Raw genomic sequence first — 52,547 nt, forward strand, 5'->3', positions numbered from 1 at the left:
AGAATGATTTGTCTAAATTGTTTTATAGCTATCAGCTAAGCAAGAAATTAAATAAAATCATTATTCAAAATGTCATTTTCTCCATCGCTGTTATTGTCAGCTTGATTACTTTAAATATGTTCGGCGTTCTGGGACTTCCTTTAGCAGTACTATTCCATGAGGGCTCCACAATCCTCGTCATCTTAAACGGCTTGCGGTTGTTAGGGTCCGAAAAAACAAAAGCGGAATTAAGTGGTGCTTATTAGACTGCATCATGATATTAGCTCCATATCGACTAACCAATCGGCTCGTGAAATTAATTTCAGATTATGTTCAATCAGAATTAATGTATTGCCCTTATCAACCAATCCTTCAAATAAATCGATCAATTGTTGAGTATCCTGTAAGTGCAATCCGGTTGTTGGTTCATCTAAGAAATAGATTCGGCCGGTATGATTCAATTCCATTGCTAACTTAACACGTTGCACTTCACCACCAGATAAAGTGGTCATCGACTGGCTAAGATTCAAATAACCAAGTCCAACTTGGTGGAGTAGACTAACCTTTTTGTAGATATCTGGCACATCTTTGAAAAACTCTAAAGTGTCGTTGATAGAAAGATTTAGAACCTCAGAAATATCTTTGCCATGATAAGTGTATTGTAGTGCTTCTTGGCTATAACGTTTCCCATGACACAACTCACATTCTTGAACGATTGGATCCATGAATGCCATCTCGGTGATCATCACACCTTTACCTTTGCAACGGGGACAAGCACCTTTACCGTTATAACTAAATAGTTGTGTTGAAACGCCATTGTTGGCTTTACTGAAAAGCTTTCGTAGAGGATTTAAAATGTTCAAGTAAGTTGCAGGTGTAGAACGAATATTCAAACCTACAGAATCCTGACTCAAATCAATATAGTCTTGATCAGAAACTTGTTGTTTGAAAGCTTGGACTAAAGTACTTTTTCCAGAACCTGCTGGTCCAGATATCACGGTCATTACACCTTGAGGGATTCTGGTAGATACGTCTTTTAAATTATGAGAAGTTACATGATTAACATTTAGCCAAGATTGAGGTTCACTAGGCTTTGGGAAAGTGATTTTTTCTCGTAACATTTTACCCGTAATCGTATCTGACCGTAATAGTTCGTCGTAGGTACCAGTGAAAGTTACTTGACCACCATTTTTGCCGGCTTGTGGTCCCATTTCCACGACATAATCTGCTGTCGAAATAATGGCAGGGTTGTGATCAACTAGGATAATGGTATTGCCATGTTCCTTGAGCTTTTTTAAGGATTGGGTAATTAATTTAATATCGTGAGGATGGAGTCCTACACTTGGTTCATCGAGTACGTAAACTAAATCGGATAGGGAACTCGTCAAATATTTGGCAATTTTAATTCGTTGAGCTTCTCCACCAGATAGAGTATCAGTTCCACGGCCAAGGGAAAGATAACCTAAACCGATGTCGACCAAAGCTTGAACTTTACTATGTAGTTCACGCACCATTGTTTTAGCCTTGGGGTCCGAGATATTATCCAAAAATTTTAGGACACTTACTAAATCCATATCGCTGACTTCTGCAATATTTTTGCCAGCAATTTTACCAGTTAGAGCCTTTTTGTTCAGACGTGTTCCATGACATACTGGGCAAGGTTTTCGAGTGACAATCTTTGATAAGGCAGCTTCATGATGACGACCTGAGGCACTATGAATAACAGAGCGAAGCATACGTGGAACTAGTCCTTCATATAATGCCGTACGGCCCCAATTTGCCGGTGGATTTTTTAATTTTTGTTGCGGAGCGTGCATGAATAAATCATATTCTTCATCGGTGTAGTCTTTAATTTTTTTGTCTAAATCAAATAATCCACTGTTGCCATATTCCTTCCAACGCCAAGTTCCCGGTTGAAAACCGGCAAAAGTCATTGCACCTTCATTGAGTGATTTATTAGGATCAATTAATTGACGTTCATCTATGTCGTCAACAAAGCCTAATCCCTGACATTTTGGACACATTCCCTGAGGTAGGTTAAAGGAAAACCATTCAGAATACCCAACCCAAGGCTGTCCAATTCGAGAAAACATCAAACGTAAGACGGAATAGATGCCGGTGTAGGTTGCCAGAGTAGATCGAGAATTACGACCAATAGGCTTCTGTTCAACCACAATTGCCACTGGTAAGTTGTCGATTCGGTTCACTTCAGGTTGACCGTATTTAGGCAAATATTGTTGGGTGAAACTAGGAAAAGTTTCATTCAATTCACGTCGGGAAACAGCGGCTAATGTATCAAAAACTAAAGAGGATTTACCAGACCCAGAAAGACCAGCAAATACAGTCGTTTTATGCTTAGGAATATCTAAACTGACATCCTTTAAGTTATTTTCTTGAGCTCCATGGATAGAGATAGTCCCATCTGCAAATAAATCAGTCATAAAAACCTCCAACAGTAAATTTATAATTCCATTATATATAGAAATCTCGTTTAACAAAAATAATCGGGTCTAGAATTTTTGGTGTTGGAAAGTATTTCCATTCCAAAAGTACTAGGCCCTAATTTAAAAAGCCATTGATAATGGATCAAAAATGGCCACTAGGGTTATACTTATTTGTCCTAATATGGTTTTAGCAGTATAATTGACTTGGTGAATAGGTCATTTAAGTTGAGCATAATAGGAGGAGTAAAATGAAAAAATTTATTTATCGAGTTTTAGAAAATGACGAAGTGGTGGCTATTTTTAATGAGCAACAATATGCCCAAGATTTTATCGCTTACGAAAAGACAATTTCTGATAAGCAATTTGAAATTGAAAAAGTAGATATAGCTGATTGGTTATTGCAACCGAGAGAATTTTAGAGGTTGGTTGAAAATGGCTAAAATTGGTTATGCACGTGTCAGTAGCAAAGAACAGAAGTTAGATAGACAACTGAAAGCGTTAGAGGGCGTTTCTAAGGTCTTTTCAGACAAATTAAGCGGTCAATCGGTCGAACGCCCACAATTACAAGCTATGCTTAACTATATTCGTGAAGGGGATATAGTTGTTGTTACTGAATTAGATCGATTAGGACGAAATAATAAAGAATTAACAGAATTGATGAATCAAATTCAAATTAAGGGGGCAACCCTGGAAGTCTTAAATTTGCCCTCAATGAATGGTATTGAAGATGAAAATTTAAGACGGCTGATTAATAATTTAGTGATTGAATTGTATAAGTACCAAGCGGAATCTGAACGCAAACGAATTAAAGAACGCCAAGCCCAAGGAATTGAAATTGCTAAGAAAAAAGGAAAATTCAAAGGGCGACAACCTAAATTCAAAGAAAATGATCCACGTTTACAACACGCTTTCGATTTGTTTTTGAACGGTTTATCCGATAAAGAAGTTGAAGAACAAACTGGAATTAATCGCCGAACGTTTAGAAGGTATCGATCAAGATACAACGTGACAGTAGATCAAAGAAAAAACAATGAAAAGAGGGATAGTTAATGAGTACGGTTATTTTAGCTGAAAAACCAAGCCAGGCATTAGCCTACGCAAGTGCTTTAAAACAAAGCACCAAAAAAGACGGTTATTTTGAGATCAAAGACCCACTATTTACAGATGAAACGTTTATCACCTTTGGTTTTGGGCATTTAGTCGAATTAGCAGAACCAGGTCATTATAACGAAAAGTGGCAGAACTGGAAACTTGAATCTTTGCCGATTTTTCCTGATCGATACGATTTTGAAGTTGCAAAAGATAAGGGAAAGCAGTTTAAAATTGTTGCAGAACTTCTCAAAAAGGCAAATACAATTATTGTTGCAACAGATAGCGACAGAGAAGGTGAAAATATCGCCTGGTCGATTATCCATAAAGCAAATGCCTTTTCAAAAGATAAAACATTTAAAAGACTATGGATCAATAGCTTAGAAAAAGATGTGATCCGAAGCGGTTTTCAAAATTTGCAACCAGGAATGAATTACTATCCCTTTTATCAAGAAGCGCAAACACGCCAAATTGCTGATTGGTTGATTGGAATGAACGCAAGCCCTTTATATACCTTGAATTTACAACAAAAAGGCGTACAAGGTACATTTTCACTAGGACGTGTACAAACACCGACTTTATATCTCATTTATCAACGCCAGGAAGCAATAGAAAACTTTAAGAAAGAACCTTTTTTTGAGATAGAAGCAGATATAACCGTAAAACAAGGCTCTTTTAAAGGAAATCTCAGCCCTTCACAGCGATTTAAGACCCAAGAGGAACTTTTATCCTTTGTTTCTTCAAATCACGCTAAAATAGGCAATCAAGAGGGCAGAATCGCTGACGTGCAAACCAAAGAGAAAAAAACGAATAGTCCTAGTCTGTTTTCTTTAAGTAGTTTGCAATCAAAAGTCAATCAGCTTTATAAAGCGACAGCGAGCCAAACTTTAAAAGCTATGCAAGGACTGTATGAAGCAAAATTATTGAGTTATCCAAGAACAGATACACCATTTATTACAGAGAACGAATTTGCTTATTTAAAAGCGAATTTTGGCAAATATAGCGGTTTTTTAGGACTTGATCTTGAAATGGTTCAAACAGAGCCTAGAAAGCGTTATGTGGACGGTAGTAAGGTACAGGAACACCACGCCATTATCCCAACAAAACAAGTACCTACCGAATCTGCATTAGCGAAAATGGACGATTTACAACGAAAAATTTATGCTTTAGTCGTTAAAACGACCGTTGCCATGTTTTTACCTGATTACTTGTATGAAGAAACCAAGATACAAACGAAAGTAGCTGATTTGCTGTTTCAATCGATCGGAAAGACACCAAAACAAGAAGGTTGGAAAATTCTTTTCAAACAACAAACCAAAGAAGAAAAAGAGGACGTTCAAACGTTACCCTTGGTTATCATTGGAGAACATGCCGAGGTTGACGTTAAGAGTGCCGAAAAAGAAACACAACCACCGAAAGCTTTTACAGAGGGTACATTATTAACTGCTATGAAAACCGCTAATAAAACGGTTGATGATGAAGAAGCAATCAAGATTTTACAAGAAGTCGAGGGGATCGGAACAGAAGCGACAAGAGCAAGTATTATTGAAGCGTTAAAACAAAAAGAATATATCCAAGTGATTAAGAATAAGCTTGTTGTAACTGAAAAAGGAAAATTATTGTGCCAGGCAGTTGAAAGTCAGCACCTTTTAACGAGTGCTGAAATGACGGCTAAATGGGAAACGTATTTAAAAAAAATCGGTAAAAGAGAAGGCAATCAAGAGAACTTTATTACGAATATCAAAAAATTCATTGTTCATTTACTGGAAGCTGTACCTAACGATATAGAAAAACTAAATTTTTCTGATTACCAGGAACAGAAAGAAAAAGAAGCAGAAAAAAGTATTGTAGGAAAATGTCCTAAGTGTGGCAACAATATTGTATTAAAAAAATCGTTTTATGGTTGTTCAAATTATCCTGAATGTAAGTTTACTTTAGCTGAACATTTTAGAAAGAAAAAACTCACCAAAACAAATGTAAAAGAATTACTAGAGGGAAAAGAAACCCTGGTAAAAGGAATCAAAACGAAAGATAAAAAGTCCTACAATGCCGTTGTAAAAATCGGAGAAAAGGGATATATTGATTTTATCTCTTTTTCAAAATAAGCATAAAAGCCCTTTAAACAGGGCTTTTATATATTAATCACAAATCACCTATCACAAATCACAAGTGATTTGTGATTGTTGATGATAAAATAAGAGTAAGAATAAATAGAAAGAAGTGAGTGATTGTGGGAAATTTAGGCGCGCAAAAAGCAAAACGAAATGATACACCAATCAGTGCAAAAAAAGATATAATGGGAGATAAGACGGTTCGTGTTCGTGCTGACTTACACCATATTATAAAAATTGAAACAGCAAAAAATGGCGGAAACGTAAAAGAAGTTATGGATCAAGCCTTAGAAGAATATATACGGAAATATTTACCTGATAAACTTTAATAAGGAGTGGAAATGAAATGGCAGTTACGTATGAAAAAACTTTTGAAATAGAGATCATTAACGAATTATCGGCAAGCGTTTATAATCGAGTATTAAACTATGTTTTGAATCATGAATTAAATAAAAATGACTCTCAATTATTGGAAGTCAATTTATTAAACCAATTAAAGCTTGCAAAACGTGTAAATCTTTTTGATTATTCTTTAGAAGAATTACAAGCCGTTCATGAGTATTGGCGGTCAATGAACCGCTATTCAAAACAAGTTTTGAATAAAGAGAAAGTGGCTTAATATGGTAAATATAGTCAATTTTACTGACAAACAATTTGAAAATCGCTTAAATGATAATTTAGAAGAATTGGTTCAAGGAAAAAAAGCGGTTGAATCGCCAACCGCTTTTTTACTTGGTGGGCAACCAGGATCAGGAAAAACCAGTTTGCGATCAGCAATTCTTGAAGAAACACAAGGGAATGTTATTGTCATTGATAATGATACCTTTAAACAACAGCACCCTAATTTTGATGAACTAGTGAAGCTTTATGAAAAAGACGTAGTAAAACACGTGACGCCTTATTCTAATCGCATGACAGAAGCAATCATAAGCCGTTTGAGCGATCAAGGGTATAACTTGGTGATTGAAGGTACAGGACGAACAACAGACGTTCCCATTCAAACTGCAACAATGCTTCAAGCCAAAGGTTATGAAACAAAAATGTATGTCATGGCAGTACCTAAAATCAACTTCTAAAGAGAATGTTTGAGGGGGTGACCGAAAACCAAGAATCGCAAACCGAAAACCTAGAACAAAAACCAAATTCGCAAACCGAAAACTTCCGGAATAATAACGAAATTAATGCAGATATTAAATATATACTAGATATAATTGAGTATCAAAAAGAGCAGATAAAAGATTTACAAAACACTAAGGATGAACAATTCAAACAATTAAGTAATATGCAAAATCTTTTAGACCAACAACAACGTCTAGCCTTACAGGATAAAAAATTACTAGAAGAGTATAAATCAGAAATCAATGAATTGAAAGCTCTTAAAATGCCTCGGGAGGATATGAAAGATGGCTCGTCGATAAGGGGTGAGGCGCAGGAAGAAATTGAACGACTGAAAGCTCAATTGAAGTTATCAGAAGAAGAACGAAACAAGGCAAAAGAAAAAGAGCCTGTAAAAACAGAATCTAAAAAATGGTGGCAACTATGGAAATGAGAGGGATCAAATGAGTCATTTGGAACAAATGATTGAAAACCAGTTCATACAAATCTTAAGTGAGAAAGAAAATCAGTGGACTTATCGTCCGGACTTGAAGTCGGAAGAAGCACTTTGGCAAAACTTTAGAGGCCATTTGAACCGAATAAATTTAGCAGTATTGGAAGAGCAACTATTAACGGACAAAGAATTTAAGCAAGTCAAAGTCGAGTTTTCACGTTTGACCGGAACGCCTTTTTTAGCTTCTCAATGGCTTAGAGGAGAAAACGGGGTGGCTCAAGTTTTATTAGAGCGAGAAGATGGGAAAAAAGTGACTTTAGAAGCCTTTAGAAATAAGGATATCTCAGGAGGAACTTCTTCTTATGAGGTGGTTCACCAAGTGGTCCCAGATTCCTCTAGAGTAGATCGTGGAGATGTGAGTTTGCTGATTAATGGGCTCCCAATCATTCATATTGAGCTCAAAAAAGAGTCCGCTAAAGACGGTTTTATGCAAGCTTATTATCAAATTCAGCGTTATGCAGAAGATGGATTTTTTAAAGGGATTTACGCAACTACTCAAATCATGGTAATCTCCAATAAAGTCGATACCCGATACTTTGCAAGACCTAGTGAAGATACCGCTGAAGCCTATGCTCGGATGAAGAAGTTTTTATTTAATTGGCGGACTGAAGACAATCAAACGGTTCCCGATTTGTTTGATTTTACTCGTACAGTTTTGCGGATACCCGATGCCCATGAATTGATTAGCCAATATACCATTCTCGTCGATGATCAAAAAAATCAAAAATTCCTCATGGTTTTAAGGCCTTACCAAATTCATGCTATTCGTAAGATTCGTCAAAAAGCGGCACAGCATGAAGGAGGATTTATTTGGCATGCGACAGGTTCAGGAAAGACCATTACCAGTTTTGTCGCAACGAAATTATTAGCACAAAATGCGATCGGTGTCGATCGTACGGTCATGGTTGTTGATAGAACAGACTTAGATGCTCAAACGCAGGATGAGTTTACGAAGTTTGCCTCGGAATACCATACCGGACAAACGACCGGAAATTCGGTAGCCAATACTTTGATTGTTGGGATCAAAAATCAAAAACAGTTGGCTCGAAACCTCCTATCATCAAAAAATAATAATACGATTTTAGTGACCACGATTCAAAAACTCTCTGCGGCTATGCGAAGCGCCCAACAAGAGAGTGAAGAAAAAGGCTCGAATCAATTTGAGAAGCTACGGCAAGAACATATTGTTTTTATTGTTGATGAGGCTCATCGTGCGGTTAGTGATGAGGAAATGAAGCGAATTAAGAAAATATTACCCAATTCAACCTGGTTTGGATTAACGGGGACGCCTATTTTTGAAGAAAATAAAAAGCAAGAAAATGGAACTTTTGCTAGAACAACGAGCCAGCAGTACGGGCCACTCCTTCACTCCTATACAACCAAAAACGCTATGGATGATGGCGCTGTTTTAGGCTTTCAAGTCGAGTATCATTCACTGGTTTCAGAAGAGGATCAAGAGGTGATTGTCACCCAACTCAATAAAGGAAAGTTGCCAGATGAAGCCCTCCAACAAGAAAAACTATTGCCTACGGAACTGTATGAAACAGATGAGCATATCTCGGCCATGTTACAAAAAATCTTTAATCGGAGAAGTGTGGTCAAAAAGTTCAAGGTACAGAATGGTTTTCCTACGATGTCAGCCATTCTTACCACTCACTCGATTGCTCAAGCCAAACATATTTACCGCATTTTAAAGGAAATGAAAGATAATGGGACACTCTTGAATGGGCGACAATTTGATGAACGTCATCAACTGATTGATAAAGATTTCCCAAGAGTAGCTATTACCTTCTCAACCAATCCGGATCAATTAGAAAAAAATGAACAAGACGATGAATTAGCAGAGATCATGAAAGAGTATGCGAAACAGTTTGATGCCTCTCCTTATCAAGATGAGAAACTCTACAATCAAAATATTAATAAACGGTTGGCCCGTAAGGAAAAGCAATATCAATCGGATGGTCAGTGGCTAGATTTTGTCATTGTTGTCGATCGTTTATTGACAGGCTTTGATTCTCCAACGATTCAAACCTTATATATTGATCGAGAAATGAACTATCAAAAGCTCCTTCAAGCGTTCTCAAGAACCAACCGTATTTATACAGGAAAAGATTCTGGGTTGATTGTCTCTTTTAGAAAACCCTTCACCATGGAAGAAAATGTGCAAAACACGTTTCGTCTATTCTCAAATGAAAATCAAAACTTTGATCAACTGATTCCAAGAGAATATGAAGAAGTCAAAAAAGAATTTATCGAATGTTCAACACTTTATAAACAAAGCGAAGCCGACCTATGGGATAATCCCAATGATCTTAAAACGATGATTGCGCAAGTAAGTGCTTATCAAAAGCTAGAAAAGAGTTATAAAGCGCTCCGAAGCTATGATCAATACGAAGAGGACTTTGAAGCATTTTCAGAAGTAGTGGATCAGTTGCCACAATATCAAGGTAAAACGGAAAATGTGGTTCTGTTGCAAAGTTTTAAATAAAGAATAAAATCCCTTACGGTATCTATGATTTAAGCTGGGATTCCCAATAATACCTTGATTTCAGTACAGACCGAAAACCCGAAGAGAGTGCCTTCTTTTCGGGTTTTCTTATATAATCCTCGAATGGCTTCCATGCCTTTAATCGTGGGTGAGGCAGTGCGTAAACTTCGATAGAATTTATTGCGTCTCTTTACTGGACGATGGTCTTGTTCAATCAAATTATTCAGGTATTTAATGGTACGATGTTCTGTCCCTTGATAAAAGCCGTATTCTTTTAGTTTCTTAAAGGCACTTGTAATAGAGGGGGCTTTATCTGTGACTACAACCTTCGGTTCATCAAACTGCTTCACTAACCGCTTAAGAAAAGCATAGGCTGCTTGTGTGTCCCGTTTTTTACGTAACCAAATATCCAAGGTTAAACCATCTGCATCGATGGCTCGATACAAATAATGCCATTTTCCTTTAATTTTGATGTACGTTTCATCCATTTTCCATGAATAAAAGGATTTTTTATTTTTCTTTTTCCAAATTTGATAGAGTAGTTTGCCATATTCTTGCACCCAACGATAAATCGTCGTATGAGAAACGTTAATGCCACGATCATATAAGATTTCTTGAACTTCACGATAGCTAAGGTTATAACGAAGATAGTAGCCCACGGCTACAATAATCACATCCTGCTGAAATTGCTTTCCTTTAAAATGATTCATCGTCATTCCTCCTGCTATCTTTTTCTATTATTCTACCTTATTTGATAGTAGATTTAAAACTTTGCAACAGAACCGAGCTATCCAAGAACGGATACACCATTTATTACAAACAGTGAATTTCAATACTTAAAAGCGAATTACGACAATTATGCTCGTTTTCTATCGATAGATGAACCTATGACACAAGACCAGCCAAGAAAGCGATATGTCGATGGAAGTAAGGTGCAAGAGCATTACGCCATTATTCCAACGAAGCAAGTCGCAAGTGAGTCGGTATTCAACAAATTAGATGATCTACAAAAGAAAATCTATCTGCTCGTCATGAAAACAACGATCGCCATGTTTTTACCAGATTACACTTATGAAGAAACCGTCATAGAAACCAACGTATCAGCTCTCTGTTTTAAAGCGACGGGAAAAGTGCCAAAAGTCGAGGGGTGGAAGATCTTATTTAAATCCGATGCCAACAAGGAGAACGAAGAGAGCCAAACGTTACCAGCTGTGATGATCGGTGAAGCGATTCAAGCGGAGGTAAAAAGCATACAGAAAGAGACGCAGCCACCGAAACCATTTACTGAAGGCACGTTGCTCACAGCTATGAAAACGGCGAATAAGACCGTAGATGATGAACAAGCGATCAAGATCCTTCAGGAAGTCGAAGGAATCGGTACAGAAGCGACACGTGCGAGCATTATTGAAACACTGAAGCAAAAAGAATATATCAAAGTAGAAAAAAATAAATTGATCGTTACCGAAAAAGGAAAATTATTGTGCCAGGCAGTTGAAAGCCAGCATTTATTGACGAGTGCTGAAATGACGGCAAAATGGGAAACGTACTTAAAGAAAATCGGGAAAAAAGAAGGGAATCAAGAGACCTTTATTACTAATATCAAGAAGTTTATCGTTCATTTAATCGAACACGTGCCAGATGATATACAGAAGTTGAATTTCCACACCTACCAAGCGGAAGTCAAAAAAGAAGCTGATAAGCAGACGATCGGGAAATGTCCGAAATGTGGCGGAAATGTGGTGTTGAAAAAGTCTTTCTACGGTTGTTCGAATTATCCCAACTGTACGTTTACGTTATCTGATCAGTTCCGGAAGAAAAAATTGACGAAAACCAATCTGAAGGATTTGTTAGTCGGGAAAGAAACCGTAGTTTCAGGAATCAAAAAGGTAGACAAGACGACCTATCATGCAAAAATCAAGTTGAGCGATACGGGACAGATCACTTTTGTATCATTTGTCAATGCGCCAAAAAAAGCCAAGAAAGCAGGGAATAAAGCATGATCAATAACGTCGTATTAGTAGGAAGATTAACGAGAGATCCAGAATTAAAATTTACACCGAACGGTTCTGCAGTGGCCACGTTCACTTTGGCCGTGAATCGAAATTTTACCAATCAAAGCGGGCAAAGAGAAGCTGACTTCATAAATTGTGTCATTTGGCGCAAACCAGCCGAAACCCTTGCCAATTATGCAAAGAAAGGGACGCTTCTCGGCGTGACTGGACGTATTCAGACAAGATCTTACGATAACCCACAAGGACAGCGAGTGTACGTCACGGAAGTCGTGGCAGAGACGTTTCAATTAATGGAATCAAAAGATGTGTTTGAGCAGCGTGCGAATGAATCCAACGAAACCGCTGAAAAAAGCAAACCGACACCGCCGCCGCTGCCAAAACAAGAAACGAATCCCTTTGCACAAAGCAGCACGGCCATCGATTTACCAGATGATGATTTGCCATTTTGAGAAACAAAGACGAAAAAAGACCTGGAAACCCAGGTCTTTTTTGATCTTAAATTGTCAAATTAAGTGCAACACAGTTTTATAAAAGATTTCATAAGGTGTTTTCCAATTCAAACATTTTTTGGGACGTGTAAAAATGTTTAAGAAAATGAGTTTATTAGTAGCAACAGTTATAGGGCTATTATTTACCTTTGGCAGTGAAGATTCGTATAAAACGACTGTAGGTGCTGATTCTGGTGGCCAAACAGTGACTCTAGCAACTGTGAATTGGGAGTCTGAAATAGCTTCAACAAATGTCCTGGCACAGGTGCTAAAAGAAGCAGGGTTCAACGTACAAATTACAACAGTAGACCCGGCCATCATGTTTAGTTCGGTTGCAGAAGGGCAGTTGGATGCTATGGTCGGCGGTTGGGTGCCTACAACGCACCAGGCCTATGCAGAGAAATATGGTGACTCGATGGTTGATTTAGGGGCTAACCTAGAAGGTGCTATTTCAGCATTAACTGTTCCAACATATATGGAAGATATCAATTCGATTACCGACCTCACGGATGAAAATGATTCAACTATTACAGCAATTGAACCAGGGGCAGGTGTTACCAACAGTGCCCAAAATGCTGTTAAGGAGTATGACAATCTATCCGATTGGGAGGTTTCTGTGAGTTCAACAGGTGCTATGATTGCTGAATTAGATCAGGCTATCAATAATGAAGAGGATATAGTTGTGGTTGGTTGGAAGCCGCATTGGATGTTCATGGATTATGATCTTAAGATGCTTGACGATCCAGAAAATGTCTTTGGTGGCTACGAGGAAATTCATTCATACGCAAGAGAAGGGCTAAAGGAAGATAATCCAGAAGCCTATAAGATTATTGATAACTTCTACTGGGAAGTTGAAGATATGTCTTCTGTTATGGAAGAATTAGCGACAGATGTAGAACCAGAAGAAGCAGCAGATAATTGGATTGAAGCCAATCGTGAAACAGTTGATGGTTGGTTAGAGTAAAAATTAGAGGTGTGACAAAAGTCGCTAAGACTCGGCGCGCTGGAGCAAAAGCCGAACAAGTACTGCTAAGTAATTGGCGTATTTTGGGAAGTGTTGGAAGAGTTTGACCTTTGGAACCGGATATCGTGAGCTACATAATAGAAGAAAAAGACAGGCGAGTAGATTAAATGAGAGTCTACCGCCTGTCTTTTATTTGTTATAAAGAATGTTATATATCTGTAGTGAAAAAGTGGCTTTCGTTTGGATTAGAAAAGCATTGTGTCTGCGCCGTATGGTTGACCTTGAGCTTCTTGCGCTAAGACATTTAAGAAGTTCCAAGGACGGCTGAATTCTGGTTGGAAGAAGAAATCAGCTTGCGCTAATTGGTCTACAGTCCATTCAGCTTCAATCGCAACAGATACAGCATTAATAGCTTGAAGAATGTCATAAGTTGACATTAATTGAGCACCTAATATACGACCGTTATCTGCATCGTAATGAAGCTTCATTAAAACTTTTTCTTCGTCATGCATAAATGAAGGACGGATTAAGTCTTCTTTGTAAACAGATTTCACATTTCCTTGGTAAGAGTTTGCGTTAGCATCCTTGATACCAGTAGTAGCGAATTTGTAGTCAAATACAGCAAGACCTGATGTACCGTTTACGCGACCAATTTTAGCGTCTGCATCACCACTTGCGTGACGAGCCATGATGACACCTTGGCGACGAGCGTTAGTTGCTAAAGCAATGTAAGCTTTGTCGTTTGTAGGTGCAAAAGGAATAGCAGTTGCATCACCTGCAGCGTAAACATCTTTAACTGAAGTTTCCATGTGTTCGTTGACTTCAACAAAGCCGCGACCATCAAGGGTTAAAGTGTCTTTCAACCATTGTGTGTTTGGACGAACCCCAACACTGATAATAACTGTATCTGCTTCGTAAGTGCCTTTGTCAGTGACAACAGCAGTTACTTCGTTGTTTTCGTTGACTTTAAATTCTTTCACACCTTCGCCAGTTTTAATCTTCATACCTTTTTCTTCCATATGTTTTGTTAGAAGACTAGTGAATTCACTGTCAAGGTAAGTTGGTAAGATTGAATCAACAAAGTCGACAACTGTTACGTCGATGCCAGCTTGTGCGTAAGCAATTGCTGCTTCGATACCGATGTAACCAGCACCAACAACTACAGCTTTTTTAGCTGAAGACATACGATTTTTCACTTTATCTGCCCAGTTTCTACCACGTAAGTAGAAGATGTTTTCGTGTTGGTCATCTACATTCGGGATTGTACCTGGTACACCACCTGGAGAAAGCAATAGTTTGTCGTAACTTTCTGTAGCTTCCACACCGTCAGTAGTGCGTGTTGTAATTTCTTTTGTGTCTGGGTTGATGGCAATCACACTTGTGTTCATGCGGATATCAACGCCTTGTTCTTTATATGATGCTTCATTTGCGTAGTGTAATTCATCCAAAGATTTTGAAATGTCTTCTAGATAGGACTGAATACCACATGATAAGAAAGAAGCGGTTGATCCAGCTTCAAATACAACGATTTCTGCATCTGAGTCTTTTTTCAATAGAGTTTGCACAGCTTCAAAACCAGCATGCGAAGTTCCTACTATAACGTATTTCATTCGTATTACCTCCAAAGGTCAATGTTTATCGTAAATAGAATTTATTTACCCAACTAAGTATACACTTCTTTGTCTTAAATTATCAAATTAAGTGCAACACAGTTTTATAAAAGATTTCATAAGGTATTTTCCAATTCAAACATTTTTTGGGACGTGTATTTAATTTCGTTGCCCAACCTTGTATCTCTTCATCAGTTGCATCTGTCAAATCAACACCTTTCGGTGAGTACTCTCTAAGGAGTCCATTTGTATTCTCATTAGATCCTCTTTGCCAAGGGGCATGAGGATCTGGAAAATAAATTTGCGTATTATTTAATTCCTTAGTCAATCGGGCGTGTTGACTGAATTCTTTACCACGGTCAGGTGTAATGGTTTTACAAAAATTAGAATCAATACCTTGTAGTAATTTAATCATTTGGTCAACTACCGGCTTAGAAGCTTTCTTCTCAGATTTACCGATTAGTAATAACCTAGATTTTCTATCAACTAGCGTTACTAAGCACGCTTTACCAGTTTGACCTGCAACTGTATCTGCTTCCCAATGACCAATCTCAGTTCGTTCATTAGCGCTATCTGGTCGTTCATGAATCGTATTGGAGATAGGGATCTTTCCTCTTCTCTCTACGCGATTTTTAGAATGGCGTGTTTTACCTCTGTGTCTTAATTTACGGATAGCGCCTCGATTACCGGTTGATAAACCAGGCTCATCGAAGTCGCCACGATAAATTGCACGATAGATAGTATTATAACTGATTTTATTTTTGGCATTTTCAAGGTTCAAACGACCAGAAATTTGTTCTGGAGACCATTGTTCGTTGAGAAATAGTCGTTTGACCAACTGGAAAATAGAGTCTTTATCTAGCGTGCGATGTCTGCCACATAGTTGTTTTCTACGTTTATACTCTCCATGAGCAGTTGACGGTGAATAACTGCCATCCTTGTTTGAATTACGATGTAATTCTCTTGAGATAGTCGATTTAGAACGGTCCAGGGTCTCGGATATATGCCCGATAGTTTCGCCTTGTTCATACATTAGGAATATTGTTTCTCGCTCATTCATGGTAAGATGTGTGTATGGATTCATAGCTTTCTCCTTCTAATAGTTGGTTGGTACATCTATTTTATAGGAAAACTATGGATCTTTTTTTATTTTATTATTGTTGTTGCACTTAAATTGTAAATTCGTCAGAGAAAGGATGGGATTGACGAGGATGCCGCCGATCCATTCAACGTATTCACTCTTAGACCAGGATATACCAGAAATCAAACACTCCAGCTTTGTTCAAGAAAACCAGCAGTTCAAACAAGAGTTTCTTTATTTTCACAACTTGTTTTCTTTGGGTCTGACGGCCATTAGCCATCCATATAAACCAGAAATCACCGATCGGAGACGGAAGATTTTTTTGATGCGTTTTGTCTACGGATTATCAATCAATCACGTGAGTGATCGGATCCATTATCAGAAAAATGTGATCGTCGATGATTCTCAATCCGGCTTACTGCAGTTTGCGAAGGCTTTGTCTATCCTGGTATTAAAAGAACAAGAGATCTCTGCCTGATCCTGGTATTTTTTTCTATCGATCACTTCGGGTTGTGTCAGCAACACGGTTTCTGAAGGAGCGGTGGTGGTGGCTGGAGCGACTGAAGGAACAAGCATTTCACTCGGATTTAGACATAAAAAAACGCTAAAAGCCTTGATAAATATAGGTTTTTAGCGTGAGTTATGGTATAATATGAGTACAGTAAAGTTTGTGACGGTGGCGCTTTTTTTGAAAGTGAGGTGGTGCATTATGAATGTACTATCGAAATCTGAAGAAAGGAGTAGCCTTTTGCAAGATGTGGATATAATCGGCATTTTGTTAGCAATAGCGCCTGTTTTGTTAGCCTTCATTGGTTTAATAGAAGCATGTGTGAAACTAGCAGATACGATTATAAACACGCGTTCTTCTAAGCGTAAAAGCAAGAAGAAACGAAAAAAGAGTGCAAAAAAATAACCGTCAACTTTAGCAGGATGCGGTTATTTCTTAACTAATAAAACTGCCACCGTCTTAAACGGTGCTGTGGGGAGTTGTTAGCGCAACTCCTCTTTACATAGTAATTATAGCAAGATTTCAGTGAAATATCAACCTTTTGCTCTACAGAGGTATCTGGTGCATTTTTTCTTCACTTTACATACATTCGTTAAGCATAAGACAAAATTTTAAAATATTATACTTCATTGTTCATTTTCTTCAGCATAAACAAACTGGTAACATTCCTCTAACGTTAAATTATCGATAGAGAATCTTTTATTATTTTTGACAAGATAACTAACTGTACTAGTATTCATGGTATATATATATCGACTAGCACATTTCGAATAGAATTCTACATCATAAATTGGCTCATCTACTTTAATATATAAGTTATTAGTATCAAAATCATCAGGAAAAGTACGATAAACATTTCTTTTTTTTAAAAATAGTACCGTATCACACAAATATTGTAGATCCTCTAAAGAATGTGAGACAGTTATTATAGTTTTTTTTGTTAATTCTTGTAATAATTTTGAAATATTTCTTCTGTAATCAGTATCGAGCCCATTAGTATATTCATCTAATATGAAAATAGAAGCATCAGATATATATACAAGAGCTAAGCACAATTTTTGCCGCATTCCGTAAGAGTATGAATTAATTTTTTTACTGTAAAAATTTTCTAAAGAAAAAATTTTCACTGTATCTTCAATTGAAATTTTTGATTTCCAAGATTTTTTGTATAATTTTAAATAGTCAATACCAGTAAAATTTGCATCAAGATGGTCTATAAGAGGTAGACAACACATTGATTTCCTTATAATTTGAGTATCTTTGTAGCTTTTGTAAGTTTTATTATCAAAAAGAATTAATGATCCAGCTGTTGGCTTGGAAATTCCCGAAATTATATGGAGCAAAGAAGATTTTCCAGTTCCGTTAGGAGCGACTATACCAATTTTTTGATTTTCTTGAATAGATAAAGAGAGATTATCAAATATAGTTTTGTTTTTAAATTTTTTACTTATATTAGAAAGAGAGATAATGTTTTTCACTATGTTTATACCTCCATAAAACTAAAATAAAAGTGGACAGAATTAGTATTAAAAGGGAGTAGAGAAAGATAAAGTTTCCTAAGTTGAGATTGCGGTTTCCTGACCAGTAATTAAGTTCTCCAGAAATTAACTGTCCTACATTCAAATAATTCCAAGGAACAAACTTGTTGTATTCAGATACTAAAGAATATCTTCCGGTAGGGATAAGACTGAAAATAACTAATAATAACGAAGGAAAAAAAACTATTCTTTTTGCTGGAAATAGTTGGTTTAAAAAAATTGAAAGTAATGCTATGACATTTAATATAAGAATAATGCAAAATAATGAGATTAATATAGTATTCACTAAAGACCTATTAATAAACCAATTACCATTTTCAATAATTTGAAACCCGTTCTTTTGGATATAAGTTTGAAAAATTGGTACGTCTAAAGATAAAGTACCAAATCCATATCTAAGTGAATTTGATAAAAATACAGCTGTTAAAAAACTAATAAACATTGAAACACCTGTTAAGATGATGCAAATATATTTTGCAAACAAGATTTTTGCGTCGCTACCTGGAATTAATAAATTAACACTATAATTTTTTTTATCATTAATAAATATGTTAAATATGGATAGGATGAACAAAATATATATAATCTGAAAAGATTTTGATTTTGTAGATGAGAAAATAGATTGGAAACCACTTTTCTCGTCTAATATATTAGCACTTAATTTATTATCAGGAACTTTAGATGCCCCACTATACAAGGATGCAGTGTAGAAATAGCTGTACATTCCATCAAGTAACCCAAAGTAGTTTCTGAAAGCAAAATATTTTGGAGGGACATCTTGTTGCTGTCCTTTTTCTAGGTACCATATAGATGATATTTTTGAAAAATCTGACCATTGAGATTTATTTGATAATTTTTCCCTTAAAATATTAATATCTCCAGAATCCAAAGTTTTTGATATTAGCAATGATGAGGTACTTTCCTTAGTGCCCATATTTGAACTATCCATATCTAAAAAAGAGTATCCAATCCCTAGACAAACTGATATAAGGAAAAATATTCGTACAGTTCTTGATGAAAAAAATTTTTTAATCTCATAAATAAGTATATTAAGCAAGCCAAAACCTCCTAAAATTTATTTGGCTAATTGTTAATAGAATAGATACTATTAGTATTATAAGTAATATAGAAATATACGGATTAATATAACTCAAACCAAAAATAAAATAACTTTTTTCTTGAGGAGTTATTAGAGGGAATAAGATAGAGACGTAAGAACCTACTAATGTTCTTTGAAGTGATAAAATATATAGAAAATATCCTATCAAAATAACTATGACAGTAGTGATAGTTTGAGAAGAAGAACTGATGTTAATAAAAGCACAAAGAGAAAATATGAGTAATGTTAATAGAGATAGGCAAAATAATCCGTAATATATATACTCATATATATTTAAGTTCACAAATTGGTTACCAAACCAGGTAGTGAAAGGAATAGTTGTTAGTTGTCCTTTAAAAATAAAAATACTAGATCCTACGAAAGAAAGTATTGATAATAAGTATAAAAATAGCACATTCAACAGCGATTTGGCTATTTTTCTTCCGAAATATAGTATGTAATTTTTAGGGAAAACCATAAAAATACTGTAATTTTTCTTTTCGTATAAATAAATAGATGAATTAGTTATTATAGAAACAACTGAAATGATAATTATTGAAATGGGTACAAAAGAATAAAGTTGTTCTTGTACGTAATTGATATTAGGGTTTATAATTATATTATTGTCCGCTAGATATGATGTTATTATTTTGTTTTTATTTAAATCCTCTATGTTTTGAAGAAAGGGCAATGGAAAATCTATATTCGTATTCATTATTATCTTTTTTTCTGTATCTAACAGTTTATCATACGTTAAATTATAGCTTTTAAAGTTGTCCATAAAAAAATAAGAGTAAAGACGATTTGAGAGTGTTTCATAATCAATCAAACTAGTAATCAGATCTTCATTTTCAGAATTTTGAATCAAATAATCAAGCGTCATATCAACATTTGAAATTCTATTAGCTAATTCTTTTTCAACTGGTTTCGTATGGTAATTACTATAGAAAGAAAATCCAATTGATGTAGCAACAACTATGAAGGCTATTAAAAAATTAGTTTTAGAAAATAAATTTTTATACATAAAAAATCCCTTTCCAAATTGAAATGAGGTACTATTTTGAATATACAGTCTGAAAAAAAATATATTATCGATTTAGTGGAAAAAGATATCATAAGATATTGTAATAGTTATCTGCTTAAAAAGCAAATAACTGGGAGTGAATATTTAACTACATCATTATTACTAATTAATAATGATACAAGAAACATTTTGAAAAAAATTAATATGTTTGAAGAAATTTTGGTTAAAATAATACAAAAGGATACGCCAAAAAAAATTATGATAGATGAAAGTCATATATCTATAATTGAAGGTCAAATGTCTTATATAGTAGGTTTTTTATTACTTGCAACAGAATTTGAAGCAAACATTTCAATAAAGCAAAAATTTGAGAATATTTTTTTTGAAATGTGTAAAATAAAAATTAAAGATTGTTATCAGAATTTGTATAGTAAATCGGTCAGGAAATCAGATTATGATTTGATGTATGGATTATCAGGAATATTGAACTTTTTAAATATATTTGAATTTATAGATAATTCTAAAAAAATGGCTCATTGTAAAATGAACTTAGCCACTCTCAAGCAATAAAAAAACGCCATAGCGAAAAATCGTGTATTATTGAAGTTCCTACACAATCAATAAGGAGATTTCACTATGACGCATACTGAACATACCACAAAATCACGTAAAGGAAAACACCTATCATTTGATGAACGGCAACTGATCGCTTATTTGAAGAACAAATTGGGATTGTCTAATCGAGCAATCGCTAAAGAATTGGGACGCGCTCCTCAAACGATCCATAATGAAATCAAAGACGGGACTGTTGAAGTCATCAAACAACGTCAAATACACAGGACGAAACAATATGATTATCGCAAGACTGAATATTCTCCTGAAGCTGGGCAAGCAGCTTATGATACTGCGCGATTGAACTCTGGCAGAACTTACCTTTGGGTCGAATCAACTGATTTCATTGACTATGCGGATGATCAAATTTTAAGATTGTATCAATCGCCAGATAGTGTTGTTGGTGCTGCGAAAGTATCGCGCCTGTTTCCAGAAAAAATGATTCCCTGCACAAAGACCTTATACAACTGGATCGACAAAGGGTTTATGGAAACCCAAAACATTGATCTTATCTTGAAAGTGCGAAGAGAAACTAAATCAATAAAGAATAGGAAGAACAAGACGTTTCTAGGTAAGTCAATTGATCTACGCCCAGAACATGTAACTTCCAGAGAAGAGTTTGGTCACTGGGAAATCGACACTGTTGTTGGGTTGAAATCATTCAAAAAATCGAAGGTAAAAATGCCTTGGCGGTTCAATCTGCCATCGAGAATCTTCAAGAGCAGTCTGGACATTTCTTTAAGGATATATTTAAAACGATCACTTCTGATAACGGCGTTGAGTTTTCAACGCTATCTGCGTGTCTTGATGGCATCGTTGAGGTCTATTTTACGCACCCCTATTCTTCATGGGAACGTGGAACCAATGAAAGACACAATGGTTTGATTCGGCGCTTTATCGCAAAAGGAAGCACGATGCGTCTCGTCTCTCGTGTGCATATTAAACGTATTGAAAATTGGATGAATCAACTACCGAGGAAAATCTTAGGCTATCAAACACCAAAGCAAGCTTTCCTTGACGAAACCGCTAGTCTATTAGCTGTTTGACATCGAGCCTCTCGCGGTGTGTCCACTGTCTGGGAAGCCTGGCATGAGCCAGCCTGTCCAGTTCAGACTAACACACCACGCTCAATATCAAACAGCACGAAGTTTTATCAATAACATGCTTTATTTCGCTAGGTGGCTAACTTGTACTTGCAATTTGTAAAAATAATTTGAATAGAAATTGGGTGACGTGCGTGATAGGAAGAATGAAAAATTTTTTTAAACAAAGAAAAGAAAAGAAAAAAGAAAAATTAAGAAAAAAAAATGCTTACCTTCGTTCACAAGGAAAAGATCCTTTAAAGGGATGGGGCAGTATGATTGATAGTGGTTATGGCGGTATTAATAAGAATGATTCAATTAATACAGGTAAATTTGATAATACAGATTTTAGAAAGACCCAAGCAGAAGAAATTACCAAGAAAAGTTCAAGTAAAAATATACACAAGTAAATATTAGTATTATCTAGATTATAGTTATCCTCAAACTCAGAATAGGAAAATTGACGACTGGCATTTCTAAATTTATCTACTTTTATATTATTGTTAATGAATAGTCAAATGTAGATAATAATATATTTATTAAATGATTTGACGATATTTTGGAAGTAAATTGAGATTTATGTACTGTTTAAAGTTATTAGTAATTACAACGGGGATCTGCAACAATACATGGGTGGCTAGACTATGAATTTACATCAGTCACTATAATTGCTCATACAAGAAGAAATATCATAAAGTTCTCGGATGTTTCGTATATATATTAGTCAAGGTAAACTATAGGTCACTCTTCTATTAAAAAAAGAAGACTATCAGATAGTTGAGAGTCTCTAAAATAATTTTTTGTTAATAAAATAAATTTTCTGCTATTTTTAATGTCTCAAATGTCAAATTAAGCTAGACAAATCATCCTGACGTACATAACTCAAAAATACTTCCAATGGTGTCTTGTAGTGCAGTGATTTTCTGGGAATATGGTTTCTTTTAGAAGCGACACTCTGAATGAATGATTCAGGGACTTCTCTGAAGTCCATAGACTTAGGAAGCCCATCTTTACGAAGCAATCCATTTGAATGTTCATTCAATCCACGTTGTGAAGGAGTCCCCGGATCAGCGAAAAAGATGTCGATATCATTTATATTGCAGATGGACTGCCAATTGGAAAACTCTTTACCACAATCAAAAGTGATTGTCTTGAAAAGGTGCGGTGGGAAAGATTGAAACCAGTGGTTCAAGGTATATTCAATGTCATTTGCCTGTCTACCGGCAGGTTTTAAAGTGATAATGACTTTAGATAGACGTTCCACTAGCGTAATCACCGCACTTTTGTGCTTCGCCCCGACAATGGTGTCACCTTCAAGGTGACCAAACTCGTCTTCAAATGTTTGGTATTGTAGGTTTCTTTCATGGATAGTCCTTCTAAAAGCTTGTTTTCCACGCTTTTCCTGGTGGCCATTGGGTTTACGCTTTCCTCTCATTGGTAATTCTAAGACATTGAAGTCACCGTGTTTGAACTTTCGATAGAGCGTACGAATAGAACAGTCAATTGGCTGTTCGGCACGACCGATAATCACATCCGGCGTCCACCCTTGAGTGACTTTCTTTTGAATGTATCTTGTTTGATTGTCAGGTAAAGCAATCCTTCGTCTGCCACAACGGGCTTTGTTTTTCTTGTATTGTTTGTAGTAATCTAGAGCGTTCTTTCCCTGCTCTAGAGCACGATAGACGTTATAGATCGTTTGTTTGGCCCTCTTTAGAAGGATGGCGACTTTGGAAGCAGGTTGATTCGTATTGAAATAAGACTCTATCAATACAAGCTCGTCTTGTGTAAGATGGGTGTAGGTCATTTGTACTCACTCCTTATAATTCTTTCGTCGGAACTATTTTGAGTGTAGCACAAATGGCTTTTTTGTTTGTCTAGCTTAATTTTACAATCGGCGTATAAAGAAGAAGTGTATAATTTTTTCAATATTTTTAAATTAATTTTAATGCCTTTTCGCTAGTTTAATAGATTAAACATTCTGTGTAAATCCTTTGGAATGAAAGTGACACAATCGGATTCTGTCACATTCGTTAAAATTGCTCAATCCTTAGAGGCTCTAAGAGGAAATCACTTTTCTTTTAGAGCCTTTTTTCTATAGCTTGTTTAAATGTGACTTATTATCTGTTATAATCATATTAAGTAACATTTGAGAGGGGACTAAAAATGAAGAGCGTGGAACCGATTCGCGACAAAAAAAAGATCGATGCCATGAAGGCAATTTTGGCTTCCGGAAAATATGGGCAACGAAATTTGGTGCTTTTTTCGATCGGGATCAATACAGCGTATCGAATCTCCGATTTAAGGCAGTTGAAATTAAGTGATGTGTTAGAAATTTCCCGTGGGCGGGTGATTGTCAAAGAACGTCTGGCCATGAAGGAACAAAAAACGGCCAAACATAATTCGGTCTTCATTTCAAACAAATTACGAAAAGTGATTCTCGATTATGTCCAATCAGAATTTCCTGAGCAGCTGCAAGTACAAGACTTCAGCAATTATTTGTTTCCAAGTCGCAAAGGAGCAGATACGCCTTTGACCCGACAAAGTCTTTGGCGGATCATTCATGAAGCAGGAACGGCGGTTGGGTTAAAAGAAATTGGTCCCCATTCGATGCGCAAAACCTTCGGCTATTTTTTGTACAAACAAGGGACCAAAACAGAAATTATTCAGTCGTTGCTAAACCATTCTTCACAACGGGAGACTTTACGCTATATTGGGATCACTCAGGAAGACAAAGATACCGCAGTAAAGAGTTTGGATCTATGACAGAATAATGCGCTATATAATAGAAGGAAAAATTCAAGAGGTGAGAAAATGAACGAAGAAAAGCAGCCTACATTTCCTGATAAATACCACTTATCTCGCAAAGAATCGGTGTATTTATTGAAGAAAAACATTGTGGAACTGGTGTATAATGCGGGGAAATTTGAAGGATTGAATACAACGCTATTACAAACAGAAGAGATTATTAAGTACAATCGGGCCAATAACGTGGCGGTAGATGATGTCCTGACTGTCGTTAACTTAAAAAGAGGCTTTGAAATGCTTTTAAACGACGTACAGGAGCCCCTGTTAGAGACAAGTAAGCGGATTAATCGGATCGTTGCAGCTGAGGATGCACTTTTCCCTGGTGAAATACGAACCGGTGGAGTAGAAGTATCGACCATTCAAGGAAGATATGTTCCTCCAATGTTAACTGAAGACGAGGTAAATAATCAATATGATGAGATAATGAATCAGGATATATCAGAAACTGAAAAATCCCTGCGGCTGTTTCTATTTATTTCGAAAAATCAAATATTTTGGGACGGCAATAAGCGGACAGCATTGTTAACTGCTAACAAGATAATGTTCAGTCGAGGTTTGGGGTTGTTATCCATTCCTGAAACTGTATTTACAAAATTTAATGAACTACTATCTATGTATTGTAATAGTAACCAATCTGGAGACGAATTAAGAATTTTGACATTTATGTATGAGGAATGTATTTTTGGTATAACTTATAAATCATAGATATAGAGAAAAATGACCCAACTTAAAGTCTAATAGCCTATCCAAACTTTTACGAGCGTTGGAAAAGGAATAGCAGTGTCCAGAAAATGGTTCATTTCTGGACACTGCTATTTTGGTATGATTTTTCTCTAAAAGAATTGAAACACGTGTCCATAAACCCATCACAAGTTCTATGTCAAATTAATCACCTTGGATAAAGTTATGGAACAATGAAGTAAAAAAAGAAAAGTGATTACCTCTCCTTTACCTACCGGAAGATTAACGTTTCAAGGCATTCTCAGAAAATCTGTAAGTAATTCAGCACTAAAACAATTTCTTAAAAATTGATCTTAGTAAACCAGAATCATCATCACCTGTATTGTAATATTCCTCATGGCTCTCATATATATTATCTTTTGAAATACTATTTTTAAAACCGCACTCAGTACATTTCCATGTATATTTATAGTCATCAAAATTATTTTGAGAATTCAGATGTGCCCCGCAACGGTCACACCACCAATCAGTATCTGTGAATCTTTCTGTCATAGTATATCTCTCCCTACATATTTAAAAATTTTTATAATTAATTTCAACATTTACCATCCAATATTATACCTCTCAACTCCTTGTTGTAATAAATACTCTTTGAAATCTTTAATAAACTCATCTTCCTTATCAGGTGCATTGCCATAATGACTAAATGTTCTAGTAGACTCTTCCCAAGAAAAATTATAAACATATTCTTTCTCTGTTGAATCCCAGTCTGCATCTCCAAAAAATGTTATTTGTCCAGCTACCAATTCTATTTCTCTAGTATATTCCCCAGTATCTTCATCTACAATTGGAATCTCTACGCTAAAATCGTATGTTTTTTCGAATTCATATGACTCGAAATTACTATCATTATCTATTCCTACCATTTTCCTCACTCCTTTATTTTTTATTAGCATATAAATTTTAATCTTCTATAACAGGAAACTGCGCTTGCACTTCTTGGCGAATATTTTCAACGTTATTTGAAAAATCTGAAATTTTTTGAATAATTTGTTGAACAATCTCTTTTTCAATGGGATTTCTAATCTCATCTAACTCTTCAATGCTAGGAATCACCACGTTTTCTTCAGATTCATAAATATTATTTAGTATCATTAATAAATCATCTCTAGAAAGGTTTTCTGGCTCCACATTATTCTCACCTATAACAAACTTTGATTTTCCTGAATTAACTATTAAGACTTTCATATATTTCTCCTTTCTTTTTATATGTTTCTATTCCAGCTTCCATCGCTTCTACAAATTTTTCATAGCTACTTTCAGTTGTATCTGATTTTGTAGAGATAAGATGAGAAGAAAATTCACCGGTAAGTACGCGATATCCCTTTTCTTTATCTTTCGTAGTCACTATTAGATAATCTGGTTCCAGTAATGCTCCTAATGTTGAATTATGTGTAACCACAAAAACAGTGCTGCTTGCAGACAAATTCCTTATAGCATCTCTTAATTCCTTCCGAATGTATTCATTATCAAGTGACGCTTCGGGTTCATCGATTAAAATTATTGGTTTTGTTTTTGCTTCTTCTAATCTCATCATTAGAGCAAATCCCACAGCCTGTCCCCCAGATGCTGGTACACCATCTGAATCCAGCAGGTTAACTTCTAAATGCAATAGATATTCTTCTAAAATAGAAGAATTAAAGAAACTTCTTTTTTTCAAATTCCTTAAAAATGTAATATACTGCCCACTTTTATAGGGAACAATTAAATCATCTTGAACTGCTTCACTTGTACGATCTTTTCTAAACTGAGTAGCATTTATAAACGGAGATAGCTTCACAATAATTTGGTATCCATAAATTTTTTCTTTTTTTAGTTCAGTATTACAGACTATTTTTTGCATGAAATTATTAATTTCTTTTTCAATCTGATGTTTTTGAATTATCTTCGAAAACTCACAATCAACAACAGGGGTAATCCCAGTTTTAGATTGAACTATTTTTTTTACAGAACCTAGTATGTCATTTACTTTTTCTCGAACTTTGTTATTCTGTTGTTTCTGAACAAACAAATTCCTTACTTCACTATATGTCTCAACAAAAACTCTCCTTTTTTCAACTGAATTACTTAACAGCTCCCATAAATCTGGACTATTAATTAAATCAAGTAATTTGTGCAAGTGTGTTTCTAAGTTTTTTGTGGAAATTTCTTCAAGATTCGATTCTTTAATAAGTTGATATTTGGAAGTTGAGTTACTTGTAGTCGAATCTTTGGCGAATTGCTTCACACTTTCAACAAATTTTTCTACGTATTGGTTAAAATCTTCTTCATTATTTTTTAGATAGTCTTGAATAGCAGAAAACTGCGAGTCATACCGTTTTTTCCATATATCTAACGCATTTTTCCCTTGTTCTGTTCTTTGTTTTTTTATAAAATCATTGGCATTTGATGTTTCAAATTGAGCTATCTCATAAATATCTTCATAATCATAATATTTTTTTATCGTTTCTAAAAAATTGGTTTTCCCAGTACCTCGTTTACCAACAATTAAATTTAATCCAGTTGAAACAGTGTGATTTTCAATATCAATTACGTCCCTCAAATATCTAAGGTTTATGCCAACTTTTGTTTTATCCATTAAACAATTCTTTATTTCTTGAAACGAGCAATTGTCAATTTGTAAGTACGTATTTTTATTTTTTAATATTTCTATATTCTTCCTTTTTTCTTCAGGATCATTATCATCAGCGTGCGCATCACTAAATAATACTGGTGTTAAAGCATCTTCTATTCTATAAAAAGTTTGAAATTTCAATTGATTTGCTACTCCACCAACAGAACAAATAGATTCCAATTTTTCTGGTACTGATAAGGCGTTACTTTTTCCTAGTTCAAAAATATAAATTCCATTTTCCCAATTACTCATGTGAGTACAAAAATCTTCAGTAGATACTTTTCCGTTCTGTCCTAAATTTTGGGTAGATAGCCATTCAGAAAAATGAACTAGATTAGGACTATCTTCTTCTGGAAAAATAATATTTACATGTCCCTCTTCAAGACTCAGTTCTATACCTGGAAAAACCTTAGTATTTGGCAAATCATACTGGATCTGTTTAAAATTACTTTCATCAAATAAATCGTGATTAGTAATAGCAATTGCGTCTAATTCAGCTGCTCGAACATATTTCCTTAGCCACTCTGGAGAATAAGAAAAATCATAATCTTTATGACTAGAAACCGTGTGGATATGAAAATCAATTTTTTTAACCATATGTAGACCTCCGTAATAATTTGGAAACTCATGTCTTGATTATATCATGTAAACGCTGACTAATATGCTTGATATCCGCCATACAAACAACCACTCAGTGACATTGATTTTAGAACTTGTTTGCGGCAATATAAATCCTCCTCTAATTTATTTAAATTAAGGATCTTCGAAATTACATCTGATGTTATTCTAAGTCTTATTTGACGATGATCTGATAAGGCGTAGTTCAAATTAAATAACCCTCCTAAATACTTTCTACAGTATCTTTAGGAGGGTTATTTTAAACAGTATGTAAGATGCTCTCATTCTTTACTGACTCAGATTTCGAATACAAAAAATCTATGTAGACTTGATACATCAATATTCAAGCTATAATATTTTATTGCTAAAGTACTTAAAGCTGCTTTTATGATGTACGAGTGAAGACAATTAGGATTTGAAGTTCTTTTCCAATATCGTCCAGTCCAAAGCTAACGACAACAGATGCGAAAATCTTGGCACCACCACGTTTTTTGCGCAAAACTTGACGCAACTGGCTCAAAGCATACTTTGTAACTCAGTATTCAACTGTGTTTTTCTTTTATTACGCGTTAAAGTGCTCTTACTGATCCCGGTCATTTTCTCTACCTCTTTATAGGAATGATTCTTCAATAGATTCATGGCAAGTTTGATTTGTTGCTGATTAAATTTCTTTGGTCGCCCTTCCCTGAAATCAGGTTTCTGTTTAGCCAGCTCTTTCCCTTCCTGCGTACGTTCCACAATCAAATCGCGTTCAAAATCCGCAAAAGCGCTAAAAATCGTAAAGATCAATCTTCCGGTGGACGTATTTTCAATAATTCCTAGATTCAGCACGTTGATCCGCACGCCCTTCTCAAATAAGAGCTTGATCGTGTTCAATGCATCTTGCGTGCTGCGAGCGAAGCGATCCAGTTTCGTCACAACCAACGTATCTCCTGTCTCAATTTCCTGAAGGAGTTTTTGGAACTCGGGACGATCACTTTTTGTTCCGGTAATTTTCTCGAAGTAGACTCGGTCGCAGCGTTCCTCTTCGAGTTGACGTAGCTGTCCTTCTAGATCTTGTTGGCGGGTACTCACCCGTGCATAGCCATATTTCATCTTTTTTCACCCTCACTTTTGAACATAAGTTATGACACCTTTGTATCCCTTGATTTTACTGGACGTCGGAACCATAGTCAATACTCTTAAGTTATGACTATAATTAAATATTTGTTTGTATATTACATTTAAATTACCTCTAGTACAATGAATAGAAGTGTAAAAAAGAGGCTGGGACAAAACTACTTTTGCGAAAAAAGTAGTCCCACTTTCGTTTATTTTTATAAAGATATAGAAAAATACACTCCCACTACTGAACAAAAAAGTTCATAGTTTTGGGAGTGTATTTTTTTGAGAGACCTTTTGTCCCAGCCTCTTTTTGTCTATTTAGGGTGTACCGTAAAAGGGTTGTTACATGGCCTTTTATCTTTTACACAATTATATGGACTTTATCGTTTCTTCCGTGGCTTCCAAAAGAAACCATATCCCAAGAAAATCTTTAAACTATCAGACACCGCTGGAAGTATTTTTGAGCTACATGGATGAAGAAATTTTGTCCAACTTAATTTGACAAACGAAATAATTAAAACCATAGAGAAAAGACGTTCCGAGAAGTGTAAAATATTTTGTTGCTTCATGTTTTATTATGTATGATTCAATGAAGAATGTAAAATTACATATTGAGATATTAAAAAAATAATTTATTTGGATATTTTGATGGGGTTTAGTTGATATCAAAAAGAGAATAGTTTCATTCTGTTTTTTTATGCCTAAAAATGATTGAGTATACTTTTAAAATAAGAATACTTAGGAAAAGCAGTTCCCTCAAATGTACTGACGGATCTTTTAAGGTAATCAGTCCTGAAAAACAATTGTATTATTATGTTAATTAGCTCTGTTATTTCATTCGCTGAGAGTGTTTAGTTTCACATCAATAGGGTGGTAAAAAAAGTGAATTCAAAAGAAAGAGCAGCGGCTGATATCAGTCGCTGCTTATTTTGAATTATTGTTACCTAAACTAGAACAGCCAAAAAATCAAACCAATTGCTAGAATAATTTGGAAGCAGCCGATCAGTAAGCCATATAACATGGTACGAGGCCCTTCTTTCAAGATATCAGAGAACTTGACCTGAAGACCAATTGCAGCTAAAGCAGTAATCTCAAATTGATTACTGATGACTTCGGAACTGTGAATCATGAAAGAAGGTAAGGGTAGAAAACTTCTAAGCAAGAATAAAATGAAAAATCCTACAATAAACCAGGGAATAGTCAATAGGTTTGTATTTTTTTTCAAATCAGCAGATGTGGAATCAACTGCTGATTTAGAAAATAGCGGTTCTTCCTCTTTAGTGTTTAGTTTACTGAAGGATAAGGCTACTCCGATGATAAGGAGTACTCTCATAAGTTTGAATACTATAGACAGATTAGTGACGTCCATACTCACCAATTTAGCTGAAGCAACGACTTGTCCTATGGATTGGATCGTACCTCCAATCAAAGCTGATGTTTGAACGACTTCGTTGTGGTACAGAACAGAAGCGAGAATAGGCAGTGAGACCATCAATATGGTTCCTGTTACATTAACTATAGTGATGGACATGGCTTTATCTTTCTTATCGGCACCAATTATCGGAGAGACAGTACCAATAGCAGAAGAGCCGCAGACTGCATTGCCGGCACCCATCAACAAAGACATTTTTTTATTGAACTTCATAGTTCGACCGATCCAATAAGCGAATAAAATCGTCAAAACCATTTGAAGAATAACAAAAATAAATCCAGTAAAACCAACTTGCTTGATGATTTGAAAATCTAAGATTATTCCATTTAACACGATCGACCATTCTAAGAGGGATTTTTCAGAAAATTTAGTTCCTCTTTTAAAATAAGGCTTGTTTAAAAAAGTATTTCCCAACAAAATTCCTAAAAAAATTGCGATCAGTGCTGCTCCTAAATTTGGCAGAAGGGCAGATAGATATTGGCTGATTAACGAGATCAAAACACTGATTAGAAGACCGGGTAAAATAGAATAGCTTCTTTTGAATTTTGCGCGCATGTTAAACCTCCTCCAAATATTTATAGTATTATGGTATACCGAAGATTGTATAAAGTAAAATAATCATTTATTATATATTTATAAGAAATTGTTATTGAGGAGTGGCATTAGATGTTAGATTACCGGTACCAAACGTTCCTTACTTTGACAGAAGAAATGAATTACACGACCACAGCCAAAAGATTGCACATTACCCAACCGGCTGTCACCCAGCATATTCAGTCTTTGCAACAGGAGTTAGGGGTTGAACTGATTCATTATGAAAAGAGACAATCATCATTAACGGCTAAGGGAAAGCAGCTGCAAAAAGATCTTTATTTGCTCCAAAGAGAGATCGCTAAGGTGGAAGAGCAACTAACTTCTACTGTAGAGCACACTACCCTTTCATTTGGGGCTTCCTTGACGATTGGGGAATACATGATGCCTGGACTAATTGAGTCGTATTTGAACCAATATCCAGTGCACGATATCTCGATGGTAACAGACAATACCCAACATTTGATCGAATTGATGGAACATGGGAAAATTGATTTTGCGGTTGTGGAAGGAGAATTCAATCAATCTGTATTTGAATTCCAGAAAATCGCTGAAGAACCGTTTATCGCTGTCTGTTCAGAAAAAAGTTCTTTATGGAAACAAGAACAGAGCATTAACGACTTATTTTCTACACCTCTTCTAGTCCGTGAAGAAGGATCGGGATCACGCCTGATTTTCGAGACAGCTATAAAAAGTAAAGGAATCCACTTAGACAGCTTTTCGAAAGTTATGACGATTGGGAGCATTGGTGCAACTAAAAAATTGGTCGAAAAAGATTTAGGAATCAGTTTTATTTATCAGATGGCTGTTGAAGAGGAACTCAACAAAGGAATATTGAAAAAGATACCTTTAAGCGATTTTAATGTAATTCATCCGTTTCATTTGATTTATCTAAAAAGAATCCAAGTGAGAGGGATGGAGACGATAAAGAACTTTTTCCTGGAAAACAGGGTAGGTATAATGAACCCCTTGATCTGAGTGGATATACCTTTCCAAGGCATAGTGGTGACTCCAGTATAGACTGCCGATTTATCTGGAAAAGTGACCGTCATCAAGAAAAAGACTTTTTCTTATCTGTCTCACAACCGAAAAAGCGGCACAATAGCCGGGCTATCAGCCCAGTTTGGCAGGATAGGGAGAGCGAAAGGAGTTGAAACCTATTTTGCATTCAACCCGTTTTGCGAGAAAAAAAACGAAAAACTGGCACAATGGAGTGGCCTTTCCACCAGTTTCCTCTCCTACGCTGGACAACAGAAAAAGGACTATCCCCAAGTACGATTTTCACCGACGCTTGAAAAAGTCCTTTCTTTTTTACTAGCTTTAAATGCCCTCGTCTACCTGTCCGAAACGGGGGAGTGGAGTCACCACCCATTGGGCCTCCCCTAAGATAGCCCCTTCTGGAATATAGGGTTGATTCCATTTCCTGCTGTCAAAGGAATGAACACGGAAGTCTCCAAGAAAATAGTAACTGTCTTCGGGTACTAGATATTGCCCTGCTAAGGAGTCCGGGTACTCCACATATTCCTCTGCCAACCTTTCCCCGTTGACAAAGACTTCCCCTGTTTCCTTGATGACAATCCCATCTCCAGGCAGACCGATGACCCTTTTCACGAGCACCTCATCTAGTTCTTCAGATTGAAAAACTAAGATATCACCCCGGGTAATTTCCCCCGTATCATAGAGGTGGGTGGTGAGAATACGGTCTCCCGGCTGAATGGCAGGATACATGGAAGGTGTGGGAACGGAGATAAAGAAAAACAGGAAGCGGGTAATCAGGAAGTAAAGGAGGCCGGACAAAAGCAGGAAAAATCCTGCCTGCTGGCTTCCTCTTTTAATAGATGGCCTACCTTTCAAATTCTTACACTCTTCTCTTGAGGAACCCAGCAATGGTAGTGACGAAGAAGGTTCCGGCTAATCCCCAAGGCAGCCAACTTGCCTTGGGTTCCTCTGTTTCTGGCTCAATATGTTCCCCTGCGGCTTTCACATTTTCCACTTCATGCAAATCGTCCGTTTGGGCAGTAGGGTGCAGGTCCGCTTCCTCATGCTCCTCCCCTTCCGCTAGATGGGTGAACGTCACATAATTAATGACATACTCTCGGCCTGCGTCGACATTGCTTGTATCAAAATCCTTAGTAGCGAGAACGTCCTCAAAGGCTTCCTCCAATTGCGGCATCAGTTCAGGTTCGACAAGCTCTTCAAGAGGAGAGAGGGTGCCAGTGGCGATGCTCCTATCAGCGGCAACAATTGCCTCCTCCATGGGGGTTCCTTCCGGTTTCACGCCTGTGTAGGGGGCCCCTTCCCCTTCCCGATGGATACGGACCAGATTCTCGAAGAGATACTGATCGGCTAATTTCTGAGCCTCAGGGCTATCATCTCTCACTTCCATCACCTGAGCAAAGATACCCTCAATGTCTTCTTCCTGTTCAGGCAATACCCATTTCGCGATGTAGCTAAAGTTTTCCTCCGCGAGCGCTTTTTGCGCATCGCCAATCACTGGTCCGTCCATCGTATCGCAGTGGGCGCTGGCCGTCAGAGGATTTAGGAACAGTGCCCCTGTGGCTGCCAAGAAGGCTCCTGTTGTCATCATTATGTTCTTTCTCATATTCAATTTCTCTTTCTTTTTTTAATCATCAATTGATGGTTCTATCATAAGAAAAGAAGGAGGAAAAAAATTGAGGAATATCAAGTTATTACTTTTATAGTAGTTTTTCTAATCCGAAAGGCTATACTTTCGGCCATTCGCCGAGATGGTGGCCGGTTTGTAGATAAGGAGCAGGAGGGCGGCGATTACGATGCTCGCAGTAGCAGTGGACCAGCCCGCGAAACCTCCCAAAGTATTAGACAAGGCATGGTAAAGAACCAAGAGAAAGACGCTCCCCTTTGTGGAATTGTAGAGCCAAACATAAATGACTGAGTCCATCATCGCGTCGACAAACCAAGGCAGCAGCGGATACGTGGACATGACATTGTCCAAATTAAACAGGAGCGGAGCATGCCAGACTGCCCAGAGGACACCGATGATCATGCTCGCGGCAAAGGCGCTATAGCGCTTCTACAAGTGCGGGAGCGCGAACCCCCGCCAGGCCACTTCCACTTCCACCGGGATAGCCGCAACGACGTAGGTGGCAAAGGAAAGCAGCCAGCTTCCTATTGGTCGAGAGCTCAATGCTTGGGCTAGGCCCCCGTCTTGACGGATAGTGGGAAATGCCAGCAAAAACACAAGAAAGAGGCTGGCAACATACCACTTGAGTGGAAGCTGCCACTTCAAGAGCGGCTGGAAGATCTGACTATAGGCCTCGTCTGTTCCATGCAATGTCAGCAAAAAAACATTCACTCGCTACCCCCTAACCCTTCCACCTGTTTTACTTTCTATCTCCCCTTACTCAAGACCAACCTATTCAAAAATTATCCAGCACCCTACTACCCATTTTTAAAATCTAACCCATTCAAAGACGCAAGGGCTGACTACCTAACTTTCCTTTTTCTGCTTAATCATATTGCCGACCCTTTCCAAATTTCCCCTTTAATTTGCGTCCATGACCTTTGAAGGCTCGCCTATATAAAGATACTTTTTATCCGTTTGACCTTGCTAGGCTTTACTAGGTAAGCTAGGCATACTTTGTGATTGCTGAAAAGTGGTGGAAGAGCATAAGGGAAAATGGTGCATTTTTATCATTTTCTTGATACAAGTTGTATCAACCTTGTATCAACAGTTAAATCGGAAGTGGGTAAAACCCTTATTCCTACTTGCTTTTTGGGACTTATAAACTTGTAACAAGCTTGTTACAAGTTGTTACACCAATGCACCACTTTTTGCAAGTTCTTGTTACAGGTTAAACGTTGATTTAATAGGCTTTTGGAGGGACTTGTAACAAGGAAAAGTTTGTGAAAAAGTGCCCTTCTCCGTTAGGCCTTTCATTTTGGTAAGGTAGATTTTTAAAAAATCCTACCCATGCCTTTGGAAATTTTTTGAAGAAATTTACCTGAAGCCTATCCTACCCCTTTGGAGTGAAGGCAAGATTTTTTGACGAAACCTAGCCTAACCCTTTTAAGATTGAGGACAAAAAAATGATGAAACCTAGCTGAAGCTTAGCCTATCATCTTAAATTCAGAAGGCGTGTTTTTGATGAGTCGCTCGAAATAAATTTGACGGGTTCTGTTGCGAAGTTTTTTAATTTCCTGTATTTATTGTAAAATATAAGAAAAAAGGTTAGTGAGGCTTGAGAGATGAATCATTTTAAAGGCAAACAATTCCAACAAGACGTCATCATTGTCGCTGTTGGTTATTACCTACGTTACAATCTAAGCTATCGTGAAGTTCAGGAATTGCTTTATGACCGTGGAATAAATGTTTGTCACACTACGATTTATCGGTGGGTGCAAGAATACAGTAAAATCCTCTATCATCTCTGGAAAAAGAAAAATAAACAGTCCTTCTATTCGTGGAAAATGGATGAAACCTATATCAAAATTAAGGGGCGTTGGCATTATCTCTATCGAGCGATTGATGCGGACGGTTTAACATTGGATATCTGGTTACGAAAGAAACGAGATACTCAGGCGGCGTATGCTTTCTTAAAGCGACTCCATAAACAATTTGGACAACCTAGAGTCATCGTAACAGATAAAGCACCCTCTATAGGATCTGCATTTAGAAAGTTACAGAGAAACGGATTATACACCAAAACAGAGCACCGAACTGTGAAGTATATGAACAATTTAATAGAACAAGATCATAGGCCAATTAAGCGACGGAATAAATTTTATCGAAGTCTCCGGACTGCCTCATCCACGATTAAGGGGATGGAGACCATTCGAGGAATATATAAAAAGAACCGAAGAAATGGAACACTCTTCGGTTTTCAGTTTCTACTGAAATCAAAATATTAATGGGAATACCTGCTTAGATTGACGGTTGGTCAGAGATAGTGTTTTTGAGTTTCAGACTTTGCAACAGAACCATTAAAAATATTCTTCCAAGAGCAATAGATAGATTAGGAAGTTATCGGAACTTTAATCACTATACTGATGAAGTATATAGACTACTATCTAATGTTATTATATATTTTATGCAAAATAACGATTTTAATTCGGTATTTCATTATATACAGGTGATGGAAAAAATTGAGCTTAATGAGGAACAAATTTTTGAAAGGTTACTTTCTAAATTTTTTGAAGGTATAAAGCTATTATTACTTAATAATAAAGAGGCACAACAACACATTGATAAATGTCTTCAAGTTATGGAATTTTTAGAGCTTAAACATTTAAAAAATATGAGTAAGAGTGTTATAGATCAATTATCATAAAAAATAAGCAACCCGAACATTTTTTTAGTAAATTCGGGCTGCTTATATTTTATTGTTTTTTCTTTTGATATATTTTTTTGCAATAGAATTACTAATGGTAAAACAAATTAATGCGATAACCAGACCGATAGCAATTTCGTGAAAAATAATTGTTATTAAGAATAAAACTATACTGGATATGAATAAACTTAAAACATGTATTTTATCTTCTTTCATAGGACTCTCCCTTTATTGTCATAATAGTAGTTTGATTTATATTTTAAATTATCAATAAAAGAAATGCTAGGGAAAAACCATTCAAATAATAAAATCACTTATCACAAATCACTTATCACTTATCACTTATCACAAATCACTTGTGATTTGTGATAAGTGATTCTATTAAATTTTAGGTCAAATTATAAACCTTTTAAACGGTTTATTATGATATACTCATTCATGGCAGCTTGCCCCGAAAGGGGGTGCTATACATGTTTCAACAAATCTTCACATTGATTGCCGCACCACTTTTCGTGGGCTTAGTCATTGAACTAGTTTCTCATTGGTTAGACGAGAAAGACGACGATTAAAAGCAAGTTGCTAACTAACCCACAACGCTAGCCGTCGCAACTAGTGCAAAAAAAGCCCAACCTACGGACATAGGTTTGGGCTTTTGTGCTATACATGCTCGAAATCTTCACATTCGCACACTCATTATAGCACGAATTTAAAATGAAGCCAAGTAGCTGAATTTTAGATTTCTCCGTGCTCATACAAGCATTCTAAGCACTTTTCAAACTATTTTGTGGGTAGTTATCTATTAAATTCATTTTAAATTGGCTAGATACATTACAACTAATCAATTAAACTTTTTTTCAAAATTACTCCTGAACCTAAGACTAACAAACCACCTAAGATAGATAAAGTAATATTTTCTGTTTCTCCTGTTTTTGGTAAAACTTTCATTTTTCCGTCTAAACCTTTAACTGTAACTGTTCCGTCTTTTTGAACGTCTGATCCAATTTATTTAGCTTCAACTTTTTTTTGTTGTTCCTATATTCAAAAATCATTTGACGATTAATTATTTTTTAGGTAGGGTATGTTTCAATAAACCAATTGAGTCTATCGTTAATAAGCTAAATAATCAGCCTATAGAATAGCAAGAATGGAAAAACTAACATGAAAAATTTTACGAAGAGTCAATTTTTTTGACTCATCTAAAATAATTTACATATTATCTCCACCAAAAAACATAGCTATTACCGGCATAACGATAAGGAAGATTGGAATTAAGCAAATTCCTGTAAGCCAAAACTTCTTTGATTTTTTATAAATTCCATAAATAATTATGGCTAAGGGTATAAACCAAACTGCAAAAAAATAAATTGTGTATGAGAGCATAAGTCTCTTTCTCCTTTTAAACAAAAGTATCATGACAAAAAATTTAATTCTATAAGAATTTCAATTCTTTAAACCTTTTTAATAAAAAGTCTTCTTTTCTTCTACTGTTTCTGAACGTGCGTTGATCATAAGTTGACCGGGCTTAAATCCTTGGAACCCCCACTGAGTGATTCCTGGTACTACCCTTGAATCCTGATTAAGTCCTAGTGTTACTATATAATTAGTTGGAAAAATTTCATTAAAACCAACACGAATATGTTTACCTGTAGCATTTAAAACAACGTGATCATAGTAGCTTTTTAGTTCATCTGAAGATAAATCAAAAAAATATCTTCCACACATATTCTTCCTCTCCTTTTCTGATCTGTTTAAAAAACGTGTGTCAGAGAGCCATTCTAAGGAAATTTCAAAGTCAAATGATGGACAATGATCTTCAATCGTCGTCTGCAAAGTCCTGATAATACTCATTTTTGATTAGCTCAATCTCTTTTTCTATTTTACTCGCTTTTTTCTTTTGTTTGTTGCGAGAAGACTCTCTGTCCTGAAAATAATCAACTTTAAACCATTTTTCCTCTTTTTTTATGGATACATGTCGGACATCTGTCCAATTGATCGCTTGTTCATTGAGTACAAAATAATCTTCATATGCTTCACCAAGAAATTGTCCTTCGACAGGATCCAAAAATCGCCCAAATTCGTCTTTAGTGTTTAATTGCAGCGATATAGGCTTGTGATAAAGGAACGATTCCGATAGAATTGCGTCGATTTCCTCACGGTTCATTAAATCCAAACCAACAACTTCTTTTGTAGCCCAGGCTTCGTTTTCTAAGACACCTTTCATAAGATCATCCATGGCGTAAGCCGTTGCCCACTTCAATCCGAATGGTCGATCTCTGTATTGATTATAGTCCGTAAAAGTTTTCTTAGTACGTTTTACCATGACCTTCAGCACCTTCAAGTCCAGACATACCACCTGCATGCCCTCCGACAAGGCTGCTGCGAGCGATCGCACGTCCACCTTCCATTATGCTATTTGCATGAACGATCGACTTAAACCCGTATTTTTTGCGTATCGTATCTACCACATAATCGATTTTTAAGTCTTTTACTTGTTCGTCCGGATCTTCAAAGAGATCAAGCTGCAAAGCATTAGAATAAACGAGCTTTGAACAGTTTACTCCTACATTTCGAATATCCTGGTACTTGTAATGACGATCAAATATCTGCAGTAAGTAGTTTGCTATTTGTTTGCTGCTATTAGTTGCTGGCACCTTCATTTGCTGATGAAACCCTCGACTGCCAGATCGATCAACATAGCCCATTGAAAAACCGATCCACAAAGATATGACTTCAGCTTTCGCTCCTGTACGGCGTAGCCTAGTTGCTACTTGATCGGCCATTTCTTTGATTACAATTTCTATTTCTTTTCGACGTGTATAGTCCCGATTTAAGACCTGACTGTTCCCTATCGACTTAGATTTTACTTTGTATTTCTGACCTAAGAATGATCGATCGATGCCCCAGCTGTGTGCATATAGTTGAGTACCTAAGACACCAAAATTTTGCTTCAGCTGATAGTAATTTGCGTGTGCCAGGTCATGCATAGTAAATATGCCCATTCGGTTTAGCCTGATTGCTGTCCGACGTCCGATACCCCACACCTCTGTAATGTTTTCTACAGACCAAAGCTTTTGCTGTACGTCTTCATAACGCCATTCTGCTTTCATATCTGAATTTTTTTTACTTTCGAGGTCTAGTGCGAACTTGGCCAAGAGCGGATTGTCACCAATCCCGATCGTTGTGAAGATTCCAGTTTGTCGATAAACGTCTGTTTGAATCATTCTCGCCAGCTCTCTTGCGTCCTTTGCACCGAACAGCTTTAATGAGTCTGTGACGTCCACGAAGCTCTCATCGATGCTGTATACGGAATGATTTTGCTCGTCAGCATACTTCTTGTAAATATTGTTAATCTCCATATTCTTTCTCATATATAGTGCCATCCTCGGTGGTGCAATCACGAGGTCTTCCGGATACGGAAAAGGAAGATCTCGTGATCGACTGACATTAGAAATTCCATAGGCTTTTTTTGCGGCCGGACTCGATGCCAGGATTAGCCCACTTCCTCGCTGAGAAGGATCGTCCGAAGGATAGGACATGACAACTAACTTTGCCTTTAAAGGATTTAGTCCTCTTTCTACGCATTCTACGGATGCATAAAATGACTTACAGTCGATACAGAGAATATCTCGTGAGGGTTCTTTAGTATAGTCAAACCTTGGGTTTACGCCAAATTGCATAACCATGATAAATCACCTTTTCTAAAAGAAAGATACATTTTATATACCGTATTAGAACATATGTTCGCTAATTAAGTCAAGAGAACAGATCAAAATTCTATCATTGCGGTTTTAATGGTTAAGTGTCAAAATACCAAAGTGTCAAAGTGTTTAAATAGATGGACGTCCACAGTTCGGATAATTAAAACAATATACTCCGTAAGTCCCAAAGGTCTTAAGTGTTTTAGTTATAAAGTACTTAAACCCTTAAATATTAAAGAGTCTGAATACAATAATAAACTGCGGAGTCCCTCTAAAATTAATCAAAAAAATAAAGATTACGAGGTTTCGATTGCCTTCGTCGAAAGAAGACAGTAGCAAAACGTTTTAATGGTTAAGCACTTAAATGGTTAAGTACTTTAATACTAAAAATTTCGTGTTATGATGATGGTATGAAAAAGACACTTTAGCACTAAACAATAAAAATGTTTTAGTACTAAAGTGTCTCATGTCTATTTGCTATCTTCTTCTAATTTATCAACGTATGAACGGTAGGCTTCTTTAATTTCTGACTCAGTTAGATAGTTATCGAGAATTAAATCTTTCATTACGTCTTTCATATTTCGATCGTCTTGTGCGGCTTTCATTTTAACCATTCGATGAATCTCTTCAGGCAAGTATATCGAAACTTGCTTACCGCCTTTAAAATTTTTGTAATATGAAATTATATCTTCAATTTTTCTAAGAATATTAATTTTCTTTTTAGTTCCATTTTGATCGGAAGTTTGTGGTTTTGAAGTAGGAAATAGTGTGTCGATATCATTTGTTTTAGCTATATTTTTGTCTTTAATAGATACACGTTTAGCCATTTTATACAACTCCTTCTGATACTATTTTCTGTAGAACTGTCACTGCAAGATTATAGTATGCAATGCCAGCTTTATTATTTGAATCAAATTCGTAAGCTGACATGTTAGCAACGCCAGCGTCGGATACTACGATGCTTCTATCGATGATAGAAATAACTTCCGCTTTATCGTCAGATTTAACTTCCTCAATAATTTCGTCACTGTGGTTTGTATTAGTTGCCATAGTGACTACATAGCCAAGTTCCTTTAGATTAGGATTAATTGAATTTTTAACTTTATTGATTGTAGAAAAAAGCAACTCTATACTTACTAGAGCTTGGTACTCGGACTGAACAGGAATTAAGATGTAATCTGATGCACTAAGAGCATTTACAGTAAGCAGTCCTCTTGAAGGAGGGCAATCAATCAAAATAATATCAAATTTTGTCTCAAGGCTCTCTATGTTCTTCTTCAGAATCAGTTCTCTTAATGTAGCGTTAACTAGGTTAAGTTCGGCATCTGATAGACGCAAGGTTGTTGGGGAAATAAATAGATTATTCTTAATCTGATAAGTAATGTTCTCTAACGTTTCTTCCTCTAGCATTACCTGAGTCATTTCTGGTAGATTTTCATCGATGATATTTCTAAGATCAGTTTTTAGATTAGTTATACTTGACTGTGCGTCTATGTCTACGATATCTGTTATAAGATCGAAACTAGCAAACAGTTCAGCTAGATTATCTACGGTAGCACTTTTTCCAACGCCACCTTTTTGATTTGCAACAGAAATTACAATGGGACCACCTTTTTCACCAACGAGATCTTTTATTTGTTTAACTAGCGAAATAATTTCTGCTGAATTCGATCGATTTTTTTTCATTTTCCTACCTCCTTAAGTTAAGTACTAAAGTGTTAAAATACTTGTATGCAATATAATAATACCACCTAGAAAGTTACGAGTCAATAGAAACTTTAGTATTTAAGTACTTTTAATTCGGCTATGTTTAGAATGTGATTTAACAGCAATTAAATGCAACTTTAAAACGTCATAGTACTTAAGTACTGAAAAAAAGCATTAAAACACTTAAGTACTTAAGTGTTTTAATGCCTAAGGTAATTGTTGATATTAATAGGTTTGTGCGACAATAACTATATTAAATTATAAAAAATAAGAGTTTACAAGATGGAAAAAGTAAGATATGCTATGTTTGTATTTATAGAACTGAAAAAAATAAAAATAAAAAAAGAGACGGATAAAAAAGTGAATTGGGTCACTCTTTCATCTGAATCACATACAACAACTATGTGTTCTCGCTCGTCTCAGAAGTTATGTAAGTGGCTGACAACCACTTATGTAATTTTGATAAGTCTTTCGGACTGACAATCCGAACTTACAGACTTATTCTACCATTTTTTGACGAGCAACTCAATATATACACGCTTATTTTGTCATTCATTTAAGACTTCTAAGCTATTGGGAGAACACAAATCTTTAAGATTATTTGTGTTCTCTTTTAGTTTGGGAAGGAATAAAGTCATGGCAGCTTCTTTGGATGTCGTATATTCGACGGTATTACAAAATGGTATCCGTAAATTCAAATATAAAAACAGCCACCTAAAACCGGTCTCTTTTAGTGATCAGTCAGGAAAGGGGGCTATTTTTGCGTACCGTTCAAAGGAACACATGATCGAGGGGATTGGACTAGTGATCACTTCAGAAGAAGGTGTGATCGAAAACAATAATCGATTCACTCATTGGACACCAAATGTATTTCGCTATGGAACGTATGCTGATGAAGCCAGAATGTTTACAAAAGGTCATTCTGAGGACAATTTGCGTCAAATCAATACTTTCTTTGTTGATTTTGACACATTGGATCCACACTTTGACTATGGAGAAATTATCTTGGCCAGTCACGAGATCGGCTTTATGCCGACAATGATTCTACGTACACCGCATGGATTTCAAGCTTTCTATGTACTAGACAAGCCTGCATACGTGACGAAGAAATCAAATTTTAAAGTGATCAATGTGGCCAAAATGATCTCAAAAAATCTAAGAAACAAATTTTCAAATGATTATCGGTTTCCTGTTGATGTAAATGCCAATCATTTTGGGATCACACGAATGCCTTCTGAAGAGAATGTTTTATTCTTTGAACCACAGTATCGTTATCGTTTCGAAGAATGGATCGACTGGTCAATGAGAGAAGATGCGGACAAAAAAGCGGAGATCAAGAACGTTTTTGTATTACCATCTACTCAAGAATTTCGTCAAGTCGATGAACCCTGGTTCCAGCTGTTGCTAAAAAGTCAAAAAATACAAGGTGAAAAGGGCGTATATGGTCGAAATAATGTCATATTCACCTTGTCTTTGGCATACTTTTCGTCAGGATACGAAGTAGAAGCATGTGAATTGACGATGTTAGAATTCAATGACCGCTTGGCTAACCCTTTATCTGATCGAGAATTAACCAGAATCATTCGTTCCGCTTACTCCGGAAAATATCAAGCAGCGCACAGAGAAAAAATTGTCCTATTATGCCAAGAGTGGGTCGATGCCAATCTTTCTGAAGAGCAACTATTCAACAAAAAACGGGGTTGGTGGAAATTCAAGAAAGAAAGAGCTGTTCGCAAGTATTCACATAGTCATGAATGGGCAGAAGATCTACTGTCCTATTTGAATGAGCAATCCTATGAAGAACAACCATACATTATTTCTACAAAAAAAGAGTTAACTGAACGTTTAAAGATCCCAAAACGTTCCCTGGACAAAGTACTGAAGCAGTTAAGAGAAGAGAACAAAATTCATTTTCGTGTTCGTGCTGGTCGTAATGGGGGTATTATACTAGCTTCGATACATGGATTGATGCGCTCCGTTATCCGGCTAAAAAAAGAAAGCAAGGGGGCTTATTTCGCTGCGATCTCAGAAGCTTTTGGAAGAGAATACATGTTTATCCAGACAGCACTGAAACGCTTGATAGAACCCAATAAGATCGGCGTGCAAACAGATCTGTTCACGATTGATACAGGTTGAAATTAAAAGGTGCAAATTGCCTATTACATTATATCTATGATACGTTCCTTCTTTTTCTCCGCCTTGCTTGCTGGTTTTAAGAAAGAGTAGTACTATTATTGCAAACGTAATAATATGGGGGGAGGTCTTTCTGACTATGAGTATCAATACCTTTGTATATCCCTACCCGATCAATGTATTTATTATTTCGCGGTTAGGTATGACAGTAGAACAATTTTGTGAGTTGCATGGATATAAGCAGAGTACAGTAGCAAGCTGGGTAACAAGAAACCGTACCGTAAAGACGTTGCCTTGTGATTTTTTGTATTGTCTTAGTCTTTCTTCAGGCTGGTCGATGGATGATGTTTATCGTCATTTATTGGTGTTGGAGGAGAGGTTTTTAAAGAGTATTGATCCCAAGAAGAAGAAAGAGCAGGTGGATTGATGAATGACGGAGGAGGAGTTATCTGTTCTTAATAGAATCAAAGAATGGGCTGTTCTTTTGAAAATTTATTATGGTATTCTGTTCTTTTCATTTGTTACAGTAGGCTTAGTTTCTCTTTTGTTGACTCTTTTATCGTTATGGACGAATATGATGCTATTTTTGTCTTTACTTTTACTGTTTTTCTTAGGATTAGGGGGAGTAGGTACTGCCATTCTTGATGATTATAAGTGGTCATTGTTTAGTGGAATTTGTAGGAGAATGAAAAAAAGTGCAACTGTTGAGTCTTATGAATGCTGGAAGAAGGAAATGAATAGAGGTATACAAAAGAGCCTAGCAATAGATACTAGGCTTTTTCCTATGGCTTTAAAATGTATACAGGTGGAATATGAATGTTGTTTGGACGATCACCGTTTCTGTCAGATAAACGTTGGAAAGCGCCGTGTAGACCTTCTACCAAATGACTGGATGGCAATAAATTGTGCCAATTTGTTACGATTTGATTTAATTTATTTAATCGATTCTGTTTTTCATTAAGTTGATCATCCATGTAAATATTTAGTACGTTTGTTAAGTATTGTGCCCACATTTTTAATTCGATAGAGTCCACATGGTCTGCTACGAAAGCTAGTTTTTCCAATATGAGTTTTGATTCTTCAAAGTACCCTAAGTCCATTAAGCAGTCAGATAAGTTTCCCAAGCAGATAGGGTAATATTTCTTGTAAAAATGGTTGAATGAGTCCATGACATTGAAGTCAACAGCAAGTAGTTTTTGACTAACTATTTGCAGCTGGTCAATAGATAATGGGGTCATAAAGTCTGCGAAAAATTGGAAATCATAAGAAGTCGGGTACGTGGCTTCTTATGATTTGATTTATAAGAGCCAGGGCTTTAGTGATATCGATTTTAGGAATTTGAGTAGTGTCATTTGATAAAAATTTCTCAAGCAGCATTCTTAAATGGATTAGTGTCAAATTATTGTTTTCGTTTCTAAAACATCCTTGTATAGCAAGATAGCTTGTTGAACATCATGATGTTCAACAAGGTTGTAACGTTTTTTTGAGTGTTGTTGTCTTCGGATATCGAATTCAAACAATCACTACTTATCACTAACAAGTCAATTATCAGATTGAACAGAAAAGTGGATTGACAGCTGAAGCAGTTGAAGAGCTCAAAGATTACTCAAATAAACAATTTCAAGGCTAGAGAACAAAAGCAAGAACAAACAATAGCTTTACAAAAAGAAGAAGAAAAATAAAGGAGAGTGAGCTATGAATTTTCTACAAAATAATTTCCAAACTTTATATTTAGGTGCAGCTGCAGGAGATATTCAAGGAAGAATTTCCGGAGCATTAACAACAGTTCAATCCGTATTGACAGGTATACAAGATCGTCAAAAAGCATTTAGATGAAGCGGAAACAATCGTGATTGCGACCGACAGCGACCGAGAAGGTGAAGCAATCGCCCGCTTGATTATCAACCTTTCGGGAAATAGCCGGAAAACCATTAAACGTTTATGGATCAACTCGCTTGAAACTAGCGAAATCAAAAAAGGATTTCAAAATCTGAAGGACGGACAGGCGTTTTATTCCACTTACAAAGAAGCAGAAACCCGACAAATCGCTGATTGGCTGGTAGGAATCAATCTCACCCGTCTTTACACGCTTTATATGCAGAAAAACGGCATGAGAGGCGTGTTTAGCGTTGGACGCGTCCAAACCCCGACTTTGTTCTTGATTTACCAACGCAACGAAGAAATCAAACATGCATTGGCACTTAAACTCTTATTACTGGAGTTAAATTCATATGATTTTTAATCTGCAAAAAAGTTTATAGCACCGTCGCTTATACCAGAAAATATAACAAACGCCGCATTGTTTTTTTGTGCACTTTAATAATCTATTCAACTAAGGAATTAAGCTGGCTGTCAAGAGAGTAATATCGTATTGAATCTCAGGTGGAAATTTTCTGCGGTATCTTTTTTGACTGAAATGACATTAGTGTTTTTTGGGGATTGTGTATGTAAGTATTTTTTAAAATCATTTTAACAAGTTTTGGACAAAAATTCTCATGAAAAAACAGAATTTAAATAGCATGATAAATTAGAGAAGATAGTTTAATGTGCTTATAGGAACACCCCACTTTTACAGTCACAATCAATAACCTTGCTACTTTCTTTCGAAATTGATAAGAGTCTAAAGGATTGACAACGCTTGATAGTGAGCATAAACTTAATGTACGCTAGTTATTTTACAAGTGCAAACTAAAAAAGTATGATGTGTCGTCTCTGAAATTCTCCCTGATCCAAGTCATAACCAGAGTACATATCGGTTATTTTTTGATTCCATATTTTTTCCTTTATGTGCTGAGGATTAAGGGGTACCAATTGTAATTGCGCGTTATATGGTCTTTGTTTAGAATCGCTCTCCAAAAAGCTAATTTTTTTGCATAGAATTTTAGATGTGGTATCATTAATTAGAATTATTATAAATAAGAAGTAGGTATCATTGTTTCAGTACAAAGACTAGGAGGAATGGAAGATGGAAATAGACTACAAGGATCATGGGAAGAAGCCGTATATCATTAATATTGAAGACGCCACCACAGGAAATGATAATTACCGGACGACCATTTGGACAGGCAGTAAACTGCAAGTCACCGTAATGTCCATTCAACCGGGCGATGACATCGGTTTGGAAGTGCACGAAGGCATTGACCAATTTATCCGTATTGAAGAAGGAGAAGGCGTGTGTAAAATGGGGCCTTCTAAAGATAACTTACATGTTCAACAAAAAGTGATGGATGATGACGCCGTATTTGTTCCGGCGGACATGTGGCACAACATCGAAAACACCGGTGATAAGCCGCTCAGACTGTATACCATTTATGCTGGTCCAGATCACCTTGAAGGAACGGTTCACCCTACTCATGAAGACGCCAAAAACGATCCAAACGAACACTGAGGTACACTAGGATGAAACAAAAGCCCTGCACCCGTATGGATGGTCCACTGGTGCAGGGCTTTTTTATAAAGGAGAGAAGTGGTATGAGTGATTCATTGTTTCAATTAGAGAAGGTTGGTTTTCAGGCAAACGGAAACCAAATCCTTCAAGATATCTCTTTTACAGTAAACAAAGGGGAAGTGATTGTTTTTTCTGGTCCTTCTGGAAGTGGAAAAAGTACCCTTTTGAAATTAATTGGTACGCTGCTTTCCCCAACTTCCGGAAAAATTTATTATCGAGGTACGGATCTGCAAAAAATCGATCCTGTGGAGTATAGAAAAGAAGTCTCTTATTTCTTTCAAAACGCTTCTCTATTCGATGAGACAGTTCAAGAGAACTTGTCTTTTCCTGCCCGCATAAGAGAAGAAGGATTTGATCGGGAACGTGCAAAAAAATTGTTAGAACGAGTTCAAATACCTGAAACTTACTTATCGAAAGAGGTCAAGGAACTATCAGGAGGGGAAAAACAACGGGTTGCATTGGTCCGAAATTTGATGTATCAACCGAAAGTGTTGCTCCTGGATGAAGTTACCAGTTCATTGGACCAAGAAAACAGAGCGATTGTCCTTGATTTAGTCCGAGACATGATGAAAGACCAACAAACTACGGTGTTGGCCGTCACTCACAACCAGGAAGAAATCGACCAAGCTTCTCGTCTGATTACTATCAAAGGTGGAAAAATGGAGGAATCGAAATGACAAACAATTTGGAAATCAGTAATCTTTCTTTGCTTTTATCCTCTGTCCTCTTGATAGTTGCCTTGTTGATTGATTACAAAGAGAAATTGGGATTAGGAAACGACATTTTTATTGCGGGAATTCGCGCTGTCGTTCAATTATTCCTTATTGGATATGTATTGAGCTACGTATTACGAGTGGATAACAACTTTCTCACTTTAGCGATGGTTTTGTTCATTGTGTTCAACGCTTCTTATAACGCCCATACACGCAGTGAGGGGATCAACCGCTCTTTTAAAATTTCAACGACGGCTATTGGAGTAGGAACAGCCTTGTCCTTACTCATTCTTGTTTTTTCAGGAGTCATTGACTGGTCCCCTTCCCAAATCGTTCCAATTACAGGCATGATTGCCAGCAACGCCATGACTGCGATTGGAGTGACCTATCGGTCTTTGAATTCAAAATTTACGGACCAACGCCAACAGGTATTGGAAAAATTGGCATTGGGAGCCAATAAAAAACAAGCGTCCATGAGTATTGTAAGAGAAAGCGTCAAAACGGGCATGGCTCCTTCTATTGACCGAACAAAAACGGTTGGACTTGTCAGCCTACCAGGTATGATGTCAGGGTTGATTTTTGCGGGAATTGATCCTGTTCAAGCGATTCGTTACCAAATTGTTGTGATGTTTATGTTGATTTCAGTTACTGCGATTTCTTCATTTATTGCTAGTTATATGGCTTACCGTGAGTTTTATAACAATCGCAGTCAATTAATTATATGATTTGGGATGATACACTACTCTTAAAACCAGTGGTTACAATTTTATGTAGTTAAAAGAAGACCTCACGAGAATAATTGCAAAAAGAACTTCATTTTTTAAGGAAGAAGGATATTTTTGTCATCGAATCTTTGGAACGACGGTTCTGTTGCAAAGTTTTAAATAAAGAATAAAATCCCTTACGGTATCTATGATTTAAGCTGGGATTCCCAATAATACCTTGATTTCAGTACAGACCGAAAACCCGAAGAGAGTGCCTTCTTTTCGGGTTTTCTTATATAATCCTCGGATGGCTTCCATGCCTTTAATCGTGGTAGAGGCAGTGCGTAAACTTCGATAGAATTTATTGCGTCTCTTTACTGGACGATGGTCTTGTTCAATCAAATTATTCAGGTATTTAATGGTACGATGTTCTGTCCCTTGATAAAAGCCGTATTCTTTTAGTTTCTTAAAGGCACTTGTAATAGAGGGGGCTTTATCTGTGACTACAACCTTCGGTTCATCAAACTGCTTCACTAACCGCTTAAGAAAAGCATAGGCTGCTTGTGTGTCCCGTTTTTTACGTAACCAAATATCCAAGGTTAAACCATCTGCATCGATTGCTCGATAAAGATAGTGCCATTTCCCTTTGATTTTAATATAGGTCTCATCCATCTTCCACGAATAGAAGGATTGTTTATTTTTCTTTTTCCAAATAGTGTAAAGTAGTTTTCCATATTCCTGTACCCAGCGGTAGACGGTGGTGTGAGAAACGTTAATGCCACGGTCATATAGGATTTCTTGGACGTCACGATAGCTAAGATTATACCGAAGGTAGTAGCCTACGGCGACAATAATCACATCTTTCTGAAATTGCTTGCCTTTAAAATGATCTATCTTGATTCCTCCAAGCTATCTTTTCCATTCATTTTACCTTAAAATCAGTTTATCAGAAAACTTTGCAACAGAACCCTTTAAAGTATTATGAATATTCAAAACAACAGAGGGAGAACAGGAGTGAACACATGGGTGATTTATTAAAAAAAAAGAATTGATGCAATTATTAGAAATTTACCAAAAAATGGGAGAAGAATATCAAAAATTATTTAAAAAAGTGGAAATAAAACTTTATGAACTAACTAAGGAAGCATACATTTCCTAGACTTCGATCCGCCACAAAGCTTATGGCTGCGATTGCTATTCTACCCTGTTCAAATAATGGAAAAGCGATTTGAAATTCAAAAAAAATTTGTTATAATAGTCACATGAGAATCAATGAAGCATATTAAAACTAAATAATGAAAGCTTTGGAATATAACAGATTTTGTTTGTTGGTTATATTCATTGTGATCTGAACAGGCGGTGGACATATAAAAGGTCCATGCAGCCGGGCTGCAATTTTTGCGGCAGCAGAGTATGTAAATAATAAGGGCATACCTGTGGGACAGTTAATTCTGTTCTATAGGTGTGTCCTTTTTTATATATATATTTCTAAATAAAGGGGAGTGAAAAGATGAGATGAAATGGATTTGTAATAATTGGTAAGCAAAAAAACAAAAAATAAGAAAGAGGTTTTAGAAATGGTTGAGTATCTAACAAAAAGTAGGCAAGGACAATTTTTAGTTGTCGGTGTTTTATTTACAATCTTAGGGTTTATCTTTATCCCACTAAATGATGCATACAGTTCCATACTATTTTATATTTCAATTTTCTTTTTAGGCTTCTATGCGGCAAAACATGCTGTTGTTGAAACGATTAAAGATCGCTCACCAAATGTCGACCTATTAATGGTTTTGGCAGCAGTTGGTGCAGTAATCATTGATTTTGAGTCTGAAGGAGCGGCGTTGCTATTGATTTTTGCTGCTGCAGAAGTTTTGGAAGATTATGCAACGAACAAATCCACCAGCGCGATTTCAGAATTAATGGCGCAAGTACCCGACACAGCCCAAGTGCTAAAAGAAAATGGGGATGTAGTGGTTACCCCTACGAAAGAGTTAGTTATTGGGGACATTGTCGTGGTATCGAAAGGTGGTCAAATCCCTATTGATGGCTTGATCGACCGAAATGCAATCGTGAATGAAGCGGCTTTAACGGGTGAGTCTGTCCCAGTAGAAAAAGAGTTAAAGGAGGAAGTTTTTGCCGGAACGATTAATGAAGGAAATGTTTTTCATATAGAAGTAAACAAGACACTGAATCAAACCATGTTTTCCAATATTATCCGGATGGTTGAAGAAGCACAAAACAAACCTTCTCGAATCGCAAAGTTTATAGACCGTATTGAAAGTAAGTACGTGATTGGCGTTTTAATTATCGTACCTATTTTCATCTTCTTTCTATATTATTTCCTAAGCCTACCATTAGAAGAAGCATTTTATCGTGGAATGGTACTTTTAACAGTGGCTAGTCCATGTGCATTGGTGGCATCAGCTACACCGGCTACGTTAAGCGCGATAAGTAATGGAGCCAAAAACGGTATCTTATTTAAAGGTGGAGCCGCAATGGAAGCGTTAAGTACAATGAATATTTTGTATACAGATAAGACCGGAACATTGACGTATGGCGACTTCCAAGTGGTCGATTATCATTTGGACCAAGAGCTGTTAAAAGAAGTCATTTATATGGAGCAACAATCCAGTCACCCAATCGGAAGAGCAATTGTTTCTGCCTTTAAAGAGATTAACTTAGCACAAGTGAATCAAGCGGAATCGATTGAAGAAATTGCTGGTTCGGGAATTAAAAAAGGGGCAATCCTAGTTGGAAAACCGGATGCATTTAAGCAATATGATAAATTTGATCAGTTTGAAAAGCTACTGGAAAAAGGCGATACGACCATATTTGTAGCGAAGGGAAATGAAGTCGTCGGTTACTTCTCACTCCGGGATCGAATTCGTCCGCAGTCAGCGAGTACGGTTGCGGATTTCCAAAAAGAGGGCATCAAGGTTTATCTTTTAACGGGAGATAACGAAAAGGTTGCGGCACAGGTTGCAAAGGAAGTAAAGGTAGATGACTATATTTCTTCCATGTTACCGGAAGATAAAATAGATTTTGTCTTAAAAAGCCAAGGAAAAGAAGAAGTTGTTGGGATGATTGGCGATGGGATCAATGATGCGCCCGCGCTAGCGAATGCAGATATCGGAATTGCGATGGGAAGTGGCTCGTCAGTCGCAATGGAATCCTCTGATGTCGTTGTAGTGA

49 protein-coding genes, 10 pseudogenes and 1 riboswitch are annotated in these 52,547 nt (G+C 36.4%); of the genes and pseudogenes, 33 read left to right on the forward strand and 26 right to left on the reverse strand.

Annotation, left to right across the window (positions count from 1 at the left end; genetic code table 11):
- Positions 1-245, forward strand: a pseudogene (locus tag IGI76_RS16955) (heavy metal translocating P-type ATPase); the annotation flags it as partial.
- Between the two features lie 21 nt (positions 246-266).
- On the opposite strand, the pseudogene IGI76_RS16960 reads toward IGI76_RS16955, so the two are convergent.
- Positions 267-2,420, reverse strand: a pseudogene (locus IGI76_RS16960) (ATP-binding cassette domain-containing protein); the annotation flags it as partial.
- Between the two features lie 251 nt (positions 2,421-2,671).
- Between IGI76_RS16960 and IGI76_RS16965 the strand changes: the two are divergent.
- The 8 genes and pseudogenes from IGI76_RS16965 to IGI76_RS17000 all read left to right on the forward strand — a co-directional run.
- Positions 2,672-2,842, forward strand: coding sequence for a hypothetical protein (locus IGI76_RS16965; protein ID WP_000713595.1), 171 nt, complete (start codon positions 2,672-2,674; stop codon positions 2,840-2,842).
- Between the two features lie 13 nt (positions 2,843-2,855).
- Positions 2,856-3,473, forward strand: coding sequence for a recombinase family protein (locus tag IGI76_RS16970; protein ID WP_438781846.1), 618 nt, complete (start codon positions 2,856-2,858; stop codon positions 3,471-3,473).
- On the forward strand, positions 3,473-5,617 hold the full coding sequence (locus IGI76_RS16975; protein ID WP_438781844.1) for a DNA topoisomerase 3: 2,145 nt from the start codon (positions 3,473-3,475) through the stop codon (positions 5,615-5,617). Before IGI76_RS16970 ends, IGI76_RS16975 begins: the two co-directional genes overlap by 1 nt.
- A 119-nt stretch (positions 5,618-5,736) precedes the next feature.
- Positions 5,737-5,952 (forward strand): peptide-binding protein, encoded by a 216-nt coding sequence (locus tag IGI76_RS16980; RefSeq protein ID WP_001835296.1) that lies wholly within the window; start codon positions 5,737-5,739, stop codon positions 5,950-5,952.
- A gap of 17 nt (positions 5,953-5,969) precedes the next feature.
- Entirely contained in the window at positions 5,970-6,242 is a 273-nt protein-coding gene (locus IGI76_RS16985; RefSeq protein WP_000301765.1) for an antitoxin, read from the forward strand.
- A 1-nt stretch (position 6,243) separates the two neighbouring features.
- Positions 6,244-6,693: pseudogene (locus IGI76_RS16990) on the forward strand (zeta toxin family protein); the annotation flags it as partial.
- 11 nt (positions 6,694-6,704) lie between these two features.
- Positions 6,705-7,172: a hypothetical protein gene (locus IGI76_RS16995; RefSeq protein WP_438792267.1), complete on the forward strand. Its 468-nt coding sequence runs from the start codon at positions 6,705-6,707 to the stop codon at positions 7,170-7,172.
- A 10-nt stretch (positions 7,173-7,182) separates the two neighbouring features.
- Positions 7,183-9,696 (forward strand): annotated as a pseudogene (locus IGI76_RS17000) (type I restriction endonuclease subunit R); the annotation flags it as partial.
- 53 nt (positions 9,697-9,749) lie between these two features.
- Here IGI76_RS17000 and IGI76_RS17005 read toward each other — a convergent pair.
- Positions 9,750-10,430: an IS6-like element IS1216 family transposase gene (locus IGI76_RS17005; protein WP_013646119.1), complete on the reverse strand. Its 681-nt coding sequence runs from the start codon at positions 10,428-10,430 to the stop codon at positions 9,750-9,752.
- 75 nt (positions 10,431-10,505) lie between these two features.
- On the opposite strand from IGI76_RS17005, the pseudogene IGI76_RS17010 reads away from it, so the two are divergent.
- The 3 genes and pseudogenes from IGI76_RS17010 to IGI76_RS17020 all read left to right on the forward strand — a co-directional run.
- Positions 10,506-11,720, forward strand: a pseudogene (locus IGI76_RS17010) (DNA topoisomerase); the annotation flags it as partial.
- A complete protein-coding gene (ssb, locus tag IGI76_RS17015) occupies positions 11,717-12,181 on the forward strand; it encodes a single-stranded DNA-binding protein (protein WP_081117366.1) in 465 nt (154 codons plus the stop codon). The pseudogene IGI76_RS17010 and the gene ssb, both read left to right, overlap by 4 nt.
- Positions 12,182-12,314: 133 nt before the next feature.
- The gene (locus IGI76_RS17020; protein WP_003728480.1) at positions 12,315-13,184 is read left to right on the forward strand and encodes a glycine betaine ABC transporter substrate-binding protein; all 870 of its coding nucleotides are present in this window, start codon (positions 12,315-12,317) and stop codon (positions 13,182-13,184) included.
- 245 nt (positions 13,185-13,429) lie between these two features.
- On the opposite strand, the gene IGI76_RS17025 is transcribed toward IGI76_RS17020, so the two are convergent.
- Positions 13,430-14,794: an FAD-dependent oxidoreductase gene (locus IGI76_RS17025; protein ID WP_002337519.1), complete on the reverse strand. Its 1,365-nt coding sequence runs from the start codon at positions 14,792-14,794 to the stop codon at positions 13,430-13,432.
- Between the two features lie 82 nt (positions 14,795-14,876).
- Positions 14,877-15,878: an IS30 family transposase gene (locus tag IGI76_RS17030; protein WP_438781837.1), complete on the reverse strand. Its 1,002-nt coding sequence runs from the start codon at positions 15,876-15,878 to the stop codon at positions 14,877-14,879.
- Between the two features lie 112 nt (positions 15,879-15,990).
- Here IGI76_RS17030 and IGI76_RS17035 point away from each other — a divergent pair, with 112 nt between their 5' ends.
- Complete coding sequence (locus IGI76_RS17035; protein ID WP_231473650.1) at positions 15,991-16,353, forward strand: transcriptional regulator; 363 nt, start codon at positions 15,991-15,993, stop codon at positions 16,351-16,353.
- Between the two features lie 231 nt (positions 16,354-16,584).
- Positions 16,585-16,788 (forward strand): hypothetical protein, encoded by a 204-nt coding sequence (locus IGI76_RS17040; RefSeq protein ID WP_010750032.1) that lies wholly within the window; start codon positions 16,585-16,587, stop codon positions 16,786-16,788.
- 221 nt (positions 16,789-17,009) lie between these two features.
- Here the strand turns inward: IGI76_RS17040 and IGI76_RS17045 are convergent, their stop codons facing one another.
- The 3 genes from IGI76_RS17045 to IGI76_RS17055 are packed head-to-tail and all read right to left on the reverse strand — an operon-like array spanning position 17,010 to position 20,044.
- Complete coding sequence (locus IGI76_RS17045; protein WP_231473649.1) at positions 17,010-17,861, reverse strand: ATP-binding cassette domain-containing protein; 852 nt, start codon at positions 17,859-17,861, stop codon at positions 17,010-17,012.
- Positions 17,836-18,978, reverse strand: coding sequence for a hypothetical protein (locus tag IGI76_RS17050; protein ID WP_231473648.1), 1,143 nt, complete (start codon positions 18,976-18,978; stop codon positions 17,836-17,838). Before IGI76_RS17050 ends, IGI76_RS17045 begins: the two co-directional genes overlap by 26 nt.
- Positions 18,971-20,044 (reverse strand): hypothetical protein, encoded by a 1,074-nt coding sequence (locus IGI76_RS17055; RefSeq protein ID WP_231473647.1) that lies wholly within the window; start codon positions 20,042-20,044, stop codon positions 18,971-18,973. Before IGI76_RS17055 ends, IGI76_RS17050 begins: the two co-directional genes overlap by 8 nt.
- Positions 20,045-20,080: 36 nt before the next feature.
- Here IGI76_RS17055 and IGI76_RS17060 point away from each other — a divergent pair, with 36 nt between their 5' ends.
- From IGI76_RS17060 to IGI76_RS17070, 3 genes and pseudogenes are all read left to right on the forward strand, one after another.
- A complete protein-coding gene (locus IGI76_RS17060; RefSeq protein WP_231473646.1) occupies positions 20,081-20,614 on the forward strand; it encodes a hypothetical protein in 534 nt (177 codons plus the stop codon).
- Positions 20,615-20,680: 66 nt separating this feature from the next.
- Positions 20,681-21,702 (forward strand): annotated as a pseudogene (locus tag IGI76_RS17065) (IS30 family transposase).
- A gap of 203 nt (positions 21,703-21,905) precedes the next feature.
- Positions 21,906-22,148: a hypothetical protein gene (locus IGI76_RS17070; RefSeq protein WP_233786479.1), complete on the forward strand. Its 243-nt coding sequence runs from the start codon at positions 21,906-21,908 to the stop codon at positions 22,146-22,148.
- Positions 22,149-22,582: 434 nt separating this feature from the next.
- Here the strand turns inward: IGI76_RS17070 and IGI76_RS17075 are convergent, their stop codons facing one another.
- The gene (locus IGI76_RS17075; RefSeq protein ID WP_231473644.1) at positions 22,583-23,542 is read right to left on the reverse strand and encodes an IS30 family transposase; all 960 of its coding nucleotides are present in this window, start codon (positions 23,540-23,542) and stop codon (positions 22,583-22,585) included.
- Positions 23,543-23,901: 359 nt separating this feature from the next.
- Between IGI76_RS17075 and IGI76_RS17080 the strand changes: the two genes are divergently transcribed.
- Together IGI76_RS17080 and IGI76_RS17085 are read left to right on the forward strand one after the other, a co-directional pair.
- A complete protein-coding gene (locus tag IGI76_RS17080) occupies positions 23,902-24,501 on the forward strand; it encodes a tyrosine-type recombinase/integrase (RefSeq protein WP_008382128.1) in 600 nt (199 codons plus the stop codon).
- Between the two features lie 48 nt (positions 24,502-24,549).
- Positions 24,550-25,248, forward strand: a complete 699-nt coding sequence (locus IGI76_RS17085; protein ID WP_438781833.1) for a Fic family protein — start codon at positions 24,550-24,552, stop codon at positions 25,246-25,248.
- Positions 25,249-25,551: 303 nt separating this feature from the next.
- Here the strand turns inward: IGI76_RS17085 and IGI76_RS17090 are convergent, their stop codons facing one another.
- The 5 genes from IGI76_RS17090 to IGI76_RS17110 form a co-directional block, all read right to left on the reverse strand.
- A complete protein-coding gene (locus IGI76_RS17090) occupies positions 25,552-25,776 on the reverse strand; it encodes a Sec23/Sec24 zinc finger-containing protein (protein ID WP_110115357.1) in 225 nt (74 codons plus the stop codon).
- 50 nt (positions 25,777-25,826) lie between these two features.
- Complete coding sequence (locus tag IGI76_RS17095) at positions 25,827-26,150, reverse strand: hypothetical protein (RefSeq protein WP_010731562.1); 324 nt, start codon at positions 26,148-26,150, stop codon at positions 25,827-25,829.
- Positions 26,151-26,187: 37 nt separating this feature from the next.
- Positions 26,188-26,472, reverse strand: coding sequence for a hypothetical protein (locus IGI76_RS17100; RefSeq protein ID WP_104659524.1), 285 nt, complete (start codon positions 26,470-26,472; stop codon positions 26,188-26,190).
- The gene (locus IGI76_RS17105) at positions 26,453-28,495 is read right to left on the reverse strand and encodes an AAA family ATPase (RefSeq protein WP_438781830.1); all 2,043 of its coding nucleotides are present in this window, start codon (positions 28,493-28,495) and stop codon (positions 26,453-26,455) included. Before IGI76_RS17105 ends, IGI76_RS17100 begins: the two co-directional genes overlap by 20 nt.
- Before the next feature lie 537 nt (positions 28,496-29,032).
- Complete coding sequence (locus IGI76_RS17110; protein WP_010731565.1) at positions 29,033-29,611, reverse strand: recombinase family protein; 579 nt, start codon at positions 29,609-29,611, stop codon at positions 29,033-29,035.
- A gap of 394 nt (positions 29,612-30,005) precedes the next feature.
- Here IGI76_RS17110 and IGI76_RS17115 point away from each other — a divergent pair.
- A pseudogene (locus IGI76_RS17115) lies at positions 30,006-30,122 on the forward strand (IS30 family transposase); the annotation flags it as partial.
- 447 nt (positions 30,123-30,569) lie between these two features.
- Here IGI76_RS17115 and IGI76_RS17120 read toward each other — a convergent pair.
- The gene (locus tag IGI76_RS17120) at positions 30,570-31,607 is read right to left on the reverse strand and encodes a YeiH family protein (protein WP_048729019.1); all 1,038 of its coding nucleotides are present in this window, start codon (positions 31,605-31,607) and stop codon (positions 30,570-30,572) included.
- A 111-nt stretch (positions 31,608-31,718) separates the two neighbouring features.
- On the opposite strand from IGI76_RS17120, the gene IGI76_RS17125 reads away from it, so the two are divergent.
- Complete coding sequence (locus tag IGI76_RS17125) at positions 31,719-32,621, forward strand: LysR family transcriptional regulator (RefSeq protein ID WP_082148264.1); 903 nt, start codon at positions 31,719-31,721, stop codon at positions 32,619-32,621.
- Positions 32,622-32,963: 342 nt separating this feature from the next.
- Here the strand turns inward: IGI76_RS17125 and lepB are convergent, their stop codons facing one another.
- The 4 genes and pseudogenes from lepB to IGI76_RS17145 form a co-directional block, all read right to left on the reverse strand.
- On the reverse strand, positions 32,964-33,497 hold the full coding sequence (gene lepB / locus IGI76_RS17130; RefSeq protein ID WP_438781826.1) for a signal peptidase I: 534 nt from the start codon (positions 33,495-33,497) through the stop codon (positions 32,964-32,966).
- Between the two features lie 4 nt (positions 33,498-33,501).
- The gene (locus tag IGI76_RS17135) at positions 33,502-34,245 is read right to left on the reverse strand and encodes a DUF6448 family protein (RefSeq protein WP_438781824.1); all 744 of its coding nucleotides are present in this window, start codon (positions 34,243-34,245) and stop codon (positions 33,502-33,504) included.
- Between the two features lie 108 nt (positions 34,246-34,353).
- Positions 34,354-34,674 (reverse strand): annotated as a pseudogene (locus IGI76_RS17140) (CPBP family glutamic-type intramembrane protease); the annotation flags it as partial.
- 21 nt (positions 34,675-34,695) lie between these two features.
- Positions 34,696-34,977: a hypothetical protein gene (locus tag IGI76_RS17145; RefSeq protein WP_438781822.1), complete on the reverse strand. Its 282-nt coding sequence runs from the start codon at positions 34,975-34,977 to the stop codon at positions 34,696-34,698.
- Positions 34,978-35,870: 893 nt separating this feature from the next.
- Between IGI76_RS17145 and IGI76_RS17150 the strand changes: the two genes are divergently transcribed.
- Positions 35,871-36,550, forward strand: a protein-coding gene (locus tag IGI76_RS17150) for an IS6 family transposase (RefSeq protein WP_438791799.1) whose coding sequence is annotated in 2 segments (ribosomal slippage) — positions 35,871-36,507 and positions 36,507-36,550 — 681 coding nt in all. Because the reading frame shifts where the segments join, the coding sequence is not laid out codon by codon here.
- A gap of 21 nt (positions 36,551-36,571) precedes the next feature.
- Positions 36,572-36,952 carry a hypothetical protein gene (locus IGI76_RS17155; protein ID WP_438781860.1) on the forward strand — a complete coding sequence of 127 codons (381 nt, stop codon included), beginning with the start codon at positions 36,572-36,574 and terminating at the stop codon, positions 36,950-36,952.
- A gap of 42 nt (positions 36,953-36,994) precedes the next feature.
- On the opposite strand, the gene IGI76_RS17160 is transcribed toward IGI76_RS17155, so the two are convergent.
- Positions 36,995-37,168, reverse strand: a complete 174-nt coding sequence (locus IGI76_RS17160) for a hypothetical protein (protein WP_375837924.1) — start codon at positions 37,166-37,168, stop codon at positions 36,995-36,997.
- Positions 37,169-37,422: 254 nt separating this feature from the next.
- On the opposite strand from IGI76_RS17160, the gene IGI76_RS17165 reads away from it, so the two are divergent.
- Entirely contained in the window at positions 37,423-37,521 is a 99-nt protein-coding gene (locus IGI76_RS17165; RefSeq protein ID WP_438781857.1) for a type I toxin-antitoxin system Fst family toxin, read from the forward strand.
- Positions 37,522-37,786: 265 nt separating this feature from the next.
- On the opposite strand, the gene IGI76_RS17170 is transcribed toward IGI76_RS17165, so the two are convergent.
- From IGI76_RS17170 to IGI76_RS17195, 6 genes and pseudogenes are all read right to left on the reverse strand, one after another.
- Positions 37,787-37,897, reverse strand: coding sequence for an LPXTG cell wall anchor domain-containing protein (locus IGI76_RS17170; protein ID WP_438781855.1), 111 nt, complete (start codon positions 37,895-37,897; stop codon positions 37,787-37,789).
- Between the two features lie 519 nt (positions 37,898-38,416).
- A pseudogene (locus IGI76_RS17175) lies at positions 38,417-38,674 on the reverse strand (SOS response-associated peptidase family protein); the annotation flags it as partial.
- Positions 38,675-38,765: 91 nt separating this feature from the next.
- The gene (locus tag IGI76_RS17180) at positions 38,766-39,272 is read right to left on the reverse strand and encodes a hypothetical protein (protein WP_071130049.1); all 507 of its coding nucleotides are present in this window, start codon (positions 39,270-39,272) and stop codon (positions 38,766-38,768) included.
- Positions 39,256-40,635 (reverse strand): Y-family DNA polymerase, encoded by a 1,380-nt coding sequence (locus tag IGI76_RS17185; protein ID WP_262120154.1) that lies wholly within the window; start codon positions 40,633-40,635, stop codon positions 39,256-39,258. The genes IGI76_RS17180 and IGI76_RS17185 overlap by 17 nt, the downstream gene beginning before the upstream one ends.
- 485 nt (positions 40,636-41,120) lie before the next feature.
- Positions 41,121-41,477: a hypothetical protein gene (locus tag IGI76_RS17190; protein ID WP_005230882.1), complete on the reverse strand. Its 357-nt coding sequence runs from the start codon at positions 41,475-41,477 to the stop codon at positions 41,121-41,123.
- A gap of 1 nt (position 41,478) precedes the next feature.
- The gene (locus IGI76_RS17195; protein ID WP_161843062.1) at positions 41,479-42,336 is read right to left on the reverse strand and encodes a ParA family protein; all 858 of its coding nucleotides are present in this window, start codon (positions 42,334-42,336) and stop codon (positions 41,479-41,481) included.
- 657 nt (positions 42,337-42,993) lie between these two features.
- Between IGI76_RS17195 and IGI76_RS17200 the strand changes: the two genes are divergently transcribed.
- The 8 genes and pseudogenes from IGI76_RS17200 (at position 42,994) to IGI76_RS17235 (ending at position 49,376) form a co-directional block, all read left to right on the forward strand.
- The gene (locus IGI76_RS17200; protein WP_438781852.1) at positions 42,994-44,493 is read left to right on the forward strand and encodes a primase C-terminal domain-containing protein; all 1,500 of its coding nucleotides are present in this window, start codon (positions 42,994-42,996) and stop codon (positions 44,491-44,493) included.
- Positions 44,494-44,629: 136 nt separating this feature from the next.
- Positions 44,630-44,917 carry a PrgN protein gene (locus tag IGI76_RS17205; protein WP_012481689.1) on the forward strand — a complete coding sequence of 96 codons (288 nt, stop codon included), beginning with the start codon at positions 44,630-44,632 and terminating at the stop codon, positions 44,915-44,917.
- Between the two features lie 3 nt (positions 44,918-44,920).
- Complete coding sequence (locus IGI76_RS17210) at positions 44,921-45,451, forward strand: hypothetical protein (protein ID WP_438781850.1); 531 nt, start codon at positions 44,921-44,923, stop codon at positions 45,449-45,451.
- Between the two features lie 734 nt (positions 45,452-46,185).
- Positions 46,186-46,326, forward strand: a complete 141-nt coding sequence (locus IGI76_RS17215; RefSeq protein ID WP_002316998.1) for a hypothetical protein — start codon at positions 46,186-46,188, stop codon at positions 46,324-46,326.
- A 13-nt stretch (positions 46,327-46,339) separates the two neighbouring features.
- Positions 46,340-46,681, forward strand: a pseudogene (locus IGI76_RS17220) (DNA topoisomerase); the annotation flags it as partial.
- Positions 46,682-47,455: 774 nt separating this feature from the next.
- Positions 47,456-47,878 carry a cupin domain-containing protein gene (locus tag IGI76_RS17225; RefSeq protein WP_002307506.1) on the forward strand — a complete coding sequence of 141 codons (423 nt, stop codon included), beginning with the start codon at positions 47,456-47,458 and terminating at the stop codon, positions 47,876-47,878.
- A gap of 83 nt (positions 47,879-47,961) precedes the next feature.
- Complete coding sequence (locus IGI76_RS17230; RefSeq protein WP_002307505.1) at positions 47,962-48,615, forward strand: ABC transporter ATP-binding protein; 654 nt, start codon at positions 47,962-47,964, stop codon at positions 48,613-48,615.
- Positions 48,612-49,376 carry an ABC transporter permease gene (locus IGI76_RS17235; RefSeq protein ID WP_002318452.1) on the forward strand — a complete coding sequence of 255 codons (765 nt, stop codon included), beginning with the start codon at positions 48,612-48,614 and terminating at the stop codon, positions 49,374-49,376. The genes IGI76_RS17230 and IGI76_RS17235 overlap by 4 nt, the downstream gene beginning before the upstream one ends.
- 192 nt (positions 49,377-49,568) lie before the next feature.
- Here the strand turns inward: IGI76_RS17235 and IGI76_RS17240 are convergent, their stop codons facing one another.
- Positions 49,569-50,249 (reverse strand): IS6 family transposase, encoded by a 681-nt coding sequence (locus IGI76_RS17240; RefSeq protein ID WP_438781862.1) that lies wholly within the window; start codon positions 50,247-50,249, stop codon positions 49,569-49,571.
- Between the two features lie 444 nt (positions 50,250-50,693).
- A riboswitch (NiCo riboswitch) is annotated at positions 50,694-50,802 on the forward strand.
- Between the two features lie 130 nt (positions 50,803-50,932).
- Here IGI76_RS17240 and IGI76_RS17245 point away from each other — a divergent pair.
- Positions 50,933-52,547 (forward strand): heavy metal translocating P-type ATPase (locus IGI76_RS17245; RefSeq protein WP_438792268.1); only part of this gene is annotated, 1,615 nt, incomplete at its 3' end.

Source organism: Enterococcus sp. DIV2449a, assembly GCF_051711225.1.
Lineage (GTDB): Bacteria > Bacillota > Bacilli > Lactobacillales > Enterococcaceae > Enterococcus_D > Enterococcus_D casseliflavus.

Bases quoted from the DNA above. Each gene is read 5' to 3' on its own strand.
- IGI76_RS16965 (WP_000713595.1), top strand. From the start codon at position 2,672: ATGAAAAAATTTATTTATCGAGTTTTAGAAAATGACGAAGTGGTGGCT.
- IGI76_RS16970 (WP_438781846.1), top strand. From the start codon at position 2,856: ATGGCTAAAATTGGTTATGCACGTGTCAGTAGCAAAGAACAGAAGTTA.
- IGI76_RS16975 (WP_438781844.1), top strand. From the start codon at position 3,473: ATGAGTACGGTTATTTTAGCTGAAAAACCAAGCCAGGCATTAGCCTAC.
- IGI76_RS16985 (WP_000301765.1), top strand. From the start codon at position 5,970: ATGGCAGTTACGTATGAAAAAACTTTTGAAATAGAGATCATTAACGAA.
- IGI76_RS16995 (WP_438792267.1), top strand. From the start codon at position 6,705: ATGTTTGAGGGGGTGACCGAAAACCAAGAATCGCAAACCGAAAACCTA.
- IGI76_RS17005 (WP_013646119.1), bottom strand. From the start codon at position 10,430: ATGAATCATTTTAAAGGAAAGCAATTTCAGCAGGATGTGATTATTGTA.
- ssb (WP_081117366.1), top strand. From the start codon at position 11,717: ATGATCAATAACGTCGTATTAGTAGGAAGATTAACGAGAGATCCAGAA.
- IGI76_RS17020 (WP_003728480.1), top strand. From the start codon at position 12,315: ATGTTTAAGAAAATGAGTTTATTAGTAGCAACAGTTATAGGGCTATTA.
- IGI76_RS17025 (WP_002337519.1), bottom strand. From the start codon at position 14,794: ATGAAATACGTTATAGTAGGAACTTCGCATGCTGGTTTTGAAGCTGTG.
- IGI76_RS17030 (WP_438781837.1), bottom strand. From the start codon at position 15,878: ATGAATCCATACACACATCTTACCATGAATGAGCGAGAAACAATATTC.
- IGI76_RS17035 (WP_231473650.1), top strand. From the start codon at position 15,991: ATGGGATTGACGAGGATGCCGCCGATCCATTCAACGTATTCACTCTTA.
- IGI76_RS17040 (WP_010750032.1), top strand. From the start codon at position 16,585: ATGAATGTACTATCGAAATCTGAAGAAAGGAGTAGCCTTTTGCAAGAT.
- IGI76_RS17055 (WP_231473647.1), bottom strand. From the start codon at position 20,044: ATGTATAAAAATTTATTTTCTAAAACTAATTTTTTAATAGCCTTCATA.
- IGI76_RS17070 (WP_233786479.1), top strand. From the start codon at position 21,906: ATGAAAAATTTTTTTAAACAAAGAAAAGAAAAGAAAAAAGAAAAATTA.
- IGI76_RS17075 (WP_231473644.1), bottom strand. From the start codon at position 23,542: ATGACCTACACCCATCTTACACAAGACGAGCTTGTATTGATAGAGTCT.
- IGI76_RS17080 (WP_008382128.1), top strand. From the start codon at position 23,902: ATGAAGAGCGTGGAACCGATTCGCGACAAAAAAAAGATCGATGCCATG.
- IGI76_RS17085 (WP_438781833.1), top strand. From the start codon at position 24,550: ATGAACGAAGAAAAGCAGCCTACATTTCCTGATAAATACCACTTATCT.
- IGI76_RS17090 (WP_110115357.1), bottom strand. From the start codon at position 25,776: ATGACAGAAAGATTCACAGATACTGATTGGTGGTGTGACCGTTGCGGG.
- IGI76_RS17095 (WP_010731562.1), bottom strand. From the start codon at position 26,150: ATGGTAGGAATAGATAATGATAGTAATTTCGAGTCATATGAATTCGAA.
- IGI76_RS17100 (WP_104659524.1), bottom strand. From the start codon at position 26,472: ATGAAAGTCTTAATAGTTAATTCAGGAAAATCAAAGTTTGTTATAGGT.
- IGI76_RS17105 (WP_438781830.1), bottom strand. From the start codon at position 28,495: ATGGTTAAAAAAATTGATTTTCATATCCACACGGTTTCTAGTCATAAA.
- IGI76_RS17110 (WP_010731565.1), bottom strand. From the start codon at position 29,611: ATGAAATATGGCTATGCACGGGTGAGTACCCGCCAACAAGATCTAGAA.
- IGI76_RS17120 (WP_048729019.1), bottom strand. From the start codon at position 31,607: ATGCGCGCAAAATTCAAAAGAAGCTATTCTATTTTACCCGGTCTTCTA.
- IGI76_RS17125 (WP_082148264.1), top strand. From the start codon at position 31,719: ATGTTAGATTACCGGTACCAAACGTTCCTTACTTTGACAGAAGAAATG.
- IGI76_RS17135 (WP_438781824.1), bottom strand. From the start codon at position 34,245: ATGAGAAAGAACATAATGATGACAACAGGAGCCTTCTTGGCAGCCACA.
- IGI76_RS17160 (WP_375837924.1), bottom strand. From the start codon at position 37,168: ATGAAAGAAGATAAAATACATGTTTTAAGTTTATTCATATCCAGTATA.
- IGI76_RS17165 (WP_438781857.1), top strand. From the start codon at position 37,423: ATGTTTCAACAAATCTTCACATTGATTGCCGCACCACTTTTCGTGGGC.
- IGI76_RS17170 (WP_438781855.1), bottom strand. From the start codon at position 37,897: ATGAAAGTTTTACCAAAAACAGGAGAAACAGAAAATATTACTTTATCT.
- IGI76_RS17180 (WP_071130049.1), bottom strand. From the start codon at position 39,272: ATGGTAAAACGTACTAAGAAAACTTTTACGGACTATAATCAATACAGA.
- IGI76_RS17185 (WP_262120154.1), bottom strand. From the start codon at position 40,635: ATGGTTATGCAATTTGGCGTAAACCCAAGGTTTGACTATACTAAAGAA.
- IGI76_RS17190 (WP_005230882.1), bottom strand. From the start codon at position 41,477: ATGGCTAAACGTGTATCTATTAAAGACAAAAATATAGCTAAAACAAAT.
- IGI76_RS17195 (WP_161843062.1), bottom strand. From the start codon at position 42,336: ATGAAAAAAAATCGATCGAATTCAGCAGAAATTATTTCGCTAGTTAAA.
- IGI76_RS17200 (WP_438781852.1), top strand. From the start codon at position 42,994: ATGGCAGCTTCTTTGGATGTCGTATATTCGACGGTATTACAAAATGGT.
- IGI76_RS17205 (WP_012481689.1), top strand. From the start codon at position 44,630: ATGAGTATCAATACCTTTGTATATCCCTACCCGATCAATGTATTTATT.
- IGI76_RS17210 (WP_438781850.1), top strand. From the start codon at position 44,921: ATGACGGAGGAGGAGTTATCTGTTCTTAATAGAATCAAAGAATGGGCT.
- IGI76_RS17215 (WP_002316998.1), top strand. From the start codon at position 46,186: ATGAATTTTCTACAAAATAATTTCCAAACTTTATATTTAGGTGCAGCT.
- IGI76_RS17225 (WP_002307506.1), top strand. From the start codon at position 47,456: ATGGAAATAGACTACAAGGATCATGGGAAGAAGCCGTATATCATTAAT.
- IGI76_RS17230 (WP_002307505.1), top strand. From the start codon at position 47,962: ATGAGTGATTCATTGTTTCAATTAGAGAAGGTTGGTTTTCAGGCAAAC.
- IGI76_RS17235 (WP_002318452.1), top strand. From the start codon at position 48,612: ATGACAAACAATTTGGAAATCAGTAATCTTTCTTTGCTTTTATCCTCT.